The sequence below is a fragment of the Kitasatospora sp. NPDC090308 genome (assembly GCF_044769485.1).
Classification (GTDB): Bacteria; Actinomycetota; Actinomycetes; order Streptomycetales; family Streptomycetaceae; genus Kitasatospora; species Kitasatospora fiedleri.
Window position 1 is genome coordinate 252,955 of record NZ_JBIVXY010000008.1, and the last position, 42,297, is coordinate 295,251.

A 42,297-nucleotide genomic window follows, 5' to 3' on the forward strand; every position below is an offset into this window, starting at 1 on the left:
TCGACTCCCCCGGCACGCCGCCCGACGCCCCGGACGACTCCACCGACGGTACCGACCCCGCCGCCCCGAGCGACCCCGCTCCGCTGCGGGCGCTGGCCGCCGCCGAGGCCGAACGCCGGTCCGCCACCGAGCGGGTGGACCGGCTGGCCCGCGAGGCGCTCGCCGCCGGGGCCTCGTTCGGCGAGGTCGGCCGGCTGCTCGGCGTCACCCGCCAGGCCGCCCGCAAGCGCTGGCCGCGCGAGGAGACCGACCCCACCCCGGCGACAACCTGAGTTGTCGCTCATCCACCACCCCCGCCCCCGACAACCCGGGTTGTCAGCACGGCAGGGCGCCGCACCCGCAGGTAGTCGGCGGCGGCGGAGACCGTGCCGGTACCGGACGGCCGCTCGGCGTCACCCGCCAAACCGCCCGCAAGCGCTGGCCGCGCGAGGAGACCGACCCCACCCCGCCCCCGACGACCCAGGCTGTCAGCACGACAGGGCGGCCCCGGCCCGAGGGCCGACACCACCCCACGAGGGCTGCCGCACCGCCGGACCCGGGGCCGCCACACCCGCAGGTAGCCGGCGGCGGCGGAGACCGTGCCGGTGCCGGACGGCCGCTCGGCGTCACCCGCCAAGCCGCCCGCAAGCGCTAGCTGTGCCAGGAGACCGACCCCACCCCGCCCCCGGCAATCCGGGCTGTCAGCACGACGGGGCGGCACCGGCCGGAGAGCCGGTGCCGCCCCGCGGGAGCTGTCGGGTCGTCAGGCGCGGGGCCGCCAGACCCGCAGGTAGTCGGCGGCGGTGGAGATCGCGTTGGTGTCGGACGGCGCGGGGTGCCAGGAGCCCGCGCAGATCGACAGGTTGAGGATCAGGTAGGCGCTCCAGTTCGGGCCGGTGCCGGTGTGGTCGGAGAACACCAGCTTGTTGTTGACGTACCAGTCGTTGTTGGAGGCCCCGTAGTGGACGCCGATGCTGACCCAGGCGCCGGGGCGGATCGCGTCGGCGTCGGTGTAGTAGGTGCCGGCGTTGTTGATCCGGTTGGAGAGCTCCAGCAGGTTGGGGTTGTCCGGGTGGTACTCGAAGGAGTCGATCTCGTTGCCGCCGTCCTTCCAGGTCCACAGCGCCGGCCAGGCGCCGTTGCCGCTGGGCAGTTGGATCCGGACCTCCGCGTAGTCGCCGGGTCGGACCTGGAAGCCCTGCTGGGTGCCCTCGGTGGTGAGCAGGCCGGTGTCCCAGGACCGGTCGCCGTTCTCCAGCAGGTTGGTGCCGGGGGTGGCGGTGAAGGCGTTCGCCCCGCTCCTGTTGCTCAGCGCGCCGGTCTGGAGCCAGTCCAGCTTGTCGTCGTCCGGGTTGTGGTTGCCGTACCGGTAGGCGCTGGTGCTGGTGTCGTTCCAGGTGGTGCCGGTGCGCGGCGGGCTGCTGAACTCCTCGTCGAACACCAGTTGCCCGGCGGGGAACGGCGGCGTCGGCGGGTTGGGCGGGGTCACCGAGCCGGTGACGGTGAACGTCCGGCTGGGCAGGTTGTGGTACTCGTCCCCGATCCGGTAGAAGCCGAACTCGGTGTACGTCCCGGCCGGGAAGCTGCGGGCGGCGGTGGTCAGCGTGTAGCCCTGCGGGCAGATCCGCACGTTGGTGGCGGTGCCGGGGAAGTCCAGGTTCTGCTGGTCGGCGTCCCGGACGCCGACGCCGACCTCGTCGGCCGTCAGGCAGGCGGTGGAGTTGAGGGCCAGGGTGGCGGTGACGGGGGTGTCGGCGGCGGCCCGGGCGGGCACCAGGGCGACCTGGCGGACGGTGGGCGCGGCGACGGTCAGGGTCTGGCTGGGCAGGTCGTAGTACGTCGAGCCGATCCGGTAGAAGCCGAACTCGGTGTACGTCCCGGCCGGGAAGCTGCGGCCGGCGGTGGTCAGGGTGTAGCCGCCGGGGCAGATCCGGGTTCGGCCGGTGGAGCCTGGGAAGTCGAGGTTCTGCTGGTCGGCGTCCCGGACGCCGACACCGAGTTCGTCCACGGTGACGCAGGAGGAGAGCGAGCCGACCGAGAGCGTCGCCGCGACCGGCGTGTCGGGCAGGGCGCTGGCGGGGGCGAGACTGCGCTGCTGGATCCGCGGGGCGGCGGAGGCCGGGGCGGCGGGCAGCAGCGGGACGACGAGCAGCAGCGACAGCAGTGCTACGCGGCGGGGCAGGGACACGGAGCTCCGATCGGCGGACGGGGTCGTCGGGGAACGAGTGGGGGGCCGCGCGGGCCCGGTGGCGGTCGGGGCTACTGGACGTCGATGGTGAACGCCCGGCTCGGGACGGGCCGGTCCGGATGGTCCGGGTCCTGGAGGGAGACCACGCCGCCGGAGAGCCGCTCGCCGGAGCGCACGTAGTCCGCGACCCGCAGCGGGACGAGCACCGTGGCGCTGCGGCGCAGCCCCAGGCCCTTGCGGAACCGGCAGGTCAACTCCCGTCCCCGGTCGTCCGGTCGGCAGTCGTCCGGGAAGACCCTGCCCTCCACCGTGACGCCCTTGGGCAGGCGCACCGTGGTGGTGAACCGGTCGGTGACCGGGTTCGGGCCGAGGTTGGCCACCAGGGCGCGCACCACGGTGAGGCCGCGCACCCGGGTGCGGTCCACCGAGACGTTCACCACCTGGAGGCCGTCCTCGCTGTCGGGGGCCCGCTGTTCGTCCGCGCTCACCGCCGCGCGGCCTTGCTGCGGCGTCACCCCGGACGCCACCGCCGCCGTGGCGGTCCCGGTCATGCACAACGCGGCCGCGATGCCGAGCCGCCACCAACCGCGCCGACCGATGCTCACCGTCCAGCCACCTCCCGCTCTCGTCGTCGACTTCGTCGACCTCGTCAACTCCCGGAAGGATCGACCGTGCCAGCGGGCGGTGGCGGTCCGACGCACCGCCGCCGGAGCGCGAGAACCCGCGCGGCGGACAAAGGTCGGACTATCCGAAAGGCTTATCTGTAGGCGGACTTGGAGGCGGACATGGAGGCGAAGTTGGACCCGGACCGGGCCGACCGGCCCGCGCGGCACACTGGGGGCATGGAACCCACCGAGCCCGCGGGCGGCGAGCCCGCCTGCTTCCTGCACCTGGTCTGCGAGGAGTGCGGCAAGGTCCGCGAGAACGGCCGCTGCCCGCTCTGCGACCCCGCGGCGGCGGAGCGGGCCGGCTCCCCCGTCGACCGGGAGGGCTGACGCCGCCGGGAGGGGCGACGGCCCGGGGAGGAGCGGCGCTGCCGGGAGGGGCGGGGTTCAGCGCAGCAGGCCGTGCAGCAGGAGTTCGGCCAGGTGCCCGTACGCCTCGGCGTCGGCCAGGCCGGTGGCCTCGGCGACCTGGCGCTGCTGGATGCGCACCATGACCGAGCTGATCACGTCCGCGGCGAAGGCCACGTGGGTCTCGCGGAAGGCGCCGGCCGCGACGCCGTCCTCGATCAGCTGCTGGATCTGGCGGGCGGCGGCCCGGGTGTTGCGGCCGTAGACCTCGGCGGCCGGTTCGAAGGCGGCCAGGTCGTCGAAGAAGCGGGCCGAGCCGGGGGCGAGTTCGGCGGAGACGGCGCGCAGGTAGGCGGCCAGCCGGGCGGCCGGGTCGGTCTCGGCGGCCAGGGCCGCGCCGACCCGGGCGGTGGCCTCGCGGAAGAAGTGCACCACGGCGGCGCGCACCAGCTGTTCCTTGGAGCCGGCCAGCCCGTACAGCGTGCGCTTGGAGCAGTGCAGGCGGGCGGCCAGGTCGTCCAGGGTGAACCGGGCGAAGCCCTCGGCCACGAACAGCGCCACCAGTTCCTCGAAGAGCTCACTGCGGCGGGCGGCGCCCCGTCCGGTGGGCCGGGCTGCGGCTGCGCTGTCGATCACCCGGCCAGTATGGCAGCCGGTCACCGGGGGTCGGCACCTCACCCGGTCCGGGCGGGGCCGGGCGGTCCTGCCGCTCCGGGCGGCTGCTCCGCCCGGCCGTCGCGGGCGGACCTTGGCGGGCCGTCGCGGGCCGCTCCGGTCCCCGGCGGCGGCGGCCTGCCCGGGTCGGGGCACCCTGCGCTACGCTGAGCGGTACTGACGTACCGCTTTGCGTACCGCTTGGAGCCGGAACATGGCCGTGGATCGCTTGCTGCCCACCGAGGAAGCCGCGGACCTGATCGCGCTGACCCGCGATCTCGCCGACAGGGAACTCGCGACCAAGGTCGCCTCCCACGAGAAGGAGGAGCGCTACCCGGAGGGCCTGTTCGCGCTGCTCGGGCAGGCCGGGCTGCTGGGCCTGCCCTACCCGGAGGAGTTCGGCGGCGGCGGCCAGCCCTACGAGGTGTACCTCCAGGTGCTGGAGGAGCTGGCGTCCCGCTGGGCGGCCGTCGCGGTGGCCACCAGCGTGCACACCCTGGCCTGCCACCCGCTGACCGCGTACGGCACGCCCGAGCAGCAGGAGCGCTGGCTGCCCCGGATGCTCGCGGGCGAGCTGGTCGGCGGCTACAGCCTCTCCGAGCCGCACGCGGGCTCGGACGCGGGGGCGCTGAGCTGCAAGGCCGAGCCGGTGGAGAAGGGGTACCGGATCACCGGCACCAAGGCGTGGATCACCCACGGCGGCAAGGCCGACTTCTACGCCCTGTTCGCCCGCACCGCGCCCGGCCCGCACGGGGTGTCCTGCTTCCTGGCGCCCGGGCAGGTCGAGGGCCTGACCTTCGGCCCGCCGGAGGAGAAGATGGGCCTGAACGCGGTGCCGACCACCGCCGCGTACTGGGACGGCGCGCTGCTGGAGCGCGACCGGCTGATCGGCGCGGAGGGCCAGGGCCTGCCGATCGCGTTCTCCGCCCTCGACTCGGGCCGGCTCGGCATCGCGGCCTGCGCCACCGGCCTGGCCCAGGCCGCGCTGGACCACGCCGTCGCGTACGCCAACGAGCGCACCACCTTCGGCCGCCGGATCGTCGACCACCAGGGCCTGGGCTTCCTGCTCGCCGACATGGCCGCCGCCGTCGACTCCGCCCGCGCCACCTACCTGGACGCGGCCCGCCGCCGCGACCTGGGCCGCCCGTTCAGCCGGCAGGCCAGCGTGGCCAAGCTGGTCGCCACCGACGCCGCGATGAAGGTCACCACGGACGCGGTGCAGGTGTTCGGCGGCTACGGCTACACCCGGGACTTCCCGGTCGAGCGGTACATGCGCGAGGCGAAGATCATGCAGATCTTCGAGGGCACCAACCAGATCCAGCGCCTGGTGATCAGCCGCCACCTCGCCACCCGCTGACGCCGGACCGGCGTCCGCCGACGCCCACCCGCCGACGCCCATCCCCCGACGCCCATCCCCCGACGTCCACCCGCCCTCGGCCGACGCCGAAAACCCCGCCCCGAAAGGACGTTCCACCATGCAGCTCTCCGGCACCGCCGCCCTGGTCACCGGCGCCGCCTCCGGTCTCGGCGCGGCCACCGCCGCCCACCTGGCCTCGCTCGGCGCCACCGTCTACGGCCTTGACCTGCCCAAGGCGGTGGAGTCCGCCCCCGCGCAGCCCGCGGGCGTCACCCTGCTCGGCGCGGACGTCACCGAGGAGCAGCCGGTGCGCGACGCGCTGGCGCGGATCGCCGCCGACGGCCGCCCGCTGCGGCTGGCCGTCAGCTGCGCGGGCATCGCCCCGTCCGCGCGGGTGGTCGGCCGCCGCGGCCCGCACGACCTGGACCTGTTCCGCGGCGTGCTGAACGTCAACCTGGTCGGCACCTTCAACGTGATGCGGCTGGCCGCGGAGGCGATGTCCGCCCAGGAGCCGGACGGGGCCGGGCAGCGCGGACTGGTGGTCAACACCGCGTCGATCGCCGCCTTCGAGGGCCAGGTCGGGCAGATCGCCTACGCCGCGTCCAAGGCGGGCGTGGCCGGGATGACCATCACCGCGGCCCGCGACCTGGCACAGTACGGCATCCGGGTGGTCACCATCGCCCCCGGCATCGTCGACACCCCGATGATGGCGGGCTTCTCCGAGGAGGTGCGCTCCGGCCTCGCCGCCACCGTCACCTTCCCGCAGCGGCTGGCCCGCCCCGAGGAGTACGCCCGCCTGGTCGCGATGATCGCCGAGCACGACTACCTGAACGGCGAGACCATCCGGATGGACGGCGCGCTGCGGATGGCCGCCCGCTGAGTCACCGCTCCGCGGGCGTGGCCGCGGTGCGGTGCACGCTCTGCACCGCGGCCACGTCCGGGGCCGGGACGGGCGGCGGGACGGCCGCGCTGAGCGCGTTCAGGCGGTGCCGGACGCTGCCCGCGACGCCCTTGCCCAGCAGGTAGCGGGTGGGGGTGGCGGCACCGACCGCGTGGTCGAGCAGCCGGTGGGCCTCCCGGCTGCGGACGCCGGTGTGGGTGAGCACCAGGTGGTCGAGGCGGTGCGGGGCGGCGGCCAGCGCGGCCCCGATCCGGTCGGCGGCGGCCTGGTCGAGCCGGTTGTCGACGGCCCCCAGCACGTGGGCCGCCGGGACCCGCCCGAGGTCCAGCAGCTCCACCCCGGCGGCGGCCGACGCGGCCGTCAACTCGGCCGCCGCGTCCGGTCCGAGGCCCGAACTGGCCAGCGAGAGGCGGCGCAGCCGTCCGTGCGGGGCGGTGCGCAGCGCGGCGGCCAGGGTGCGCGCTCCGACGTCGCCGAGGCCGGCGGCGGAGGCGTACAGCTCGTCGGCGGCTCCGGCGGCGATCAGCCGGGCGAGCGGTTCGGCCCCGGCCGGGCCGAGCGGGTTGCCGCCGACGTAGAGCCGCTCGAAGCGGCGCCCGCCGGTGAGCAGGGCGTCGGCGAGGACGGCCAGCCCGGTGGCGTCCAGGCCGGTCTGCACCAGGTCGAGGGTGCGCAACCGCTCGACGGCGGCGATCAGTTCGGCGGCGGCCTGCCCGGCGCGGATGCCGAGCGGGTTGCGCTTGAGCCAGAGCGCGCGGACGGTCTGCGGCGAGGCGCGCAGCCGGTCGGCGATCCGGCAGGCGCCGGCGGCGGTGATGCCGTTGCAGCCCAGGTAGAGCGTACGGACGGGGGTTTCGGCGGCCCGGGCGGCGAACGCGACCGCGCCGTCGTCGCCGAGGCCGTCGGTGCCGAGCAGCAGGTGCCGGACGGGGGCCTCGCCGTCCTCCTCGCTGCGGGCCGATCCGGCGAGTGCGTCGGCGACCAACCGGGCGCCCTGCGGGCCGAGTTGCTGCTTGCACAGGTCGAGCCGTCCGTCCGGGAGGGCGGTGCCGGCCGGGAAGTCGATCCGCCGGTCGGTGCCGCTGCCGCTGCGCAACCAGGCCAGCAGCGGGGCGAGTTCGGCCACCGGGCGGGGCGCCACCGACGGGACTCCGGCGAACTCCTGGGCCATTCCCGCTCCTTGCCGCTCCGCGTCGCCCTCGTCGGGCCGCTCCGCCGGGCTTCCCCTCGGACTCCCCCTCGGGATTCCCCGTCGGGCTTCTCCGGGTGTGGGACCGGCCGGATTCGAACCGGCGTCCTTCGGCTGTGCAGGCCGACGCATCTGCCGCTGTGCTACGGCCCCGCTCCGGGTGACGGGGTCGGTCGGATTCGAACCGACGTCCTCCGGTTCTGGAGACCGGCGCATCGACCGCTGTGCTACGGCCCCGTCGCGGTGATCCTAGGGGCCGCGCTCACCACTCCGCCACCCGGTAATCCTTCAGGAAGACGCCCACGAACGGCTCCCCCGCCTCGCCGCGCACGATCGGGTCGTACACCCGGGCCGCGCCGTCCACGACGTCCAGCGGGGTGCGGAAGCCCGCACCGGCCAGGCGGGACTTCTTGGGCGCCGGGTTCTCGTCGGTGATCCAGCCGGTGTCGACGGCGCACATGTGGACGCCGCGCTCGGCGAGTTCGGCGGCGCTGGTGCGGGTGAGCATGTTGAGGGCGGCCTTGGCCATGTTGGTGTGCGGGTGGCCGGCCGTCTTGTTGCGGACCGCGAACCGGCCCTCCACCGCCGTCACGTTGACGATGTAGCGGGACGGGTGCGGGGAGGCTTCCAGCAGCGGCAGCAGCCGGTCGCAGAGCAGCGCCGGGGCGAGCGCGTTGACCAGCTGGGTCTCCAGCACCTCCGCCGGGTCGAGCCCGCCGAGGGTGGCCGACCAGGAGTTGCGCGGCGCGGTGTCGGGCAGCAGCCCGGCCTCGTCCACCGCCCCGGCGTCGACCCGGCTCGCCGCCAACGCGGTCTCGTCGGCGGCGAGTTCGGCGGCGGGCCAGGCGGCGGTGAGCGCGGGCATCGGGCGGAACCCGGGCGCGTACCCGACCCGGGCCGGGACCGCGCCGGTCGCACCGGCCTCGCCGAGCTCACGGGTCTCACCGGTCTCGCCGGCCGCCAGCAGGGCGTACGACTCGGGCGGGCGGCGCAGGGTCTGCGCCGCGTTGTTCACCAGGATGTCCAACGGCCGCCCCTCGGCGCGCAGGTGCTCGCACAGGCCGAGCACCTGGCGCGGGTCGCGCAGGTCGATGCCGACGATCCGCAGCCGGTCCAGCCAGCGGTCGCTGCCCTCGGCGGCCCGGAAGCGGCGCAGGGTGTCGTGCGGGAAACGGCTGGTGACGACGAGTTCGGCGCCGTCGCGGAGCATCATCAGGGCCAGCTGGAAGCCGATCTTGACGCGTCCGCCGGTGAGCAGCACCCGTCGGCCGGTCAGGTCGGTGCTGAGCGCGCGGCGGGCGGTGTGGTCGGCGGCGCAGGCGGGGCACAGCCGGTGGTAGAAGCCGTCGACCTGCCGGTAGGGCTGCTTGCAGACGTAGCAGCGCTGCGGGCGGGCGAGGTCGCCGATCGGGGTGTGCCCGGCGGCGGTGGGCAGCGGGGCGTCCTCCCGGCGGGCGGTGCCGCCGGTGGCGGTGGCGCCGACCAGGTCGGCGTCGGCCCGGGCGGTCTCGGTGCGGCGGGCCCGGCGGCGGGTGTGCCGGCCGTCCCGGACGAAGGACTCGGCGCCGCGTTCGGCCCGCAGCCGCACCGGGTGGTCGGCGGGCAGCAGCCACAGGCGGCCCAGCGTCCGCTCGAAGGCGGCGAGTTCGGCCTCGTCCGGCTCCTCCCCGGGGCGGGGCGGGGTCGTGCTCATCGGACGGTCCTCCGGAGGGGGTGCGGCGGGGCGGCGGACGGCGGGCCCGAGCGGAGGGCGGACCGGCGTGCTCCGCACGGGCGGTGCGGCGCGTCCGCCGCTGCGCCACGGGGCCCTCGGGCCTCCCGGGGGCCGGATTCGAACCGGCGTGGTCCGCCATGTCGTAGCGGTGCGACTGCCTCTGCGCGCACGCCCGGGAGGTGACAGCGATGCTAGCGGCACGCCCGGGACGTGCGGAAACCCTTTTGCGCGGCCCGGCCGTCGCGGTGGCGGTCGCCGTCGCGGTGGCCGTCGCCGTCGCCGTCGCGGTGGCCGTCGCCGTCGCCGTCGCGGTGGCCGTCACGGTCACGGTCGCGGTCGGCCGGAGCGGCGGCACGGGCGGCCGGAGCGGCGGCGCGGGCGGCGGCTCCCGGCCCGGGCGGTTTGCCGGGCGAACTACCGGACACACCACAGGGCATGACCGCACCCACTTCACGCATCGTGGTGATCACCGGTGCCAGCGCAGGAATCGGACGGGCGTGCGTCGAGGCGTTCGCCGGGCGCGGCGACCGCCTCGCCCTGATCGCCCGTGGCCGCGCGGGGCTGGAGGCAGCCGCCGCCGAGGCCCGGAAGGCGGGCACGACCGCCCTCGTGATCGAGGCCGACGTCAGCGATCCGCGGGCCGTCGAGGCCGCCGCCGAGCACGTCGAGCGCGAACTCGGGCCGATCGACGTGTGGGTGAACGACGCGTTCACCTCCGTCTTCGCGCCCTTCACCGAGATCTCGGCGGAGGAGTTCCGCCGGGTCACCGAGGTGAGCTACCTCGGCTACGTGTACGCCACCCAGGCCGCGCTGCGCCGCATGCTGCCGCGCGACCGCGGGACGCTGGTGCACGTCGGCTCGGCCCTCGCCTACCGGGGCATCCCCTACCAGAGCGCCTACAGCGGGGCCAAGCACGCCCTGCAGGGCTGGCACGAGGCGCTGCGCTGCGAGTTGCTGGCCGCCGGTTCGGGGGTGCGCACCACGATGGTGCAGATGCCGGCCGTGAACACCCCGCAGTTCGACTGGGTGCTCTCCCGGCTGCCGAACCGCGCGCAGCCCGTCCCGCCGATCTACCAGCCCGAGGTGGCGGCCCGCGCGGTCCTCCGCGCGGCGGACCGTCCGGGGCGGCGCGAGTACTGGGTGGGCGGCAGCACGGTCGCCACCCTGGTCGCCAACGCGGTGGTGCCGGGGCTGCTGGACCGCTACCTGGCCCGGACCGGGCTCGACTCCCAGCAGACCGACCAGCCCCGCCGCGACACCGATCCCGGCAACCTGTGGAAGCCCGTGGACGGCCGGGAGGACCACGGCGCGCGCGGCCGGTTCACCGGCCGCTCCAGCGGCCGGAGCCCGCAGCTGTGGGCCACCACCCACCGGGCCGCCGTCGCCGGGGCGTGCGCCGCCACGGCCGCGGCCGTGGCCCTCGGCTGCTACGCCGGGCGGCGGCGGTGACGGGCGCGGCGGCGCGCGCCGGGGCGGGGAGGGCGGCATGACGGTCTTCCCGCACCCCGCCGAGCGCACCGACGGCGGGCGGGGCCGGTTCGAGCGGCTGGCCGAGTCCGCGTCCAACCTGACCGGCTCGCCGGTGTTCTCGGTGTTCTGCCTGCTGCTGGTGGCGGGCTTCTTCGTGGTGCACGCGCTGGGCCTGTCGACCGAGTGGCAGATCCTGGCGGGGGACGTGATGACCGCCGTGACGCTGGTGCTGCTGGCCCTGCTGAAGAACGCGGAGCGCCGCGCGGAGCACGCCCTGCAGCGCAAGCTGGACGCCATCGCCGCCGCCCTGCTGGAGCAGCACGCGGGCAGCGGCGACCGGGCCCACCGGGACCTGCGCGAGGCGATCCGCCTGGAGGAGCGGCTCTGAGGAGCGGCACCGGGCAACGGCGCCGGGCAACGGCGCCGGGCAACGGCGCCGGGCAACGGCGCCGGGCAACGGCGCCGGGCAACGGCTGATCGGAGCGGCTGACCGGAGCACTGGTCAGCCGCTCCGGTCAGCCGCTCCGGTGTCGGCCCGGCGCTCCGGTCAGGGCTCGCCGACCCGCAGCCAGCGGTGGCCGTACGGCGGCAGCTCGACGCGCGGCGCGCCGGTCCGTTCGACGGCGGCACCGGTGAGGACGTCGGTCAGTCGGCCGTCGGGCACCCCGGCGGGGGTGGCGGTGGCGGGCCGGTCGGCGAAGTTGTGCAGCACCAGGACGGCCCCGTCCCGGGTGGAGCTGAGGTGGGCGAGGACGGCGGGGTCGCCCGCGTCGAGGATCTCGCAGTGGCCCCAGGCCAGTTCGGGGGCCTCGCGGTAGCCCTGGGCGAAGGAGCGCATCCGGGTCAGCAGCGAGTGCGGGTCGTGGGCCTGGTCGCGGACGTTGACGTGCTCGGGGCCGTAGGCGCCCCGGGTCAGCGGCCGGGGGTAGCGGTCCGGGTCCGCGTCGGAGAAGCCCGCGGTCGGCTCCGGGGTCCACTGCATGGGGGTGCGGACGGCGAGCCGTCCGTCGGCGGCGAGGTTCTCGCCCATGCCGATCTCCTCGCCGTAGAAGAGCACGGGCGTGCCGGGCAGGGTGAACAGCAGGCTGTAGGCGAGGTCGATCCGGCGGCGGTCGCCGCCGACCATGGGGGGCAGTCGGCGGCGCAGGCCGCGGCCGTACAGCTGCATGTCGGCCTCGGGGCCGAACGCCGCGAAGACCTCGTCGCGTTCGGTCGTGGAGAGCTTGTCGAGGGTGAGTTCGTCGTGGTTGCGCACGAAGGTGGCCCAGTGCGCGTCGCGCGGCGGCCGGGGGCGTTCGCGCAGCGCGTCGGCCAGCGGGGCGGCCTGCTGCCGGGCCATCGCCAGGTACATCCGCTGCATGCCGATGAAGTCGAAGCACATCGTCAGCTCGTCGCCGCCCGAGGCGGGGTCGCCGAAGAACCCGAGCGTCTCCTCGTAGGGCAGGTTGACCTCGCCCAGCAGCATCGCCTCGCCGTTGCGGCGGCCGAGGAAGGCCCGCAGGTCGGCCAGGTACGCGTGCGGGTCGGGCAGGTCGTCGGCGTCCACCTGTCCGGCGGTCTCCAGCAGGAACGGCACCGCGTCGACCCGGAAGCCGGACAGGCCCAGCTGCGTCCAGAAGCCCATGATCCGGGCTATCTCGTCGCGGACCTCGGCGTTGGTGACGTTGAGGTCGGGCTGTTCCTTGTAGAAGCGGTGGAAGTAGTACTGGCCGGTGGGTTCGTGGTACTGCCACAGGCTCTGCTCGGCGTCGGGGAAGGTGACGCCCTGCGGGCCGTCCGCGGGCGGGGTGTCGCACCACACGTACCAGTCGCGCCGGCGGGCGTCCCGGCCGGAGCAGGCGTCCCGGAACCACGGGTGGTGGTCGGAGGTGTGGTTGACGACCAGGTCGGCGATGACCCGCAGGCCCCGGTCGCGGGCGGTGCGGACGAACTCGGTGAACTCGCCGAGGGTGCCCAGCCGAGGGTCGACGGCGTAGTAGTCGGTGATGTCGTAGCCGTCGTCGCGCTCGCGGGTCGGGTGGAAGGGCATCAGCCACAGGCAGGTCACGCCGAGCCGGACCAGGTGGTCGATCCGCTGGGTGAGGCCGACGAAGTCGCCGACGCCGTCGCCGTTCCCGTCCTGGAAGGTCTCGACGTCCAGGCAGTACACGACGGCGTTCTTCCACCACAGGTCGGAGGTCTCGGTCAGTCTCATCGGGCGTTCTTCCCTCCGGTTTCGGTGAGTCGGTGCACGCGGGCCTCCCAGGGCGCCAGGACGGTGGGGGCGCCGGGCTGCGGGGTGGCGCCGGGCTGCGGGGCGTCGGCGGCGGGCAGGTTGCCGAGGAGCAGTTCGGCGTCCCGCCAGCGCGGCGGCAGGTCGACCGGCACGTGCTCGCCGGTGAAGTTGCCGAGGACGAGCAGGGTGGTGCCGCGGTGGTGGCGGGTGAAGGCGTACACCCGCTCGTCCTCGGGCAGCAGCGGGGTGAAGTCGCCGTGCACGACGGCCGGTTCGCGGTGGCGCAGGGCGATCAGCCGACGGTAGTGGTGGTAGACCGAGTCGGGGTCGCGCCGGGCGTCGGCGGCGTTGACGGTGGTGTGGTTCGGGTTGACCGCGATCCACGGGGTGCCGGTGCTGAACCCGGCGCCGGGCGAGGCGTCCCACTGCATCGGCGTCCTGGCGTTGTCCCGGCCCATGGCCCGCAGTCCGCGCAGCACCCGCTCCGGGTCCTGCCCGGCCGCGAGCGCCTGCGCGTAGTGGTTGAGCGACTCGATGTCGCGGAAGTCGTCGATCGAGGCGAACGGGGCGTTGGTCATGCCCAGTTCCTCGCCCTGGTAGACGTACGGGGTGCCGCGGTGCAGGTGCAGGACGGTGGCGAGCATGGTGGCCGAGCGCGCCCGGTGGCGGGGGCCGTCGTCGCCGAACCGGGAGACGATCCGGGGCTGGTCGTGGTTGCTCCAGTACAGGCTGTTCCATCCGGTGTCGGCCAGGCCCCGCTGCCAGCGGGCCAGGGACGCCTTCAGGTCGGTGAGCCGCAGCGGCTTCGGGTCGAACTTCCCGCCAGGGCCGTGGTCCAGGCTGACGTGCTCGAACTGGAAGACCATGTCGACCTCGGCCCGCGCCGGGTCGGTGAACAGCCGCGCCTGCTCGACCGTCACCCCCGGCATCTCCCCCACCGTCAGCAGCCGGCCCGGGTGGCGGGCGAACACCTCGCGGTGCATCTCCCGGAGGTACTCGTGCACCCTCGGCCCGCAGAGGTAGGACGGCGAGCCGTCGCCGTACGGGCCGTCGCCGCGCAGCGGGCCGTCCGGCAGGGCCGGGTCCTTGGAGATCAGGTTGACGACGTCCATCCGGAAGCCGTCCACGCCCCGCTCCAGCCACCAGCGCATCATCGCGTACACCGCCTGCCGCATCGCCGGTTCCTCCCAGTTGAGGTCCGGCTGCCCGGGGGCGAACAGGTGCAGGTAGTACGCGCCGGACGCCCCGTCGTACGTCCAGGCCGGGCCGGAGAAGAACGAGCCCCAGTTGTTCGGTTCGGGGGCGTGCGGTCCGCCCGTGCGCGGTCCGCCGGTGCCCGGTCCGGCGTCCGCGCGGGGCGGGCGCCACCAGTACCAGGAGCGCTTGGGGCTCGCCGGGTCGCGGGACTCCTGGAACCACGGGTGCCGGTCCGAGGTGTGGTTCACCACCAGGTCCATCACCAGCCGCATGCCGCGCGCGTGCACGGCCGCCAGCAGCCGGTCGAACGCCGCCAGGTCGCCGAAGAGCGGGTCGACGTCCTGGTAGTCGCTGATGTCGTAGCCGTTGTCGGCCTGCGGCGACGGGTACACCGGCGACAGCCACAGCACGTCGACGCCCAGTTCGGCGAGGTGGTCGAGCCGGCCCGTGATGCCGTCCAGGTCGCCGATCCCGTCGCCGTCGGAGTCGGCGAAGCTGCGGGGGTAGACCTGGTAGACGACCGCCGACCGCCACCACGCCCCGTCCGGCTCCGCCGTGCTCCCCTCGTCCTCCCGGCCCACCGGACCGTCCCTCCCGTCCTCGGTCACCGCACCGTCCTCCTCCCGCTCGCCGCACCGTCCACGGCCCCCTCCTTCCCCCTGGCGCCGGATCCACCGGACCGGTTCCGGCCGATCGGGAGCGGGGGCGGCGGCCGGGCGGATCGTGGGCGTGCGGGGCCGGGCGGACGACCGGGTGAACCGGGGGCGGCCCGGTCCGAAGGACCTGTTCGGCCGGCGGGCCAACGCCTCGCCGGGCCGCCCACCCCGCCGCTCCTGCGCGACCTGTGCGACCTGCGCGACCTGCACCCGGCCGCGTGCGAGAACTCGCTGCACTGGGAGATGCTCGCCCAGCTCGCCCGGGCCACCGGCGACCGCCGCCTCCTCGACCTCTCCCCCGCCTGCCACCCGCAGACACCGCGTCAGATCCGCTGGACCGGCACCGTGATCAGGACGCAAGGACGCAGTCACCCCAGTCGTTGACCAGCCTGTGAGCCGTGGCGACCATTTCCCGGGCCGGGACCGTTCCCCGGGCCGGGACCGTTCCCCGGCCCGGCCCGGGAAGCGGCGCGGTCAGTCCGGTCAGTCCTCGTCGCCGCCCGAACCGGGTTCGGCGAGCTTGCGGTGGGCCCTGGCCTTGAGGCTGTCGGGCAGCACCTTGCTCGCCAGGCCCTGCGCCTTCGTCTTCGCGGAGCCCGCGACGACCTTGTCCCGGCCGGCCATGAGGGCCTCGAAGCCCTGCCGGGCGACCAGGGCCGGGTCGTCCTTGTCCTGCCGACCGATCCGGGTGTCCTCCATGTCCGCGCGGCGGAAGAAGTCGGTGTCGGTCGGTCCGGGCATGAGCGCGGTGACGGTGACCCCGGTGCCCTCGAGTTCGTCACCGACCGCCTGGGCGAAGGACTGGAGGAAGGACTTCGAGGCGTTGTAGACGGCCTGGAACGAGCCCGGCGTCATCGAGGCGACGGAGGAGGTGATCAGCAGCCGGCCCTCGCCCCGGGCTGCCATCCCCCCGAGCAGGTGCTTCGCCAGGCGGACGGTGGCGGTGACGTTGAGGTCGATGATGTCGGTCTCGTCCTCGATGTCGGTGTCGAGGAACGCGCCGCCCCGGCCGATGCCCGCGTTGAGCGCGGCGGCCGCGACGGGGCGCCCGGTGGCGGTGATCGCCGCGCGGAGTTCCTCCACCCCTTGCCGGCGGCGCAGGTCGGCCCGGACGGCCTCGACGGACGTGCCGGTGGCGCGCAGCCGGTCGGCGGCGGCGGACAGTCCGTCGTCCTCCGCGTTCACCAGCAGGTCGAAGCCGTGTTGGACGAACTGCCGGGCCAGTTCGTAGCCGATGCCGCTGGACGCGCCGGTCACCACGGCGAGCGGCTGGCCGGACGGGGTCGGATGAGAAGTGCCCATGCGGGGCGCGTGCCCGGCTCCCCGCGGCGGAACCGTCGGAGGCGGGCCGGACGCCCGGCGGTCCGGAGCCCCGGCGGCGCGCACCGGCCGCGTCGGCGGGGACCGCCGGAGCCGCGCCGCCCGCACCGCCCGGCGCGCCACCTCGGAAAGCCCCCCGCCGTCCCCGGCCCCCCTCCGCCCACCGCCCACCGCCCACCGCGCCGATGACCCGCGCGCCCGTCCCCTGGCCCGCACCAGCGCGGACGTCGTCACCGGGGGGAGGAGGGGGATCGGCCGGGGCCGGGCGCGGGGGTGCGCGGGCCTCAGCGGGCCAGGAACTCCAGCAGCGCCCGGTTCCACTCCGCGGCGTGGCTCACGTTGACGCCGTGCGGGCCGCCCGGGAGCAGGTGGACCCGGCTGCCGGGCAGCGCCGCACGGGTGCGGGCACCGGAGCCCTCGAACGGGACGGTGGCGTCGCTGTCGCCGTGTAGCACCAGGGTCGGCAGCGGCCCGAACTTCTCCAGGTCAGCACGGAAGTCGGTGGCGCCGAAGATCGTCATGCACTCCAGGGCGGCCTTCTTGTCCGCCTGGTCGCACAGGGCACGGGCCTCGCGGAGCTGCTCCTCGGTGACCTTCAGCTCGCCGTCCGCGGAGAAGAACTCCCGCATGAACCCGTCGTAGAAGGCGTCCTGGTCCTCGGCGAGCGAAGCGGCCGTCCCGGCCGCCGCCTCCTCGGTCAGCGGGCCCTGCGGGTTGTCGCGGGTCCGCAGCATGAAGGGCGTCACGGCGGAGGCGAGCACGACGCCGCGCAGCCGCTCCGTGCCGTACGAGGAGACGTAGCGCGCGACCTCGCCGCCGCCCATCGAGAAGCCGACCAGCGTGACGTCGCGCAGGTCCAGCTCGGTGAGCAGGGCGTTCAGGTCGTCGGCCAGGGTGTCGTACGTGTAGCCCAGGAAGGGCTTGTCGCTGCGGCCGAACCCCCGGCGGTCGTAGGTGACGACGCGGTACCCGGCCTCGGCGAGGGCCGGCACCTGGTACTTCCACGACTCGCCCGACAGCGGCCAGCCGTGGATCAGGACGACCGGGCGGCCCGGCCCGCCGGTGTCGTCCACGTGCAGCGCGGTGTCGCGGAACAGCCCGTGGTGGGCGGTGACCTCGGACATGGGTGCTTCCTCCTGGACCTGGACGCGGTGGGGTAACCGCGACTACCCGCGCTCCGCCGTCCGACGCGCCCACCGCCTGCCGTTCCCCCGAACGGGACCGCCCGGCGGCTCCCCGCGCGCCGGCCGCCGGCCGCCCGCTCAGGTCGTGCGGCGGCGGCGTTTCATCTCCGCCTCCGCCAGGTGCCGCCGTCCCCCGGCGAGCGCCCGGCGCACCCGCTCCTCCACCTCCGCGAAGCGCCGGTGGTAGCCGTCCTCGTACGCCTCGACCACCTCGAAGGTCCACATCCCGGGCAGCACGTCGGCCCCCTGCACCTCGCGCTCGACCAGGTCCGCCTGCTCGTGGTGGCCGGCCGCCCGCAGCGCCCGCACCGCCTCGCCCAGCAGCCGGTCGGCGCCGCCGGTCAGCTGGTGGAAGTCGTACAGCCGCCCGCGCGCCCGCTGCGTCGTCTCGAACGCCTCCGACAGCAGGCCCAGCGCCTCGACCGTGGCCCGGTCCGGCCCCCGGTCGCCGCCTCCGCCGGTCTCCCGGCCCGCTTTCCGCACACCCATGGACAGCTCCCTCGTCGCGACCCCGGAACGGACACCACGTCCGGCGGCTGCCCACTCCCGCCCCGCCGACACCGGCCGTCCGGCCCGGTCACCCCTGCGCCGGACAGCGCTTCGCCTTCCGGACCGGCCGGGAGCGGAACGGTTCGTCCACCGTGCCGCGGACCCGGGCCCGGGCGGCGCAGGCCGACCGGGTGCCCGCTCGGGTGCTCGCTCGGGGCGCCGACGCGTGACCGTGCGACCGGTGGCTCACCGGGCGTTTCGTCCCCCTACAGGGCCCGGGTCCCGCGCGGGTCGTCGTGTCCGGTGAGCCCGGCGTCGTGGGCGGTGTCGACGTGCACCGGGGCCTTGGCCTCGGGGCGGACGGCGTCGAGCACCGGGTAGGGGCGGGGGAAGGGCGTGCCGATCCGGAAGCGGTGGGCGAGGACGTCGGCGAACGCGGCCGCGATCCGGATCTCGCCGTTGGGGTTGGGGTGGGTGTCGTCCCAGGTGTGTTCGGCCGCGGTGAACTCGACGGCGGTGTCCGCGACTTCGATGGGCGACAGGGGGCGCCGCAGTTCGGCGGCGACGGCGCGGATGCGGTCGTTGCACTTGGCGACCCGCCGGGCGAAGGCGAAGTCGGCGGTGGCCCTGGCGGTCTCCAGGACGGTGCCCAAGACGAGGCGCACCGCGTGGTGCCCGGCCCGGGCGTTCGCGATGAACTCCCGTAGGTGGGCTTCGAGTTCGTCCGGGGTGGCGTCGTACCAGACGATGTCGTTGATCCCGAGCAGGACGAGCACGAAGTCGGGCCGGTGGGCGGCGACCTGCTCCCGGACCAGGGTCTTGGCCACCACATAGGGCTGCCCCCACTTGGCGGCGTGGTCCTTGTCGAAGGCCGCATCCGCGTAGGTGTCGTCGCCGTCGCCGGTCTCTTCGGTGCGGATGTTGTCCAGGGTCTTGTACGGCCCGACGAAGTCGACCTCGACCCCGCACGCGCGCAGGTGCTTCCAGAGCCGGTAGCGCCAGGTCCAGTCCCCGCTGCTGCCGTGGCTGATCGAGTCCCCCACGATCATCAGCGAGACCTCCACCCGTTCGGGGACGTCGTAGTCGACAGGTGCCACGGTGCACTCCCTCGGTCGGACCGGCCCGCGAGGAGCGGGGCTCCCGCCATCGTCGGACCGCCACCGACCGGACGGGCCCGGAACGGCCACCGACCAGCCCAACGGGTGAACCCGCGCCGCCACCCTGGGTCCTGTCTTCAAACCCGCGCCGGTGCTGGCAGCGTCTCCTGCGGCCCCGGCCCCTCGGTTCCGTGCCGCCCTTGACCGATGATCACAGGAGCTGGCAGCGTGCCGGTATGCCCGCGGCCGGGCAACGAGGCGGCGGCCGGGGCCGGGAGACGCAGGGACGGACAGATGGCACCGGACACGGCCGCTCGACGGGATTCCGCCGCTCACCTCGACTTTCGCGCTGCGCGGGACCACCTGCTGCGCACCCGCGACGACCTGGACGCCGCCCGCGGCTTCCCGCGCCCGACGGGCGAGCACTTCAACTGGGCGCTGGACTGGTTCGACGTCCTGGCGGAGGGCAACGGGGCGGTCGCGCTGCGGGTGGTCGACCTGGACGCGGACGGGGCGCAGCTGGGCGAGAGCGCGCTGAGCTTCGCCGAGCTGAGCGAGCGCTCGGACCGCACCGCGGGCTGGCTGCGCGAGCAGGGCGTGGCGCGCGGGGACCGCATCCTGCTGCTGCTGGGCAACCAGGTGGCGCTGTGGGAGGTGATGCTCGCGGCGATCAAGCTGGGCGCGGTGGTCATCCCGGCCAGCACCCTGCTGACCGCGGACGACCTGGCCGACCGGCTCTCCCGCGGCCGGGTGCGGCACGTGATCGCCGAGTCCGCGCTCACCGGGGGCTTCGCCGAACAGGACGGCGACCGGACCAGGATCGCGGTCGGCGCGCCCGTCCCCGGCTGGCTGCCCTACGCCGAGGCGGCCGGCTTCGACGGCGGCTTCACCCCGGACGGGCCGACCCGGGCCGAGGACCCGCTGCTGCTGTACTTCACCTCCGGCACCACCAGCAGCCCCAAGCTGGTGCAGCACACCCACCGCTCCTACCCGGTGGGGCACCTGTCGACGATGTACTGGATCGGCCTGCGCCCCGGCGACGTCCACCTGAACGTGTCCTCGCCCGGCTGGGCCAAGCACGCCTGGAGCAACTTCTTCGCCCCGTGGAACGCCGGCGCGGAGATCCTGATCGTCAACCAGCCCCGCTTCTCGGCCCGCCCGCTGCTGGACGCCCTCGTCCGCCACCAGGTCACCTCGTTCTGCGCGCCGCCCACCGTGTGGCGGATGCTGCTGCTGGAGGACCTGGGCCGGTGGCAGCCGCCGCTGCGCGAACTCGTCGGCGCGGGCGAACCGCTCAACCCCGAGGTGGTCGAGCAGATCGAACGCGCCTGGGGCGTCGCCCTGCGCGACGGCTACGGCCAGACCGAGACCACCGCCCAGATCGGCAACACCCCGGGGCAGCCGGTCAAGCCCGGCTCGATGGGCCGCCCGCTGCCCGGCTACCAGGTCGTCCTGGTCGACCCGGTCACCGGCGAGGAGATCACCGGCGAGGGCGTCGACGGCGAACTCTGCCTGCCCCTGGCCTCCGCGCCGCTCGGCCTGATGACGGGCTACCAGGACGACCCCGAACGGCACGCCCGGTCCACGGCCGGCGGCCGCTACCACACCGGCGACGTCGCGCAACGCGACGCAGACGGCTACTACACCTTCGTCGGCCGGGCCGACGACGTCTTCAAGAGCAGCGACTACCGGCTGTCGCCGTTCGAGCTGGAGAGCGTGCTGATCGAGCACCCGGCGGTGGCCGAGGCCGCGGTCGTCCCCTCCCCCGACCCGCTGCGGCTCTCGGTGCCCAAGGCGTACGTCATCCTGGCCCCCGGCCACGAACCCGACGCCGAGACCGCCCGCTCCATCCTCGCCTTCACCCGCAAGCGGCTCGCCCCCTACAAGCGCATCCGCCGCCTGGAGTTCGCCGACCTCCCCAAGACCATCTCCGGCAAGATCCGCCGCATCGAACTGCGCCACCTCGAAGAGGCCCGGCACGCCGGCGCCGAGCAACCCGACGCCGTCCCGGCCCGCGGCGAGCGCGAGTTCTGGGAGGAGGACTTCCCCGGCCTCAAGGACGCCTGACCCGCCGGAGCGTCCCGGCCCAGCCGACCGAAGACGTCCCGAGCCCGGATCCGCCGAGCCGGGACGCGCCGGACGCCGGTGGAGCGCCCGGCGATCCGTCACGCCGAGCGCTCCACCGTCGTGCCACCGATCTCAGGCGCGGCCCGCACGCGTCCGGGCCCAGGCCACGAACTCGTCCGCGACCGGGTAATCGGTCTCCACCTGGCCGAGAAGCCCTTCGAGTTCCTCCGGCGAGGCGTCATCGACCCGCAGGAGCGTCCTGGCCCAGCCGACCGGGCGGCCCCGGTGGAAGGCGAAGGAGGGGGCCAGGAACTCGGCCAGCAGTTCCTGCCGGTCCAGCAGCCGCTTCATGGCCGGAATGGTCTCCGTCCCGAGAACCGCCGCCAGCGCCACGCCCGCCGCCTCCGGATTCACCGACCCGCCGTACGTCCAGCAGGGAGCGAGCGGACCGAAATCCCTGGCAACCGCCTCAGGAGGCTCGATGTCCCAGCGGATCAGCGCGGCCGAGGAGTCCGGCGCCTGTCGGACGGCCCGCTCCCCGTTCCTGCGCTGCGACCAACCCCAGGCGGACGACGGCACGATCGAGGCTCGAACGGAGAAGACTTCCGACTCACGATCGAGCCTTATGTCAACGAATTCGACAAGAGCGACGTCGCCCCGGCCCGAAGTCAACCGGTAGACCAGCCCGTCGCGGACCAGCCCCGACTCTTCGGCAACCTCACCCACATGCTTTTTGATCCATCTCGAAAGACTCATCACTCGAAATTTCCATTCTTGTGGCTAAAGGGTGTCCCGTAACTGCTGGCTCGGTTCTGCGTCGGTCACAGCCTGGGTGAGGTGATCTCGGCGAGCGATCCGATCTGGATCGAGCCGTTCTCGGGGTTGAGCGAGCTGCGGTTCCGCGAGCTGGTCGTGCTGGTCCGACATCGTGACGGTGACATCCAGGGCGGCCGGCTGTGGCGGCTCCGCTGGGAGGACCGGATGCTGCTGGTGGTCGCATACTGCCGGACCAACCTGACGTTGCGGCAGGCCGCCCCGCTCCAGGTGGTGAGCGACGTCAACAGTCGGCTGGTTGTCACCGTCGGCCTGCCCCTGTCCCTGCCCGGCAACCGCAACGACTGTCGAGCCTCCATCAAGTCGGGTGTTGACCGCGTCTACCGGGACGCGCCGGTCCTGGCCGACGGCGATTACCGGAGAACCGGTGCTCTGATCCCGCACCGGCGCCGTCGCGGGTAGGAGCACCTCGCGCCCGAGCAAGAAGCCGACAATGCCGTCCACCGCAGTGACCAGGCCCGGGTCGCGTACGACTTCTCACGGATGAAGGACTGGAAGATCCTGCGCGACTGCCGCCTGCGTGGAACCGGAGTGCACCACGCCATGCTCGGCGTCGCCCGACTGCACAATCTCGTCATAACCGGCTGAGACACATTCGGCGCGCTCGTCAGTCAGCCGGAGGAGCCCCATCCAGCACAGCCCGCAGCCCCCTGATCTCGTTCACCAGACACGGCACGTCCTGGCGCGCGCCGGCGATGAACTCGACGTGCGTGTCGGTCTGGGCGTCCACCCCGACCACCTCGCGGCCGCCGGTGGCGCGAGTCAGGTGGATCTCGTCCTCTTCCTCCGCATCAGCGCGGAGCTGAATGAAACTTGTGCCGCCGATTCCGTGCCTGCTCTCCATCCAGCCGACCCACGGCCCCGGAGTGGCGGCGGCAACGCGCCGCTCAATTGCGGACAGCTCTTCCTCGGACAGCACCTCATCGGAATCCATGATCGAAAGCGTCACCCGGGCGCTCACTGCGTGTCCAGACCCACGTCGGCACACAGTCCAAGATCCCCATACGGGACAGCCTTGGGAACTCGCAACACGATCTTGGTGATCGTTCCTGTTGGGACGTGGCCGATGTGACGGTTCGTCCGTTCGTGATGACGTGAGCAACAAGCCGTGGGGCGTGGACAACGAACTGCGGGCCGTGATCGAGCCGCCGCTCCGGCATGGCCGGAGCGGTCGCCGGGTCCGCATCCAGTGGACGACCGGCTGCGTCTGCAGGGGATCCCGTTCGTGCTGCATACCGGGATCACCTGGCAGCAATCGCCGATCGACCGTCACAAGACCGGGAGCAAGCACCACTTGACCGGCGACGCCTCGACCGACAGGCACAGTGGTCGTGTGACGAGTTCTTCGCACACACGCCCGGCGACGAGAGTCCGCGCGAATAAAATTTGAGGTTCATCTGAGCTTCACGGTCGGCTCCGTAGAGATTTGTCCAATATTGGATCAAAAAGAAGCAAAAGACCTTCTTGATTTTCTCGCTCTTGATGTGGCGTCAGGACCGCCTGCGGGGGTATGTTCTTGGCCATCGACCACCAGGGTCGCACGCAGGGCCGATTGGGCTGGTCCGGAATTTTCCGTGCAGCAACCCCGGGCCTGGAAATCCTGCATGCAGCAGGATTTCCCCAGAGGGCTTTTCGAGAAGCCCGGCCCGCCCGGCCAGTCGGAGGCCCCTGCAGCGGTGAGGGCGGAAATGCAATTGCGTCCACCCTCGCCATCCTTTCCTTGAAATCGGGGGTTTCACATGTCGAAGAAGGTTTTTGCCAGGCTGGCGACCGTCCTCGCAGTTCCCGTGCTCGTCGTGGGGGTCACCAGCAGCCCCGCCTTCGCCACGGACCAGAACGTCTACCTCTACTCCGGCAACACCATCGTCGGCGGCCTGAAGTTCATCGACGACGGCGACGACTGGGAGCTCTGGGACCACTACGCGGACGGCCACGGCGTCCGGGCGTACATTCAGGTGCGCGCCACCGGGAACTGGTACGACTGGGACAACGGCTCCTGGTACAACGGCAAGGGCGCGGGGACGATGGTCAAGAAGACCGACGGGAACCTCTACTCGATAAACGACTACCGCGCCCAGGTGTGCACGGTTGACGGCGCCAACGACAAGACCCCGGTCCGGTGCTCCGCCTGGATGTACGTCAACGAGTGAATTTCACCGATGCGGCGGACGGGGTGAACAGAAAAACGGCCGCCCATTGACCAACCACCGGCGCATCCGGATCGCAGATCCGCGCCGCTCTCCAGCAATACGGAGGGACAGCCGGAAGCGCCAAAGATTCCATGACTCACACAGGGGGAATTCCGTGTCCAAGAATATGGTCGCCCGAGCGGCGGCTCTCCTCGCCGTTCCCGCCCTGATCCTCGGCATCAGCAGCCCGGCCTCGGCTACGGACCAGTCCGTATCTCTCAAGGTCGACGGCCACACCGTCGCCAGTCTGAAGTTCATCGACGACGGCGATGACTTCGAGCTCTGGGACCGCTATGCCGACGGCCACGGCGTGCGGGCGTTCATCGAGGTCAACAACGGAACCTGGCAGGAATGGGGCTCCTTCTACAACGGCAAGGGAGCCGACACGTACGTCAGGAAAACCGATGGCAACCTCTACTCCTGGAACAAGTACCGGGCCCAGGTGTGCACCGTGGACGGCGCGGGGGACACGAGCCCGGTCCGCTGCTCGGCCTGGATGAGCATCAGCGAGTAGCTCCCGGCGCGAGCGCCGGATCGGCCGAAGAGCGCCCGCTGCCCGTGGCGAGGCAGCGGGCGCGTCCCACCGCGGCAAGCCGGTGCGCGTGTCGTGAAGGAGTTCGCCCCTCCGTCGGACGGTACGGCGAACGTTCCGCCGGCCCCGGTGTGGGCCGTGTCGGCCAGGGCGGGGGCCCGGAGCCGGACGCGAGTCTTCACGATCCGGTGGGTGCGGGCGGCGGTCTCCCTCGCGGGTGACGGTCAGCAGTGATCAATGAGGCTTCCTGGCTGGTTGCTTGAGACGCGAGACGTCTCACTCGACCGCTAGGGAGCCTCGTTCGTTCTGCCCTCTTCCCGACCACCCGGCCGCCACCCGATCGGCGGCCGTCCGGAAAAGGCCCACGGGCAGGTGGTGCGGAGCCGGTCGAGCCAGGTGCGGATGTCCTTGGCCGTGAGAGGGGCGATCTCCTTCCGGGCCCCGGGGGCGGGCATGCCTCTTGCGCCCGGCCGCAGGGCGTACCGGCGCGCTGCCGGCGCCTGTGATCACCGGCCAAGAGCGCCGCCGCAGGTGAACCGCGCGCCCCCGGCCCTCCGGCCCGTGTCCGCCGTCTGGAGTTCGCCGGCCTCGAGGACGCCTGAGCCGAGGGGACGGGACCCGTGGTGCCAGCCGAGGAGTCCCGTCCCCGTGGTGTGCGCGGCGGCCGACCCTGGCTCCGCGCACACCTGTCCTTCGTGGGGCGGGGGCCGTCGGCTTGGTGCCGGTCCCGGAGGTTCACCCGATCGGTCCAGTGCGGGGCGCGTCGGCCCTGGTCAGGGGCGGGCGGGTCCGGGGCGGAGGGGGGCGGGGCCGCCGTCGGGGCGGAGGGAGGCGGGGTCGGGACGGACGGGGCCGGGCGGTGCGGCCGGACGGTTCGGCCGGACGGGTGAGGGGGCTGGGCCGCGAGGGTGATCGGGGCACGCCGGAAGCCGGGTCGGGACGAACCGGGGGCGGCGGCGGAGGACAGTACGTGTCGGCCGACCCGCCGCACGACATCCCCACGGCCCGCATCCGGTATGGATGCGGACGACCGTTCCCGAACCGGAAATCGGAGACTCCTTGATGAGCCTTCTTCGTCGATCCACGGGTCGCAGCTCCGCTGCCCGAGGAGCCGCGGTCCTCACCGCGCTCGCCCTCGGCATGGCAGGCACCGCCCTGCTCGGCACCGGCGCCGGCACCTCCTCGGCGTCCAGCCACCGCGAGGCTCCGCTGATCGCCGCCGACCCGCAGGTCGACAACACCGACGTGTACGCCTTCACCAGCCCGGACAACCCGGACACGGTCACGCTGATCGCCAACTGGCTCCCGTTCCAGGAGCCCAACGGCGGCCCGAACTTCTACCCGTGGGCCGACGGCGCGCACTACGACATCAACATCGACTCGCAGGGCACCGGGCAGCCGGACGTCACCTACCGGTGGACCTTCCACACCGAGGACCTGCGCGGCACCGACACCTTCCTCTACGACAAGGGGCCGGTGAACAACCTCGACGACGACACGCTGCGCTTCCGCCAGTACTACACGCTCCAGGAACTGCACCCGAACTGCGCCCCGGTGACGCTGGTCAAGCACGGCCAGGCGGCCCCGTCCGACACCGGCCGGGCCTCGATGCCCGACTACGGGCGGCTGCGGCAGCAGGCCACCGTCCAACTCCCGGGCGGCGGGCAGACGGTGGCCACCCAGGCCGCCGACCCGTTCTTCCTCGACCTGCGGGTCTTCGACCTGCTGTACGGCGGCGACCTCTCCGAGGTCGGCCAGAACACCCTGGCCGGGTACAACGTCAACTCCGTGGCGCTGCAGATCCCCAAGAGCCGCCTCGCCTACAAGGGCGACCCGACCCGCAACCCGGTCATCGGCGTCTGGTCGAGCACCGAGAAGCAGAGCATGAAGCTCAGCCCGGGCAAGTCCGACCCGGTCGGCCCGTACGTCCAGGTCTCGCGGCTGGGCAACCCGCTGGTCAACGAGGTCGTCGTCCCGGCCGGGCTCAAGGACGCCTTCAACGCGCTGCCCCCGTCCGAGGACCACAACCAGCCCGCCGTGGTGGCCAAGGTCCTCGACCCCGAGGTGCCCAAGCTCGTCCAGGCGATCTACGGCCTGCCCGCGCCCGCCACGCCGCGCACCGACCTGCAGGAGATCTTCCTGACCGGCATCGCCAAGGCCGCGGACGGGCCGCTCGCCGTCGACCTCAACTCGCAGCTGATGAACCAGGACATCGACCCGAACCGGTTCGTCCCCGCGGAGGAGCTGCGGCTGAACCTGACCACTCCGGTGACGCCGAAGCCGGACCGCCTCGGCGTCCTGAACGGCGACTTCCAGGGCTTCCCCAACGGCCGTCGCCTCGGCGACGACGTCGTCGACATCGCCCTGCAGGTCGTCGAGGGCGCCACCCCCGGCAAGTTCGTCCAGGCCCTGGCCGCCGGCGACAAGGTCAACGGGCCCGACCGGCCGTTCGCCGCGACCTTCCCGTACCTCGCCCTGCCGTACGACAAGGCCGTCAACCAGAAGTGACCACCCGCGCGGCGGCCCCGGCCCGGGGCCGCCGCCGGCCACTCCGCCGACCACGCCGACCACGCCGCCGATCGAGGACCGAACTCCCGTGCGCCGTCTCCCCCTTGTGCTCGCCACCGTCCTGGTGTGCGGCGGCCTCGCCGCGGCCGGCGGCCTGACCGACCCGCCGCGGTCGGCCACCGCCGCGCCCGCCGCCCAGGCCGCACCCGCGCACCCGGCCGCGCCGCCGCCGGGCGGCGCGCTCGCCGCCGCGATCGGCGCCGACCAGCGGCACCTGCGCGCCCGCCCCGACGACGCCGCGGTCTGGGCCCGGCTCGGCGGCGAGTACGTCGAACAGGCCCGGCTGACCGCCGACGCCTCCTACTACCCGAAGGCCGACGAGGCACTGCACCGCTCGCTCACCCTCGCCCCCACCGGCAACACCGACGCGCTCACCGGCCTCGGCGCCCTCGCCAACGCCCGCCACCTGTTCGCCGAGGCCGCCGACCACGCCCGGCAGGCCCTGGACGGAGCCCCGCTGCACTGGCAGGCGTGGGCGGTCCTCACCGACGCCCGCACCCAGCTCGGCGACGACACCGGCGCCACCGAGGCCGCCCAGCACCTGCTCGACCTGCACCCCGGCACCGCGTCCTTCACCCGCGCCGCCTACGACCTCGAACAGCACGGCCGGCCCGAGGACGCCGCCGACGCCCTGCGCCGCGCCCTCGACGGCGCCTACGACCCCGGCGACAAGGCGTTCTGCCTCCACCAGCTCGCCGAACTCGACCGCACCGCCGGCCGCACCGACGCCGCCCTGGACGGCTACCGCCGCGCCCTGGCCGCCGACCCGACGTACACCGCCGCCCTCGCCGGACAGGCCCGCGCCGAAGCCGCCCTCGGCCGCACCGACGACGCGCTCGCCCACTACGCGCAGGCCGCCGCCGCGGTGCCGCTGCCCCAGTACCTGCTCGAACTCGGCGAACTCCACGAGTCCCTCGGCCACCCCGGACAGGCCGCCGAGCAGTACCGGCTGCTGCGCGCCGAAGCCGACCTCGCCGCCGCGGGCGGCGTCGTCGACGACCTGACGCTCGGCCAGTTCGAGGCCGACCACGGCGACCCGGCCACCGCCGTCCGGCTGCTGCGCGCCGAATGGGACCGGCGCCACCACGTGCTGGTCGCCGACGCCCTCGCCTGGGCCCTGCACCGCACCGGCGCCGACCGCGAGGCGCTCGGCTACGCCGACCTCGCCCTCGCCCACGGCTGGCACAACGCCCTCTTCCGCTACCACCGCGGCGAGATCGAACGCGCCCTCGGCCGGACCGACCAGGCCCGCGCCGACCTCGCCGGGGCACTGGCCACCGACCCGCGGTTCGACCCGCTCCAGGCGCCCCTGGCCCGCTCGGACCTGGCGGCGCTCACCCCCTGATCTTGTGCCGGGACGCACCCGACCGGGTGAACCACCGCCCCTCGGCCACGCCGCCGGCACGAGCACCCCGAATGACCGGTGCCGCCCCGTCCGGGACGGCACCCGACCGAAACCAAGGAGCAGACATGTCCCGTACCCGCACGTACTTCGCCGTCGTCGCGCTGGCCGCCACCGCGGTGCTCGGCACCGCCGGCGCGGCCTCGGCGTCCGCCGGCGCCGAGGGCGTGGCCGTCGGCTCGCCCGGCGTCCTCTCCGGCAACGTGATCCAGATCCCCGTGCACATCCCGGTCAACCTGTGCGGCAACAGCATCAGCCTGATCGGCGCGCTGAACCCGGCGTTCGGCAACTCCTGCGCCAACATCGGCTGACCCAGCCTCTGCCGATAGACCGGGAGACCGGAAAACCGGGAGACCGGAAGGCCGGAAGGCCGACCCGGGCCGGGAGACCGGCTCCGGGTCGGCGCCGTTCTCGCCGACGGCCGCCGCCCCGTGTCCCCGCCCCGCGCCCGTGCCCCGTGTCCCCGACAGGACGGGGCGGGCCGGGGATCAGGGTTTGCCGTCGGCGAGGTCGGCGATCCGGCCGACCAGCAGGTGGTACGACTCCTGGGCCGGGATGACCTCGCTGAGCTTGGCGCCGCCGGTGAGCGCGTCGGTGTTCCGGGTGCAGTTGGTGGCGGCGGTCTCCATCTGGTCGAGGGCCTGCTGCCAGTAGGTCTGGGCGGTTGCGTCGGGGATGGCCCGGTGGTCCCGGGCCTTCTTGATGTCGTCGAGGACCTGTTGGCAGTGCCTGGTGTTGTCGGCCGAGGTGCCGTTGGCGTTGAGCAGGACCTTGAGGTCCTCGCCGATCACCCGGGTCTGTTCCTTGCCGCCGTCCTTGGACCAACTCGCCGTCGTGTCTCCCCCGTCGGAGGAGCAGGCCGCCAGGACGGTGGCCAGCAGGACGGCGGGGAGCAGGGCGAACGCCCCGCGGCGGAGCGAACGCTGGTGCTGCTGCAGGGGCATGGACACGTCCTTCGTCCGGGGTGGTGGTGGTCGAGCTGTCGAGCTGTCGAGCTGTCGAGCTGTCGAGCTGTCGAGCTGGAGCCTGCCAGGGTGCTCTGACATCCCGTCAGGACGCTGCCCGTCGGTGACGCGCCCAGCGGGGACGCGCCGGTCGGGGGCGGGCGGCAAGTGGCGGGGTCTTCCGGCGTGGCGCGTTGGGGCGGTCACGTCGGGCCGCGATGCTGGGCAGGACGGCCTGGCGGTTGCTGCTTCCAAGGGGGATGGACGGACATGGCGACTCGGGTGACCGGCCGGGCGGCGACCGCGACGGTCGACGGCGGCGGGGTGGTGACGGGCTGGTCGGCGGCGGCCGAGCGGCTGACCGGGTTCGGGGCGGGGCAGGCGCTCGGGCGGAGCGCGGTGGGGCTGTTGGCGGGTGGAGTGCCGGTCGCCCTGCTGCGGGCGGCGGTCCGGCACGAGCCGTTCACCGGGATGGTGCGGTTGTGCCGGGCCGAGGACGAGCCGGTGGCGGTCGAGCTGGGGGTGGTGCCGGTGCGGACGGCGCGCGGGGAGCCGACCTGGGTGGTGTCGGCCCAGGCGTTGCAGCCGTTGACCCCGGGGGCCGCCGCGCGGCCGGCGGCGGTGCCCTCGGTGCTGTCCGGGTCCTCCGAGGAGCGGGCCCGGCACCGTCTGGCGCTGCTCGGGGAGGCCGGTCTGCGGATCGGTTCGACCCTCGAAGTGGACCGCACCGCGCAGGAGTTGGCGGAGGTGGCGACCGGTTCGTTCGCCGATTTCGTGGCGGTCGACCTGCTCGATTCGGTGTTCGGCGGCGGCCCGCCGTCGAGCGCGGGGCTGGTGTTCTACCGGGTGGCGCAGCAGTCGGTGCTGCCGGGCTGCCCGGAGTCCACGGTCGCGTCCGGCGCCGGGGACGTGATCGCTCCGGACTCCCCGATGGCCCGGGTGCTCGCCTCGGGTCGGCCGATGTGCGTCGACTACCGCGATCCGGAGGTCCGGTCCTGGATCGCCCAGGAGCCCGAACGGGAGCGGTTGGCCGAGGAGTTCGGCATCCACTCCGGGCTGATGGCGCCGCTGACCGCCCGCGGGGTGACGCTGGGCGTGGCGATCTTCCTGCGGCACCGCTCGCCGGAGCCGTTCGACGAGGACGACCTGCTGCTGGCCACCGAGCTGACGTCGCGCGCCGCGCTCTCCGTCGACAACGCCCGCCAGTACACCCAACAGCGGGACACCGCACTGGCGTTGCAGCGTTCCCTGCTGCCCAGCCGGACGCCCCGGCAGGCCGCGGTCGAGGTCGCCTTCCGGTACCTCCCGGCGGGCGGGCGGGAGGGCGTCGGCGGCGACTGGTTCGACGTGATCCCGCTGTCCGGCGCCCGGGTGGCCCTAGTGGTGGGCGACGTGGTCGGCCACGGCGTGCCCGCCTCCGCCGCGATGGGGCGGCTGCGGACGGCGGTGCGCACCCTGGCCGACATCGACATGCCGCCGGACGAACTCCTCACCCACCTGGACGACCTGGTGCTCCGGGTGGACCTGGACGAGCAGCCGGAGGGCGGCACCGCCTGGGCGGGCGGCAGCGTCGGCGCGAGCTGCCTGTACGCGGTGTACGACCCGGTGGCCCGGTCCTGTTCGCTGGCCCGGGCCGGGCACCCCGGGCCGGCCCTGGTCGGCCCGGACAACACCGTGACCTTCCCCGAGCTGCCGCCGGGGCCGCCGCTCGGCCTGGGCGGACTCCCGTTCGAGGCAGTCGAGTTGGAGGTCCCGGAGGGGAGCGTACTGGCGCTGTACACCGACGGCCTGCTGCGCGCCTCCGAGCTGCACGGCGATCCCGGGCTCGGCCTCGACCGGCTCGGCTCGGCCCTCACCGCCCGGGCCGACTCGCTGGAGGACCTGTGCGACCAGGTGCTGTCCACCACCCTCGGCCCGGCCGCCCCGACCGACGACGTCGCCCTGCTGCTGGCCCGCACCCGGGCCCTGCACACCCAGGACGTGGCCGAGTGGCCGCTGCGCCGCGACCCGTCCGAGGTGGCCCGGGCCCGGAAGGTGGCGGCCGCGAAGCTCGCCGAGTGGGGGCTCGAAGAGGCGTCCTTCGTCACCGAGTTGGTGGTCAGCGAGCTGATCACCAACGCCGTCCGCTACGGCCTGCCCCCGATCGGGCTGCGGCTGATCCGGGACGGCTCCATGCTGCTCTGCGAGGTCTCCGACGGCAGCAGCACCGCCCCGCACCTGCGCCGGGCCCACAACGACGACGAGGGCGGACGCGGCCTGCTGCTGGTGGCGCAGCTGTGCCGCAACTGGGGCACCCGGCACACTCCGCGCGGCAAGACCATCTGGGCGGAGCAGGAAATCTGACGGACCGTCAGTGCCGTGACGTTGGTGCCGTGCCGTCGGTGCGGTGACGTCAGTGCGGTGACGTCAGTTCAGTGCGGTCGGTCCAGTGCCGCGTGCAGGGCCTCGCGGAGCCGTCCGCCGCTGTGCTCCAGCAGTTCGGCCGCGCGGGCCGGGTCCACGTCGGCGAGCAGCAGCAGGACGGCGTCCTTGACCCGTCCGCCGGTGGCGGCCAACGCGGCGTCCACGGCGGCGGGTTCGGCCCCGGTGGCGAGGGCGGTGATCCGGCGGCTGCGGGCGCGCAGCTTGTCGTTGCTCGCGCGGAGGTCGACCATCAGGTCGCCGTAGGTCTTGCCGAGCCGGACCATGGTGAGGGTCGAGACCATGTTGAGCACCAGCTTCTGCGCCGTCCCGGCCTTCAACCGGGTGGACCCGGCCAGTAGTTCGGGCCCGGTGACCACCTCGATCCGGTGCTCGGCGGCGGCCCCGAGCGCGGAGCCCCGGTTGGCCGCCAGCGCGACGGTGAGCGCCCCGCGGGCCCGGGCGTGCTCGACGGCGGCCAGCGCGTACGGGGTGCGGCCGGAGGCGGAGACGCCGACCACGGTGTCGGCGGGGGTCAGGCCCAGCGCGTCCAGGTCCGCGACGGCGGCGGCCCGGTCGTCCTCGGCGTCCTCGACGGCGGCGGTGATCGCGCCGGGGCCGCCCGCGATCAGCCCGACCACCTGGCCGGGCGCGGTGCCGAACGTCGGCGGGCACTCGCTGGCGTCCAGCACCCCCAGCCGCCCGGCCGTCCCCGCCCCGGCGTACACCAGCCGCCCGCCGCGCCGCATCCGCGCCACGATCGCGTCCACCGCCGCCGCGATCGCGTCCAGCTCCTCCGCCACCGCGGCCGGCACCGTCCGGTCCTCGGCGTTCATCACCCGGGCGAGCTCCGCCGTCGTCAGCAGGTCGATCCCGGCGCCCCCGTCCCGCCGCCCCTCGGTCACCAGCCCGTCCAGCGGCGGCGAGCCGTCGCCGCGCTCCGGCGCGGACGGGACGGCGGGGACGGAGGGACCGGACGGCGGGTGCGGGGTGTGCGGGATGTCTGCCACGGCGCCCACCCTAAGGGCTGTCCCGCTCTCGGTCTTCGGCCGTCTCGGGCGCGGGTCGTTGCCCGGTGATCGCCCGCCTCACGCGGCCTGGAGGAGGTGGTGGAGGTGGGCGACACCGGGCACGGTGTGGTGGGCGCCGCTGCCTTCGAGGCGGCGGTCGCGGAGGATCTTCCGGGTCTTCATCCGGGTGAAGACATGCTCGACGCGGGCGCGCACTTGCTCGTGTGCGCGGTTGTGCGCGGCTTGCCACTCGGTGAGCTCGCCGCCGGCCTCGATCCGGTGAACGGGCTTGTCCAGGAGTGTTCCGACGCGGTGGTCACCCGAGCCACGGCAAGATCACGGCACCGGTGCGTTCGGGCCTTCGGGCCGGTCGAGGGCGGTGATGCGGAGGTCGCGGCGAGCACGGTGGCGCCGAGGTGACGGGCGAAGGGGGTTTCATCGGCGTCGAGCCGGACGTCGGTCCGACCCCGGTCGCCCGTGTCGTAGCCCTCGTGGGCCCCGGCCCGGTCAACCACCAGGCACCGGTGCGTTCCGCTCGTCGCGCGGGTGGAGACGCCACGGTCGTCGACCGGCCACAGCTCGACCGGCGTGACGTCTCTCCGGCCCTCGTACCCGTGCCAGGCTGCCTTCACGGGACAGCCCTCAGGGCGTCTTCCAAGGTGACCGGTCGGTGAGAGACCGTGTCGGGCGTGATACGCCGTCATGAGCCGAAGCCCCGCCACCGGGCCGGACCGCTGTGGGGGCGGGATCCGGGTCCGGTGGCGGGGCTGCCGCGTCGGCGGGTCAGCCGCAGTGGCTCCAGGGGCTCTCGTACGCGCTCTGGTCGAAGTCGCTGAACCAGCCGCCCCACTTGACGCACTTGCCCGCGGCGTAGGCGTAGACCGGGCCGGCGTAGGACCCGTAGTAGCCGGTGTCGGTCTTCTGGGCGCTGCCCTGGACCGTGAGGTCGGCCGACATGTGCACCGGGTCGCCCCCGTTCCCGCGGATGGTGACCACGCAGTTGTAGCCGTTGGAGCTGTTGTAGGTCAGGTAGACCCACACGGTGCGGTTGATGAGCTGTTCGGAGTCGATGACCTTGTAGCCGGGACCGCAGACCTCCGTCGGCGAGGCGGTGAGGGCCGAGGCCTCGGGCGCGGTCATCACGGTGGCGGCTCCGGCCATCGCGAGGGCACCGAGGACGGAGACGATCTTCTTGCGCACGGACATACCTCTCTTGCGCCGAACGTCCAGCGGTTCGGCACGGTTGGAAATGCGGATCCGTCGGGCTCCGGTCGGCCCGTCGGGGGCGGGTCGTGGGGCTCAGCAGCCCCGGGTCCCGCTCGACACGGAGTACTCGTGGCCGGCCCAGTTGACGTAGCCGTAGGCGTAGACGCAGTAGTTCGCCGTGCCGGTCACGCCGACCGGTCCGGCGTTGTACGCGTACGATCCCTTGTCGACGCGCGACGAGACGTCGACGGTGCAGCCTCCGCCCGTACCGGACTTCTGGAGGCACCGGTAGATCTCGACGCTGGTCGTCGCCGCGACGCCGTAGGACGCTCCACGGTGGTAGAAGCAGGCGCTGTTGGTGCCGCCGTTGCTGCTGTTGTAGTAGATGACCAACTCGCCGATGGCACTGCCGTCGTGCGAGACGGTCTGGTCGTACGTGACGGTGCCGGAGCAGGAGGTGGCGGCCTGCGCGGCGGAGGACGCGAACAGGCTGACGCCGGCGAGCAGCGCCACACTGGCGACCACGGCGAGGACTCGGCGGAGGACGTGCATGCGGAACCCTGTCTGAGGTGGATCATCGATGATCGATCGAACGCCGACCATGCTGGCGCAGCCGCGTAACGCCGCCGTATCGCGCGGAACCCCCGCACCGCCGGCCGGGGTTCCGGGGGTCGCCGCGGCCGGTCCTTCCCGGCCAAGCAGTGTTCGGTCTTTGAAGACAGACCCTGGGTCCTCGGGGTCTCCCGCGCCGGGACCGGCGGGGCGACCGTTCGAACGGGCTTGCGGGGCAAGGGTGTTGTCCGTCGGGAGTCGGCCTCCGGGTGGTGGCTTCGGCACCGCTGCGGCGGTTACGCTGCGCGCGTCGGCGCGGGAGTGACGGGACGGGGTGCCGCGCCCTTCGACTCGGGGGTTCCCATGGCGCGGCGCGTCATCCGTGCGGCGGTGCTGCTGGCCGTCTCGCTGCTGTTCCCGGCGCTGTGCGTCGCCGTTCCGGCCTCCGCGGTGACCGGCAACGGGTCGGTGGTGACCCGGATCGGCGGTGTGCCCCCGCGGGTGGCGGGCGGGGGCGGGTTCACGGCCGTCTTCACGGTCGAGTCGACGTCGCGGTACCGGATGCTGGTGGACTCGCTGTTCCTGCGGGTGTCCGCGCCGGACGACCCGTCCGGGCCGCCGGACGGCGTCTCGGTCACGTGGCAGGACCCGGCCACCGGGGCCTGGCGGAGTTCCGACACCCGCAGCGGGACGGGGTGGGGGCTCACCCTGGACCCGCCGCTCACCGTCGAGCCGCACGGAACGCTGACCTTCCGGGCCCGGATCGGGCTGGACGCCGCACTGCCCGGCGGCACGTACGCGGTGGCGACGAACGGGGTCTCGGGCTACCGGCTGGTCGACCCCTCCGGGCGCGGCGCGGGCCTGCTGGAGGGGCGCAACCAGCCGCGGGCCGTGTTCCGCTACGCCGGGCCCGGGCCGTCCGGCCCCGCGACGGCCTCGGTCTCGGCACCGGCACCGGTCTCGGCGTCGGCCTCCGCAGTGGCGTCCGCGACGGCTGGGCCGACCAGGGCGCCGTCGCCGTCCGATCCACCGTCCGCCACCGGTACGCCGTCCGCTGCGGCAGCGTCGGCCGACTCCCCCGCGCCGACCGCGCTCTCCGCCCTGGCCGGTCCGGGGCCGGGCGGCGGGGCCGGGACCGGCGGTGGTCCGGGGCCCGGGTCGGTGAGCGGGACGCTGCTGCTGGGCCTGGGGTCGATCGCCGCCGGTTTCGCCCTGGGCGCCGCCGCGCTGCTGATCCGCCGCCGCCAGTCGTACCCGTGAGCCGGCGGCCCGGCAGCCGCGTCCAGGACCCGCGCCGGGTTCCCGATCATCAGGGTTTTCCCGGGGCGGTCTCCGGGTTCTCCCGGGTGGGCGGGCCGGGTCCGCTCTGCCACGCTCGCGGCATGGGTAGGCGGGGGAACGGGTCGGCTCCGGCCGACGGCTCGGAACAGGTGGGGGAGGCCGCAACGGGCTTGGCGCGCTTCGCGGCCGGTCCGGTGCTCGGGGTCGCGGGCGCGGTCGTGGCGGTGCAGGCGGCGCTGGCCGGGCGGTACGGGTTCCACCGGGACGAGTTGTACTTCCTGGCGGCGGGACGGCACTTGGCCTGGGGGTACGTCGACCAGCCGCCGCTGACACCGCTGTTGGCCCGGCTGTCCACGGCGGTGTTCGGCGACGGCCCGGCCGGGCTGCGGATGGTCGCGGTGCTGCTGTGCGCGGCGACGATCGCGCTGACGGCCTTCGCCGCACGGGAGTTGGGGGCGCGCCGGGCCGGGCAGGTGTTGGCGGCGGCGGGGGCGGCGGTCTCCGCAATGGTGCTGGCCCTCGGGCACGTGCTGAGCACGGCGAGCTTCGACCTGTTCGCCTGGACGCTGCTCGGCGTCCTGGTGCTGCGCCTGCTGCGCACCGGGGAGCGCCGCTGGTGGCTGGCGATCGGCGCGGCGGCCGGAGTCGCCCTGCTGAACAAGGACCTGGTGCTGCTGCTCGCGCTCGTCCTGCTGCCCGCCATCGCCTGCTGCGGCCCCGGCGGCGGCACCGCTCCCGGCCCGCGGGCGGTGCTGCGCGGCTGGTGGCTGCCGGCGGGGGCGCTGCTGGCGCTGCTGGTGGCGGCGCCGAACCTGTACTGGCAGGCGGTGCACGGCTGGCCGCAGCTCACCGTCGCCTCGGGGATCAGCGGCCAGGACGGTCCGGCCAACCGGTTGACCTTCGTCCCGATGCAGCTGGTCTACCTCTCCCCCGTGCTGGTCCCGATCTGGCTGGCCGGGTTCCGCCGCCTGCGCGAGGACCGACGGGTGCGCTGGGCGAGGCCGTTGGGGTACGCCTACCTGGCGCTGTGCGGGCTGGTGCTGGCCCTCGGCGGCAAGCCGTACTACGCGCTGCCGCCGCTGCTGCTGGTGCTGGCGGCCGGGTGCGGACCGGTCGCGGAGCGGCTGTGGGGACGCCCGCCGGAGGAGGGCGGAGACGGGGGCGGAGACGGGAGCGGAGACAGGGGCGGGAGCGGAGACGGGGGCGGAGGCGTGACGCGGCGCGACCGGGTCCGGGCGGTGGGGCTGCTGCTGGTGGCCGCGCTGGTCAACTCGCTGATCACGCTGCCGGTGCTACCCGCCGACCGGCTGTCGGCCGTCTCCTGGCTCTACCCGGAGTCGGCCGAGCAGGTGGGCTGGTCCGAGCTGACGGCGGCGGTCGCCGCGGGGTGGGCGCAGGTCCCGCCGGAGCAGCGCGGGCGGGCGGTGGTGTTCGCCGCCGACTACGGCGAGGCGGGGGCGCTGGTGCGCTACGGGGGCGGCCGCGGCCTGCCCGCCGTGTACTCGGGCCACATGTCCTTCTACGACTGGGGCCCGCCGCCGGACTCCGCGACCGGCCCCGTGCTGGTGGTCCACCCGGCGCCGTACCCGGAGGTCGAGCGGGCCTTCACCGGGTGCCGGCGGGTCGCCGAGGTGGACGACGGCCGGGGCGTGGCGAACGAGGAGCAGCACGCGCCGGTGCTGCTCTGCGCGGGGACGGTCGCCCCGTGGTCGCGGCTGTGGCCCCGGCTGCGGCACTTCTACTGAGCCTCAGCCCCCGTCGGGCGGCGTGCGCAGTTCGGTGTCGGTGATCCCGCCGGGGCACTCGCGGGCGCGTCCCCAGCCGGCCAGGTCGGCCCCGGCGCGGTAGGCGGAGTCGAGGAACTGCCGGGCGGTGGCCCACGGGTCCTCGGCGGCGCGCACCTCGTCGTACCTCAGCAGGGCGAGGTGGCCGCCCCGGTTCGGGGTCCAGCGGGCGGCGGCGGGGTGCAGCGGGCGGGTGTCCAGGCCGGCGGGTTCGGGGGCGGTGTAGGAGTAGAAGGCGGGGGCGGGCACGTCGGCGTCGCCGAACCAGAACCCGGCGCTGATCACCTCGCGGGAGTACGCCTCGCGGGTGACGCCGTCGGCGGCGGGCTGGGCGACCTCGCGGTCGGAGAAGCGGGTGACGGCGAGGTCGAAGGTGTGCCAGAAGTGGTGGACGGGGCTGGTCTTGCCCGCGTACCCGGCGGCGTACTCCTCCAGTAGCAGGGCGACCTGGCTGAGGATGTGCCAGTAGGTGGTGACGGCGGCCGGGTCGTAGCTGCGGTGCTCGTGGTCGTCGGCGAACGGGCGGTGCGCGTCGGGCAGGTCGTAGGGGTAGGGGTGGTCGGGGAGCACGTCGATGTCGAGGTGGACGAGGGCGCGCAGGGTGTCGCGGTAGAAGTCGGCGACGGAGCGTCCGGCCAGCGGGAAGGAGTCCTCGGCGCCGTCGAGGGTGCGGACGTACAGGCGGTGGTCGGTGAAGTCGAAGTCGATGGTGAACGCGTCGCCGCCCCGGGTGGGGCCGGTGGGGCGGGTGGTGATGCCGCGTCCGGTCAGGTGGAAGGGGACGTTCCACCAGTGGTTGCGGCGGGGGCTGCCGGCCAGGCGGATCTTGCCGATGACCTGGGTGAAGCGGTGCAGTGTCTCCTTGGTGTCCCGCCAGGACTCCAGGGGCAGGGGCGGGAACAGCTCCATGGTGCGCTCCGGCGTGAGGGGGGTCGGGGGCCGCTGACCATCCTCACCGCAGGGGCGGGCCGCCCCGGGCCGACGCGCCCGGGCGGGCGGGGGTGCTGCTCCGCCCGGGTGCGGGGCGGGGGTTCAGACCAGGAGCCGGGCGCGGAGGGCGGCGATGTCGGCGTCGGTGAGGTTCAGGCCCTGGTGCAGGTAGGCGTCGAAGCTGCCGTAGACGTGGTTCACCTCGGCGAACGCGGCGTCCAGCCAGGAGAGTTCGACCGCGTCGGGGCGGCCGGTGTAGGTGTTGCTGGCCAGGAAGTCCGCGTTGACGGTGGCCCGGTCCACGCCGAGCAGGGTGAGCAGGACGGCGGTGGCCCAGCCGGTGCGGTCCTTGCCGGCGGTGCAGTGGTAGACCAGCGCGCCCTGCTCGGCCTCGATGGCGGTCAGGGTGTCGTGGAAGGCCCGGTCGGAGCCGGTGAAGTCCACCATGAAGGGGTAGCCGATGGACTGGCCGAGGTCCGAGGAGCCGTTGAACAGGCCCGCGGCGAGCGCGCCCAGCAGCGTGGTGACGGCGTTGCCGTGGAAGCCGATGCCGTGGGCGAGCGAGGTCACGTCGGCCACCTGGTAGGCGAGGCCGGCCGGGATCGCGTCGGGGGCGCTGCCGCGCTCGCTCGCGTTGCGCAGGTCCACGTCCCGGGTGATCCCGGCGGCGGTGAGCTGCTGCTGCTCGGCGGGGGTCAGGCCGCTGAGCTTGCCGGAGCGGTAGACCCGGCCCATCCGCACCCAGTGGCCGTCGGTGGTGCGGTAGCCGCCCGCGTCCCGGAAGTTGGTGGCGTCGGCCAGGTGCAGCGAGCGGTCCGCGACGGTCAGCGCGGCGCCGGAGTCCGGGGTGAGGCGGAAGAACCAGCGGGTGCCGGCCGCGAGCGCGCCCGCCGGGACGGTCAGCGTGCCGGTGCCCGCGCCCTGCCCGACCACCGTTCCGGTGGCGGCGTCGGCGTCCGCGGAGGCCACGGCGGTGACGGTGACGGCGGTGGCGGGCGAGGCCCAGGCCACGGTGTGGCTGCCGTCGGCGTTCAGGGTGACCGCGGCGGCGGTGAACGGCACGGCGGCGGGCAGGACGGCGGCGGTCACCGGTGCGGCCTGCCCGGCCGACGCGGCCTGCGCGGGCAGGGCCGCGAGCGGCACCGTGGCGCCGACGGCGAGAACGGCGACGGCGAGGCGGACGGCGGTGCTGCGGGACAGGTTCAACGGGGCCTCCGGGGAACGCTGGCGGTCGGCCTCCCCCGCGACGGGGCGGGACGGGGTGCGGCCGGACGGGCGGGCACCATGAAGCCCGAGCCACGTGAGACCGACGCGGCCCCCGGATGGCCCGCAGACGACCGTCGCCCGAACTCCGGCCCCCGGTCCGGCATTTGCCGCCCGAACCGGATCAGCCGGAGCCGCCCGGGCAGGCCGCCCGACCGGCGCGCGGCCCACCCCCGGGTGCCGGGAAGGCCCTCCGGCGAGCGTTCTGCCCGGGCGGGCCTCACACCGCGAGGTGCCGCTCCGGATCGGTACCGCCGACGAGTCCGGCGCCGGCGTCGGGTTCGACGTCGGGTCCGGCGTCGGGTTCGACGTCGATGCCGTGCTGTTCGTCGTCGGGGCGGCCCTTCCGGGGCAGGAGGAAGGTGATGGCCAGGAACGCCGCCAGCAGGACGGCCTGGACGATCAGGGCGCGGTGGAATCCGCCGACGAAGTCGCCGGTTTCGGCCAGGGCGAAGAAGACCGAGCCGAAGACCGCGACGCCGGTGGAGCCGCCGACGGCCTGGACGGCGGACAGCACGCCGGAGGCGGAGCCGATCTCGTCGTCGTCGACCGCGGCGAGGATGAAGCTGAACAGGGCGGCGATCACCATGCCCGCTCCGATGCCCGCCAGGGCCACGCCGGGGACGATGTCCCAGATCGAGAACGAGTCCGGGGCGAGGCCGTCGAGTTCGCACCAGAGCACGGCCGCACCGGCCAGTTGGACCAGCGGGCCGAGCTGGAGCACCTTGCGGCCGATCCGGTCGGCGAGGAACGCGCCGCTGACGGCTCCGCCGACGGCCGTGCCGACGGCGAGCGGCAGGTTGCCGAGCCCCGCGTCCCCGGCGGTGAAGTGCCGGCCGATCTGGAGGAACAGGGTCAGGACGAGCTGGGCGCCGACCAGTCCGCCGAAGAACAAGGCGATGCCGCCGAGTCCGACGGTGAAGGCGGGCTTGCGGAGCAGGCCGGGGGTGATCAGCGGTTCGCGGCCCGTGGCGGCGGTACGCCGCTGCTGGACGGCGAACAGGGCGAACCCGGCCACCGAGGCGGCCATGCACAGCCAGGTCCACAGCGGCCAGCCGTCCTCCTGCCCCTGGTTCAGCGGGAGCACCAGCAGGGCGCAGGAGGCCGCAACCAGGGCGGCGCCGGTCACGTCGACCCGGACGGTGCGGTCGCCGGGTTTCCTGGGCACGAACCTGGCGGCGACGACCAGGGCCGCGGCGCCGACGGGCAGGTTGACCAGGAAGACCGAGCGCCAGCCCAGGCCGAAGAAGTCGCCCTCGACGAGGAAGCCGCCGAGCACGGGGCCGATGATGCCGCCCAGGCCGAGGACGGGGCCGAAGACCGCGAAGACCTTCGTGAGTTCGGGCCCGGAGAAGTTCTCCCGCAGCAGGCCGAGGCCCTGGGGCAGGAGCATCGCCCCGGCGGCGCCCTGGAGCAGTCGGAAGACGATCAGCGTCTCGATGGTGGGCGCGAGGGCGCACAGCAGCGAGGCGGCGGTGAACGCGGCCAGGCCGATCAGGAACATCCGGCGGCGGCCGTGGCGGTCGCCGAGCCGGCCGCCGAGCACCAGCCCGGCGCCCAGGGTGAGGGCGTAGCCGCCGATCACCCACTGGAGGCCGGCGGAGGTGGCGCCGAGGGCGTCCTCCAGGGCCGGTCCGGCGACGTTGACGATCGAGGCGTCCAGGAGGTCCATGATCTCGGCGACGAGCATCGCGACCAGGATCAGCCACCGCCACCGGTAGGGCTCGGCGGCGGGGCCACCGGCGTGCCGGCCGGTGGTCGGGGACGGGTCGCGCATGCCAGATACCTCCACGGTGAAGTAGTTTCACCATGAAGGTAAATTGGTGGCGGTAGGTTGTCAAAGCGGGCCGCGCGGCTGGACGCCCGGCCGGAGAGAGGAAAGGTGGCGGGCCCGGATGGCGGAGGCGATGGGCGACGAGGTCGCGGCGCGGCGCGAGCGGCTGATGGAGGGGCTGCGGATCTACGGCGGCCACTACGCCGAACTCAGCCGGCGCTTCGCGGCCTGGCTGGGCCTGCACTCCACCGACGCGACCGCGGTGCTGGAGATCGCCGCCGCCGAGGAACGCGGCACCCCGCTGTCGCCGGCCCGGCTGAGCGAGCGCATCTCGCTGTCCACGGGCGCCACCACCGCGCTGCTGAACCGCCTTGAGGCGGCCGGGCACCTCACCCGGACCCGCGAGCACTCCGACCGGCGGATCGTCACCCTGCGCAGCGGCCCGCACGTCCAGGAACGGGCGGACGAGTTCTTCGGCCCGCTCGCCCGGCGCCTCGACGCCGCGATGTCCCCCTACCCGCCCCGGCTGCTGGAGCAGTTCGAGCAGTTCGTGGCCGAGCTGAACTCCACCATGGACGCCCACCTCACCGAGCGGCCCCCGCTGCCGCCGGGCAGCGGGGACGGTGGCAGTAACGGGGGCAGTGGGGTCTAGGGCCCGTCCGGCCGGTCTTGCCGGGCGCGCGACACCGGGCATCCCTCCCCCAGCCCCAAGGGGGCTCGGAGGTGCCCCCTCGGAAGCACCGGCGAAACACCCGAGTACACCCAGTACGAGGGCGTTCCGCCGGCACTCCCGGCCGGGCTCCCGACGCCGCGCGCCGATCCGACAAGATCGACCGGACAGGGCCTAGTAGTGCTTCGTTAGGTTCTGGTTCTGCGTCTGGTTCTTGTGCGGGGTAGGGGGCGGTTGCAGGTGGCGCAGGTGCCGGTCCAGCCCTTGA

At 74.1% G+C, this 42,297-nt stretch carries 36 protein-coding genes, 3 tRNA genes and 2 pseudogenes (1 of these 41 only partly in view); 18 read left to right on the forward strand and 23 right to left on the reverse strand.

Annotation, left to right across the window (positions count from 1 at the left end):
- A protein-coding gene (locus ACIQVD_RS20680) for a TetR/AcrR family transcriptional regulator (protein WP_400679458.1) crosses the window boundary here: on the forward strand, positions 1–272 show its end. The gene continues 574 nt to the left of window position 1, outside the view; only the last 272 of its 846 coding nucleotides appear in the window; its start codon lies beyond the left edge, outside the window; its stop codon occupies positions 270–272.
- 470 nt (positions 273–742) lie between these two features.
- Here the strand turns inward: ACIQVD_RS20680 and ACIQVD_RS20685 are convergent, their stop codons facing one another.
- Together ACIQVD_RS20685 and ACIQVD_RS20690 are read right to left on the reverse strand one after the other, a co-directional pair.
- The gene (locus ACIQVD_RS20685; protein ID WP_402291000.1) at positions 743–2,167 is read right to left on the reverse strand and encodes a hypothetical protein; all 1,425 of its coding nucleotides are present in this window, start codon (positions 2,165–2,167) and stop codon (positions 743–745) included.
- A gap of 71 nt (positions 2,168–2,238) precedes the next feature.
- The gene (locus ACIQVD_RS20690; protein WP_402291003.1) at positions 2,239–2,772 is read right to left on the reverse strand and encodes a hypothetical protein; all 534 of its coding nucleotides are present in this window, start codon (positions 2,770–2,772) and stop codon (positions 2,239–2,241) included.
- 237 nt (positions 2,773–3,009) lie between these two features.
- Here ACIQVD_RS20690 and ACIQVD_RS20695 point away from each other — a divergent pair, with 237 nt between their 5' ends.
- A complete protein-coding gene (locus ACIQVD_RS20695; RefSeq protein WP_400679450.1) occupies positions 3,010–3,162 on the forward strand; it encodes a hypothetical protein in 153 nt (50 codons plus the stop codon).
- Between the two features lie 57 nt (positions 3,163–3,219).
- Here the strand turns inward: ACIQVD_RS20695 and ACIQVD_RS20700 are convergent, their stop codons facing one another.
- Positions 3,220–3,816 carry a TetR/AcrR family transcriptional regulator gene (locus ACIQVD_RS20700; protein WP_100839357.1) on the reverse strand — a complete coding sequence of 199 codons (597 nt, stop codon included), beginning with the start codon at positions 3,814–3,816 and terminating at the stop codon, positions 3,220–3,222.
- Positions 3,817–4,048: 232 nt separating this feature from the next.
- On the opposite strand from ACIQVD_RS20700, the gene ACIQVD_RS20705 reads away from it, so the two are divergent.
- Together ACIQVD_RS20705 and ACIQVD_RS20710 are read left to right on the forward strand one after the other, a co-directional pair.
- Positions 4,049–5,191, forward strand: a complete 1,143-nt coding sequence (locus ACIQVD_RS20705) for an acyl-CoA dehydrogenase family protein (RefSeq protein ID WP_400679448.1) — start codon at positions 4,049–4,051, stop codon at positions 5,189–5,191.
- A gap of 118 nt (positions 5,192–5,309) precedes the next feature.
- Positions 5,310–6,071 carry an SDR family NAD(P)-dependent oxidoreductase gene (locus tag ACIQVD_RS20710; protein WP_111551992.1) on the forward strand — a complete coding sequence of 254 codons (762 nt, stop codon included), beginning with the start codon at positions 5,310–5,312 and terminating at the stop codon, positions 6,069–6,071.
- Between the two features lies 1 nt (position 6,072).
- Here ACIQVD_RS20710 and ACIQVD_RS20715 read toward each other — a convergent pair whose 3' ends face one another.
- From ACIQVD_RS20715 to ACIQVD_RS20735, 5 genes are all read right to left on the reverse strand, one after another.
- Entirely contained in the window at positions 6,073–7,263 is a 1,191-nt protein-coding gene (locus ACIQVD_RS20715) for a ribonuclease inhibitor (RefSeq protein WP_402291006.1), read from the reverse strand.
- A gap of 98 nt (positions 7,264–7,361) precedes the next feature.
- Positions 7,362–7,434: transfer RNA gene (locus tag ACIQVD_RS20720), tRNA-Cys, on the reverse strand.
- An 11-nt stretch (positions 7,435–7,445) separates the two neighbouring features.
- Positions 7,446–7,518, reverse strand: a tRNA-Trp gene (locus tag ACIQVD_RS20725).
- Positions 7,519–7,543: 25 nt separating this feature from the next.
- A complete protein-coding gene (locus tag ACIQVD_RS20730; RefSeq protein WP_402291008.1) occupies positions 7,544–8,974 on the reverse strand; it encodes an SDR family oxidoreductase in 1,431 nt (476 codons plus the stop codon).
- A gap of 123 nt (positions 8,975–9,097) precedes the next feature.
- Positions 9,098–9,172, reverse strand: a tRNA-Val gene (locus ACIQVD_RS20735).
- 258 nt (positions 9,173–9,430) lie between these two features.
- Between ACIQVD_RS20735 and ACIQVD_RS20740 the strand changes: the two genes are divergently transcribed.
- Entirely contained in the window at positions 9,431–10,444 is a 1,014-nt protein-coding gene (locus tag ACIQVD_RS20740; protein WP_400679440.1) for an SDR family oxidoreductase, read from the forward strand.
- A 37-nt stretch (positions 10,445–10,481) separates the two neighbouring features.
- On the forward strand, positions 10,482–10,853 hold the full coding sequence (locus ACIQVD_RS20745) for a low affinity iron permease family protein (RefSeq protein ID WP_100839363.1): 372 nt from the start codon (positions 10,482–10,484) through the stop codon (positions 10,851–10,853).
- A gap of 159 nt (positions 10,854–11,012) precedes the next feature.
- Here ACIQVD_RS20745 and ACIQVD_RS20750 read toward each other — a convergent pair whose 3' ends face one another.
- The 6 genes and pseudogenes from ACIQVD_RS20750 to ACIQVD_RS20775 all read right to left on the reverse strand — a co-directional run bounded on the left by ACIQVD_RS20750 (position 11,013) and on the right by ACIQVD_RS20775 (position 18,623).
- Positions 11,013–12,659, reverse strand: a complete 1,647-nt coding sequence (locus ACIQVD_RS20750; RefSeq protein ID WP_402291011.1) for an alpha-amylase family protein — start codon at positions 12,657–12,659, stop codon at positions 11,013–11,015.
- Complete coding sequence (locus tag ACIQVD_RS20755; protein ID WP_402291014.1) at positions 12,656–14,485, reverse strand: alpha-glucosidase; 1,830 nt, start codon at positions 14,483–14,485, stop codon at positions 12,656–12,658. Before ACIQVD_RS20755 ends, ACIQVD_RS20750 begins: the two co-directional genes overlap by 4 nt.
- A gap of 531 nt (positions 14,486–15,016) precedes the next feature.
- On the reverse strand, positions 15,017–15,835 hold the full coding sequence (locus ACIQVD_RS20760) for an SDR family NAD(P)-dependent oxidoreductase (RefSeq protein ID WP_402291017.1): 819 nt from the start codon (positions 15,833–15,835) through the stop codon (positions 15,017–15,019).
- 302 nt (positions 15,836–16,137) lie between these two features.
- Positions 16,138–16,977 carry an alpha/beta fold hydrolase gene (locus ACIQVD_RS20765; protein WP_400679430.1) on the reverse strand — a complete coding sequence of 280 codons (840 nt, stop codon included), beginning with the start codon at positions 16,975–16,977 and terminating at the stop codon, positions 16,138–16,140.
- Between the two features lie 138 nt (positions 16,978–17,115).
- Positions 17,116–17,463, reverse strand: a pseudogene (locus ACIQVD_RS20770) (hypothetical protein); the annotation flags it as partial.
- A gap of 329 nt (positions 17,464–17,792) precedes the next feature.
- Positions 17,793–18,623 (reverse strand): GDSL-type esterase/lipase family protein, encoded by an 831-nt coding sequence (locus tag ACIQVD_RS20775; protein ID WP_400679429.1) that lies wholly within the window; start codon positions 18,621–18,623, stop codon positions 17,793–17,795.
- Between the two features lie 294 nt (positions 18,624–18,917).
- Between ACIQVD_RS20775 and ACIQVD_RS20780 the strand changes: the two genes are divergently transcribed.
- The gene (locus ACIQVD_RS20780; RefSeq protein WP_400679427.1) at positions 18,918–20,690 is read left to right on the forward strand and encodes an AMP-binding protein; all 1,773 of its coding nucleotides are present in this window, start codon (positions 18,918–18,920) and stop codon (positions 20,688–20,690) included.
- Between the two features lie 132 nt (positions 20,691–20,822).
- On the opposite strand, the gene ACIQVD_RS20785 is transcribed toward ACIQVD_RS20780, so the two are convergent.
- Positions 20,823–21,446, reverse strand: a complete 624-nt coding sequence (locus ACIQVD_RS20785; protein WP_402291022.1) for a hypothetical protein — start codon at positions 21,444–21,446, stop codon at positions 20,823–20,825.
- 72 nt (positions 21,447–21,518) lie between these two features.
- On the opposite strand from ACIQVD_RS20785, the pseudogene ACIQVD_RS20790 reads away from it, so the two are divergent.
- Positions 21,519–22,112: pseudogene (locus ACIQVD_RS20790) on the forward strand (IS5/IS1182 family transposase).
- 19 nt (positions 22,113–22,131) lie between these two features.
- Here ACIQVD_RS20790 and ACIQVD_RS20795 read toward each other — a convergent pair.
- A complete protein-coding gene (locus tag ACIQVD_RS20795) occupies positions 22,132–22,473 on the reverse strand; it encodes a hypothetical protein (RefSeq protein ID WP_402291024.1) in 342 nt (113 codons plus the stop codon).
- 838 nt (positions 22,474–23,311) lie between these two features.
- On the opposite strand from ACIQVD_RS20795, the gene ACIQVD_RS20800 reads away from it, so the two are divergent.
- From ACIQVD_RS20800 to ACIQVD_RS20820, 5 genes are all read left to right on the forward strand, one after another.
- Positions 23,312–23,674 carry a hypothetical protein gene (locus tag ACIQVD_RS20800; protein WP_400679425.1) on the forward strand — a complete coding sequence of 121 codons (363 nt, stop codon included), beginning with the start codon at positions 23,312–23,314 and terminating at the stop codon, positions 23,672–23,674.
- 154 nt (positions 23,675–23,828) lie between these two features.
- Positions 23,829–24,227 carry a hypothetical protein gene (locus ACIQVD_RS20805; RefSeq protein WP_400679424.1) on the forward strand — a complete coding sequence of 133 codons (399 nt, stop codon included), beginning with the start codon at positions 23,829–23,831 and terminating at the stop codon, positions 24,225–24,227.
- A 1,158-nt stretch (positions 24,228–25,385) separates the two neighbouring features.
- Complete coding sequence (locus ACIQVD_RS20810) at positions 25,386–26,753, forward strand: DUF4331 domain-containing protein (protein ID WP_402291026.1); 1,368 nt, start codon at positions 25,386–25,388, stop codon at positions 26,751–26,753.
- A gap of 88 nt (positions 26,754–26,841) precedes the next feature.
- Positions 26,842–28,158, forward strand: a complete 1,317-nt coding sequence (locus ACIQVD_RS20815) for a hypothetical protein (RefSeq protein ID WP_400679420.1) — start codon at positions 26,842–26,844, stop codon at positions 28,156–28,158.
- A gap of 125 nt (positions 28,159–28,283) precedes the next feature.
- Positions 28,284–28,526, forward strand: a complete 243-nt coding sequence (locus tag ACIQVD_RS20820; RefSeq protein WP_400679418.1) for a chaplin — start codon at positions 28,284–28,286, stop codon at positions 28,524–28,526.
- A 177-nt stretch (positions 28,527–28,703) separates the two neighbouring features.
- Here the strand turns inward: ACIQVD_RS20820 and ACIQVD_RS20825 are convergent, their stop codons facing one another.
- Positions 28,704–29,159, reverse strand: a complete 456-nt coding sequence (locus ACIQVD_RS20825) for a hypothetical protein (RefSeq protein ID WP_402291028.1) — start codon at positions 29,157–29,159, stop codon at positions 28,704–28,706.
- 270 nt (positions 29,160–29,429) lie between these two features.
- Here ACIQVD_RS20825 and ACIQVD_RS20830 point away from each other — a divergent pair, with 270 nt between their 5' ends.
- Positions 29,430–31,502 (forward strand): SpoIIE family protein phosphatase, encoded by a 2,073-nt coding sequence (locus ACIQVD_RS20830; protein WP_402291030.1) that lies wholly within the window; start codon positions 29,430–29,432, stop codon positions 31,500–31,502.
- 68 nt (positions 31,503–31,570) lie between these two features.
- Here ACIQVD_RS20830 and murQ read toward each other — a convergent pair whose 3' ends face one another.
- Positions 31,571–32,476 carry an N-acetylmuramic acid 6-phosphate etherase gene (gene murQ / locus ACIQVD_RS20835; protein WP_402291066.1) on the reverse strand — a complete coding sequence of 302 codons (906 nt, stop codon included), beginning with the start codon at positions 32,474–32,476 and terminating at the stop codon, positions 31,571–31,573.
- Between the two features lie 198 nt (positions 32,477–32,674).
- Between murQ and ACIQVD_RS20840 the strand changes: the two genes are divergently transcribed.
- Positions 32,675–32,989 (forward strand): hypothetical protein, encoded by a 315-nt coding sequence (locus ACIQVD_RS20840; protein ID WP_402291032.1) that lies wholly within the window; start codon positions 32,675–32,677, stop codon positions 32,987–32,989.
- A gap of 363 nt (positions 32,990–33,352) precedes the next feature.
- Here ACIQVD_RS20840 and ACIQVD_RS20845 read toward each other — a convergent pair whose 3' ends face one another.
- Together ACIQVD_RS20845 and ACIQVD_RS20850 are read right to left on the reverse strand one after the other, a co-directional pair.
- Positions 33,353–33,769: a hypothetical protein gene (locus ACIQVD_RS20845; protein ID WP_400679411.1), complete on the reverse strand. Its 417-nt coding sequence runs from the start codon at positions 33,767–33,769 to the stop codon at positions 33,353–33,355.
- A 99-nt stretch (positions 33,770–33,868) separates the two neighbouring features.
- Positions 33,869–34,327, reverse strand: coding sequence for a hypothetical protein (locus ACIQVD_RS20850; RefSeq protein ID WP_282203523.1), 459 nt, complete (start codon positions 34,325–34,327; stop codon positions 33,869–33,871).
- A gap of 363 nt (positions 34,328–34,690) precedes the next feature.
- Between ACIQVD_RS20850 and ACIQVD_RS20855 the strand changes: the two genes are divergently transcribed.
- Together ACIQVD_RS20855 and ACIQVD_RS20860 are read left to right on the forward strand one after the other, a co-directional pair.
- Complete coding sequence (locus tag ACIQVD_RS20855; RefSeq protein WP_402291034.1) at positions 34,691–35,587, forward strand: hypothetical protein; 897 nt, start codon at positions 34,691–34,693, stop codon at positions 35,585–35,587.
- 191 nt (positions 35,588–35,778) lie between these two features.
- Positions 35,779–37,353: an ArnT family glycosyltransferase gene (locus tag ACIQVD_RS20860; RefSeq protein WP_402291046.1), complete on the forward strand. Its 1,575-nt coding sequence runs from the start codon at positions 35,779–35,781 to the stop codon at positions 37,351–37,353.
- A 3-nt stretch (positions 37,354–37,356) separates the two neighbouring features.
- Here ACIQVD_RS20860 and ACIQVD_RS20865 read toward each other — a convergent pair whose 3' ends face one another.
- The 3 genes from ACIQVD_RS20865 to ACIQVD_RS20875 form a co-directional block, all read right to left on the reverse strand.
- Entirely contained in the window at positions 37,357–38,301 is a 945-nt protein-coding gene (locus tag ACIQVD_RS20865) for a DUF5996 family protein (protein WP_402291048.1), read from the reverse strand.
- Between the two features lie 123 nt (positions 38,302–38,424).
- Positions 38,425–39,528 carry a tyrosine-protein phosphatase gene (locus tag ACIQVD_RS20870; RefSeq protein WP_402291050.1) on the reverse strand — a complete coding sequence of 368 codons (1,104 nt, stop codon included), beginning with the start codon at positions 39,526–39,528 and terminating at the stop codon, positions 38,425–38,427.
- Positions 39,529–39,805: 277 nt separating this feature from the next.
- Positions 39,806–41,362 carry an MFS transporter gene (locus ACIQVD_RS20875; RefSeq protein ID WP_402291052.1) on the reverse strand — a complete coding sequence of 519 codons (1,557 nt, stop codon included), beginning with the start codon at positions 41,360–41,362 and terminating at the stop codon, positions 39,806–39,808.
- Between the two features lie 118 nt (positions 41,363–41,480).
- On the opposite strand from ACIQVD_RS20875, the gene ACIQVD_RS20880 reads away from it, so the two are divergent.
- Positions 41,481–42,011, forward strand: coding sequence for a MarR family winged helix-turn-helix transcriptional regulator (locus tag ACIQVD_RS20880; RefSeq protein ID WP_402291054.1), 531 nt, complete (start codon positions 41,481–41,483; stop codon positions 42,009–42,011).
- The last annotated feature ends 286 nt before the right edge of the window (positions 42,012–42,297 follow it).

Bases quoted from the DNA above. Each gene is read 5' to 3' on its own strand.
- ACIQVD_RS20695 (WP_400679450.1), top strand. From the start codon at position 3,010: ATGGAACCCACCGAGCCCGCGGGCGGCGAGCCCGCCTGCTTCCTGCAC.
- ACIQVD_RS20705 (WP_400679448.1), top strand. From the start codon at position 4,049: ATGGCCGTGGATCGCTTGCTGCCCACCGAGGAAGCCGCGGACCTGATC.
- ACIQVD_RS20710 (WP_111551992.1), top strand. From the start codon at position 5,310: ATGCAGCTCTCCGGCACCGCCGCCCTGGTCACCGGCGCCGCCTCCGGT.
- ACIQVD_RS20715 (WP_402291006.1), bottom strand. From the start codon at position 7,263: ATGGCCCAGGAGTTCGCCGGAGTCCCGTCGGTGGCGCCCCGCCCGGTG.
- ACIQVD_RS20730 (WP_402291008.1), bottom strand. From the start codon at position 8,974: ATGAGCACGACCCCGCCCCGCCCCGGGGAGGAGCCGGACGAGGCCGAA.
- ACIQVD_RS20740 (WP_400679440.1), top strand. From the start codon at position 9,431: ATGACCGCACCCACTTCACGCATCGTGGTGATCACCGGTGCCAGCGCA.
- ACIQVD_RS20745 (WP_100839363.1), top strand. From the start codon at position 10,482: ATGACGGTCTTCCCGCACCCCGCCGAGCGCACCGACGGCGGGCGGGGC.
- ACIQVD_RS20750 (WP_402291011.1), bottom strand. From the start codon at position 12,659: ATGAGACTGACCGAGACCTCCGACCTGTGGTGGAAGAACGCCGTCGTG.
- ACIQVD_RS20760 (WP_402291017.1), bottom strand. From the start codon at position 15,835: ATGGGCACTTCTCATCCGACCCCGTCCGGCCAGCCGCTCGCCGTGGTG.
- ACIQVD_RS20765 (WP_400679430.1), bottom strand. From the start codon at position 16,977: ATGTCCGAGGTCACCGCCCACCACGGGCTGTTCCGCGACACCGCGCTG.
- ACIQVD_RS20780 (WP_400679427.1), top strand. From the start codon at position 18,918: ATGGCACCGGACACGGCCGCTCGACGGGATTCCGCCGCTCACCTCGAC.
- ACIQVD_RS20785 (WP_402291022.1), bottom strand. From the start codon at position 21,446: ATGAGTCTTTCGAGATGGATCAAAAAGCATGTGGGTGAGGTTGCCGAA.
- ACIQVD_RS20810 (WP_402291026.1), top strand. From the start codon at position 25,386: ATGGCAGGCACCGCCCTGCTCGGCACCGGCGCCGGCACCTCCTCGGCG.
- ACIQVD_RS20820 (WP_400679418.1), top strand. From the start codon at position 28,284: ATGTCCCGTACCCGCACGTACTTCGCCGTCGTCGCGCTGGCCGCCACC.
- ACIQVD_RS20825 (WP_402291028.1), bottom strand. From the start codon at position 29,159: ATGCCCCTGCAGCAGCACCAGCGTTCGCTCCGCCGCGGGGCGTTCGCC.
- ACIQVD_RS20830 (WP_402291030.1), top strand. From the start codon at position 29,430: ATGGCGACTCGGGTGACCGGCCGGGCGGCGACCGCGACGGTCGACGGC.
- ACIQVD_RS20850 (WP_282203523.1), bottom strand. From the start codon at position 34,327: ATGCACGTCCTCCGCCGAGTCCTCGCCGTGGTCGCCAGTGTGGCGCTG.
- ACIQVD_RS20855 (WP_402291034.1), top strand. From the start codon at position 34,691: ATGGCGCGGCGCGTCATCCGTGCGGCGGTGCTGCTGGCCGTCTCGCTG.
- ACIQVD_RS20865 (WP_402291048.1), bottom strand. From the start codon at position 38,301: ATGGAGCTGTTCCCGCCCCTGCCCCTGGAGTCCTGGCGGGACACCAAG.
- ACIQVD_RS20875 (WP_402291052.1), bottom strand. From the start codon at position 41,362: ATGCGCGACCCGTCCCCGACCACCGGCCGGCACGCCGGTGGCCCCGCC.
- ACIQVD_RS20880 (WP_402291054.1), top strand. From the start codon at position 41,481: ATGGCGGAGGCGATGGGCGACGAGGTCGCGGCGCGGCGCGAGCGGCTG.